Origin of the sequence: Erwinia pyri, from assembly GCF_030758455.1 — a bacterium.
In the GTDB taxonomy this organism is placed as follows: domain Bacteria; phylum Pseudomonadota; class Gammaproteobacteria; order Enterobacterales; family Enterobacteriaceae; genus Erwinia; species Erwinia pyri.
Window position 1 is genome coordinate 1,543,827 of record NZ_CP132353.1, and the last position, 57,671, is coordinate 1,601,497.

Below are 57,671 nucleotides of genomic sequence, written 5' to 3' on the forward strand. Positions count from 1 at the left end.
CAGCCAGCGGCAGCAGGGCAAACGCCAGTTGCTGGTCATCAAGCCCGGTCAGAGATTTGATCCCGGCAATCTGCAGCGGCGTCAGGAAAGCCTGAAAATCGGCTGAAGAGAGAATGGGCTGCAGGGCGCTCTGCAGAGCTGAAGGCAGCGTGGCAAACGCAGCGTGAAAACGTGGGTGCATAATAAGCCTCTTTCGCATAAACGGCCGCTGAGTGTAGCGGGCTGTCGAAGAGTTATATGTGATTGAAATCACACAAGCAATGCAATTAATGAAAGTGAATTACAAATTGCGCGATCCATCGCAAATTTTAGCCCCAGAGGTGCATCAGCAGCGGAAACATAAAGGGTGCCAGCAGGGAAGTAATGATCCCGCAGATCACCAGCGCCAGCGAGCTGTATGCCCCTTCCTGGTAATCCAGTTCGGCACAGCGGGCAGTTCCCAGCGCGTGAGAAGCGTTACCAATGGCTAAACCCCGCGACGGTTTGCCGGTAATTTTCAGCAGGTTGAGGACCATGTGGCCAAACACTGCGCCCAGTACGCCTGCGATCAGCACACAAATGGCGCTGATGGCCGGAATGCCTCCCAGCGTGCCGGAGACAGCCATGGCAATCGGCGTGGTCACCGATTTAGGCATAATGGTGGCGGCAATCTGCGGCGTCGCTCCCATCCAGAGCGCAATGGCCGTACCGGAGATCATCGCCGTCATGCTGCCCATAAAACAGACGCCGATAATCGCTTTCCAGCGCGCGCGGATTTGGTGCATCTGTTCGTAAAGCGGGATCGCCAGCGCCACCACAGAAGGCTGAAGGAGGTGATTAAGCAGCGAGCTTCCCTGGAAATAGCGTGCGTAAGGCATCTGGATAAGCAGCAGCAGCGGGATAATTACCGCCATTGAAACCAGCAAGGGGTTGACCAGCGAGATCTTAACCTTTGCGGCCAGCATGCGGGCCGCAAAAAATACCACCATCGTCAGCGGCAGTGACCACCAGATATCACTCATCCACGGCTCCTGGTTTTTTCAGCGGCCGGCTGTGCAATTTGTGGGAGGCCAGCCCAACGGTGATCAGCACAATAAAGGTGCTCAGCACGCAGGAGACCACAATCGGGCCAAACTGTGCGCTGAGAATATCGGTATAGCTCATAATCCCGACGCTGATCGGCACAAACAGCAGGCCCATATAGCGGATCAGCAGGGTGCTTCCGGGCTTCACCCACTCAACAGGCAGGATTTGCAGAGCGAGTAAGCCGAACAGGATAAGCATGCCAAGTATGCTGCCGGGGATAGTCACCGGAAGCAGGGCTGCAACGCCGGTCCCGGCATAGAGGCAGAGATAGAGAATGAGGAAGGCGCGAAGATATTGTCCGCCCACGGAGAGCACGCTGCGCATGATAAGCTCCTGGTTTTAAGAACGTTAATCATACGACGAAACGAGAAAACGTGCTACGGGTCACACTGCCCGCCGGGGCGGCAATAAAAAAGGGGCGAATTATCTTCGCCCCTGATTTTGCTACTGCCGCTAAAGGTAAAAGGTTATTTAACCTGCATACCCGGCTGAGCGCCGCTGTCGGCACCGAGGATAAACAGATCTTCCCCACCAGGACCGGCTGAAAGCACCATGCCTTCTGAGACGCCAAAGCGCATCTTACGCGGCGCAAGGTTTGCCACCACGACCGTCATGCGGCCTTCCAGCACGGAAGGATCCGGATAGGCTGCCCGGATACCGGAGAAGATCTGACGCGTTTCATCGCCGCCCATATCCAGTACCAGACGCAGCAACTTGTCAGACCCCTCCACCAGCTCGGCGGTTTTGATCAGCGCCACGCGCATATCCACTTTGGCAAAGTCATCAAAGTTGATGGTCTCAGCCACAGCTTCTACAGCGGCGCTGGCCGCAGGCTTGCTGGCCGCTTTAGCCGGGGTAACGGCCGCAGGCTGGGTCGCCGCTGCCGCATCTTCTTTTGATGCTTCGATCAGGGCGTTGACCTTATCCATCTCTACACGGCTGTAGAGCGCTTTAAAGGCGGAGATGTTGTGGTCCAGCAGCGGCTGCTGAATGCTGTCCCAGCTCAGCTCTGCGTTCAGGAATGCTTCCGTCCGTTCGGTCAGCGAAGGCAGTACAGGCTTCAGCCAGGTCATCAGCACGCGGAACATGTTAATGCCCATTGAGCAGATAGCCTGCAGATCAGCATCGCGCCCCTCCTGCTTCGCCACCACCCACGGTGCCTGCTCGTCAACGTAGCGGTTCGCCACGTCGGCCAGCGCCATGATTTCACGTACGGCGCGACCAAACTCACGGCTGCTCCACGCTTCGCCAATGCTCTCTGCCGCGTCGGTGAAGGTTTTGTAGAGCGCCGGATCGGCCAGTTCAGCAGAGAGCTTGCCATCAAAACGCTTGTTGATAAAACCGGCGTTGCGCGAGGCAAGGTTAACCACTTTGTTCACGATGTCGGCATTCACGCGCTGGACGAAATCTTCCAGGTTAAGGTCGATATCATCAATGCGTGAAGAGAGCTTGGCGGCGTAGTAGTAACGCAGGCTGTCCGCATCCAGGTGCTGCAGCCAGGTGCTGGCTTTAATGAAAGTGCCGCGAGATTTGGACATCTTCGCGCCGTTCACCGTGACATAACCGTGCACAAACAGGTTGGTTGGCTTACGGAAGTTACTGCCTTCCAGCATCGCTGGCCAGAACAGGCTGTGGAAATAGACGATATCTTTGCCGATAAAGTGATAAAGATCGGCATCCGAATCTTTCTGCCAGAAAGCATCGAAATCGATATCACCGCGCTTGTCGCACAGGTTCTTGAACGATCCCATGTAGCCGATAGGCGCATCGAGCCAGACGTAGAAGTATTTGCCCGGCGCACCAGGGATTTCAAAGCCGAAGTAAGGCGCATCGCGGGAAATATCCCACTGCTGCAGGCCAGATTCGAACCACTCCTGCATTTTATTCGCTACCTGCTCCTGAAGCGCGCCGGAGCGGGTCCAGGCCTTCAGCATTTCGCTGAACTCCGGCAGATCGAAGAAGAAGTGCTCAGAGTCACGCATCTCCGGCGTCGCGCCAGAAACCACGGATTGCGGGTTGATCAGCTCGGTCGGGCTGTAGGTCGCGCCGCACACTTCGCAGTTATCGCCATACTGATCGGGCGATTTGCATTTCGGACAGGTGCCTTTGACAAAACGGTCCGGCAGGAACATCCCTTTTTCCGGATCGTAGAGCTGAGAGATGGTGCGGTTTTTGATAAAACCGTTCTCTTTAAGGCGGGTATAGATAAGCTCAGACAGCTCACGGTTCTCATCGCTGTGCGTTGAGTGATAGTTGTCGTAGCTGATATTAAAGCCGGCAAAATCGGTCTGATGTTCCTGACTCATTTCGGCAATCATCTGCTCGGGAGCAATACCCAACTGCTGAGCCTTCAGCATGATTGGCGTACCGTGCGCATCGTCCGCACAGATGAAGTAAACCTGATTGCCGCGCATTCGCTGGTAACGGACCCAAATATCTGCCTGGATATGCTCGAGCATGTGGCCGAGATGAATGGAACCGTTGGCGTACGGCAGAGCGCACGTTACCAATATTTTTTTCGCGACTTGAGTCATAGGAAAACTTGCCATACCTGTTTTAAAAGGGGGCATAGATGGTAACCGAGTGGCGTGTCTGCGTAAACAATCCCGCGGTCGCGCCGCCGTTTTTTAACGTCTGTCGCCTTTACCTCCGGCCACATCTGGTATGCTTGTGGATAAGAACCACCACAAAAACAAGGAGCCGGGATGAGCTTACACTCCCAGGGTCACCATTCACCGGAAGCGCTGCGCGCGATGGTGATGGGCGTTTTGACCACTTTTGAACACCCGACGCTGCAGCATAATCTGACGACGCTGAAGGCGATGCATCACTGCGCGCTGATGGATAACACCCTGCACATTGACCTGGTGATGCCGTTTGCCTGGCACAGCGGGTTTGAAGCCCTGAAAGAGGCGGCCAGCGCGGAACTGCTGCGCCTGACACAAGCCACCGCTATCAGCTGGCGGCTGAGTCACGACATCGCCACGCTGAAAAGGGTGAAGAATCATCCCGGTGCCAGCGGCGTGAAGAACATCATTGCGGTCAGCTCCGGCAAAGGCGGGGTAGGCAAATCCAGCACGGCGGTGAATATGGCGCTGGCGCTGGCGGCAGAGGGCGCGAAGGTTGGGCTGCTGGATGCGGACATCTACGGCCCCTCCATTCCGGACATGCTGGGAACCCGTGATGAGCGGCCCTCCTCACCCGACGGTAAGCATATGGCCCCTATTATGTCGCACGGGCTGGCAACCAACTCCATCGGCTATCTGGTTACCGAGGATAACGCCATGGTCTGGCGCGGGCCGATGGCCAGTAAAGCGCTGATGCAGCTGCTGAACGAAACGCTGTGGCCCGATCTCGATTATCTGGTACTGGATATGCCGCCGGGTACGGGAGATATTCAGCTTACGCTGGCGCAAAACGTGCCGGTTACTGGCGCTATCGTGGTCACCACACCGCAGGATATCGCGCTGGCTGACGCCCGCAAAGGCATCGTGATGTTTGAGAAAGTTAACGTGCCGGTGCTGGGCGTGGTGGAAAACATGAGCATGCATATCTGCAGCAACTGTGGGCATCACGAAGCCATTTTCGGCAGCGGCGGGGCAGAAAAGCTGGCTGAGCAATATCATACGCGTCTGTTAAGCCAGCTGCCGCTGCACATCACGCTGCGGGAGGATTTGGACGATGGTCAGCCTACGGTGGTGCGCCGTCCCGAGAGCGAGTTTACCGCCATCTACCGCCAGCTGGCGGGCGCTGTTGCGGCGCAACTTTACTGGCAGGGCGAAGTGATCCCTGACGATATCGCCTTCCGCGCGGTGTAATTCCTTCAGCTCGCCAGGAAAATCAGGGGCGGAAGCAGGGTGCGGCCTCTGATATTCCTGTCAGACAACAGGTACTGCCTGCGCCAGGCAGAACCTGTTGATAAATTTACGCAGAAAATGATATCCAGTCCTGGCTTACAGCACATAGTGCATCAGCCAGTATTCACCGTGCTCGCTCTCGCCATCCGAAACCACCTCCCAGCCATGATGCTGATAAAAGGCGACCGCCAGCGTGTTGGCCTTCATGCACTTCAGTGCGCCGGTGGAGGTGAAGTCGTTTTGCACAGCTTGCAAAAGAAGACGCCCCACACCCTTACCTTGCCACGCCGGATCAACAAACAGACTGTGCAGGAAATTGTCGTTGGGCAGCACAGCAGCGAAACCGGTACGATGCCCGTCATCTTCAGCTACCAGAATGCGCTCGCCCAGGGTCGCACGGTCAAAATCTTCCAGCCGCCAGTCGCTCTCATCCAGCCAGTGCCAGTTTGCCTTGCGTGACGCAAGAAACAGCGTGCGCAGGAAAGGGCGGTCCGTTTCCGTAAAGGGGCGTATCTTCATCTGGTCACCATACTGGCTTCACGTGACGCTCACCATCCAGTCCGGTGCCACGATAGTCATAGTCAATTTTCCCCGCTTCAAAAAGCTGATCCAGCAGCCTGAAGTTATCGGGCGGCGTCACGTTGCAGCGGTGATTCAGAGTGGTGTCGAGGATAGAGAAACCACGATCTCCACGGGCAATCTGTTTCAGGTATTGCAGCATCTTCAGGGCTTCCACGCTGATGCCGTACTGTTCATTAAGCGGTCTGGTCATAATCCTTCGCGTTGCGATCTTTACTGTGACAGGAATGGGCTAAGAGTAACGTATTGTCGGGCTTTCGCCAAAGGTGAGGCTGAGAGTAACGGTGGAAGGGAGTAACATAAGCAATTTTCCTCTCTCTCCACTTTACGGCAGGAAAAAATAAGCACAGAAGCGTGTATCTATACATTTTTAACTTCATCACTTGGTGAGTGCAGAATTAAATATTATTGGCGTCGATAGTAAAGTAACAATTATCAGTAATGAATTTTCTTCCTGTTTTAATTAAGCACCAATATTCTCTTGCCACAAGCGGATAATTATCTTCTGATAAATCAATCCGGGAAGTTAGTTTATAGACAGTGCTTTTTTTCGCCGCTATAATTGTGTTCCCACAAGGATTGCAAGGGATTGTAAAGTGGATACGATAGAGGAACTAAACGGAACATACTTTTATGCGGGTAAATCTAACCTGAACGCTGCCCAGCTTCTGTTTATGATTTTTTGTGAAAATACAGCCAGCCAATTTGGGATCGGCATGGCCGATTTTGGGGCGGTTGTTGCCATTGTATCGGGCAGAAACAACTTAGGTACCAGAGGCAAATTTGCTAATGCTACCAAGGGGACTTCTTATGCCTCGAAGGGTGCACGAATGTTATTTAGAAAGACTAAATTCCCTTTTGGCATTGCCTTACCTACGTGGTTAGGGGGTATACGCCCTGGACAGCCAACCGTGTTATGGTTCGCAATATTGCGCCTTTCGTTGGTCGCTCGATTCCCCTGATCGGTGTGATTATTCTTGCTTCTGATGTTTCGCAAATCACCTACCGCACTATTCGCGACTACAACATCATCGCAAGAGAGAGTGATAAATTATGGTAGAGAGTATTGAGGAGCGAATTTACGAGCATGTACGGCCTTATGCTGGTACGTACCTGTTCAATATTAAGAAGGTGCAATTAACACCGGAAACTGATCTTGATACCGATTTAAGTATTGATGAACTTGAAGCTGAAGATCTGATGAATGATTTCTTTGAGAAATTCAATGTTCAACGAGGAAACTTCAAGATTGAAACCTACTATCCCGATATGCCTTTTACATGGAATTTTTTCAAAAAGATCGAACCAATCCCCGTTCCTGATTTCACTATCGGTATGCTGATCGAGTCAGCAAAAGCGGGGAAATGGTTGTACGACTAATAAAGAGCAAGGAGCTTAATAAATGGCGGTACCAGTACATCTTTTTTTGACCGATGACGGCGGCGCAATTATTCGTGGTTCTTCTGATGTTGCAGATCGTGAAGGAAGCATTGAGCTACGAAGTTTGCACCACAGTTTAACCATCCCGACAGACCCAATGACCGGCAAAGTCACCGGCACTCGTCAGCATTCACCCTTTCAATTTACTAAGGAACTGGATAGTGCCTCTCCTTATCTTTTTAAGGCTGCGGCAACGGGCCAAATGCTCAGAACTGCTGAATTCCGCTTCTACCATATTGATTATGCAGGGCAAGAGGTGGAGTATTACCGGATTACGCTGGAGAGTGTGAAAGTGGTTTCTGTCAGCCCTGTAATGCACGATACGCGAGGCTACCCGGGAACAGGTCATATGGAAGAGGTGGCGCTAAATTATGAAAAAATCACCCATTTGTACAAAGATGGCAATTTGCTGGCGCATGATGCCTGGAACGAGCGCCCAACGGCTTAACAGAGCTATAAGAAATAATGTCAAAGAACTTAAACATAGCTAAGGCTATATCCTTTGCTGGCAAGCTTGCATCGCTAAATCACTTCTCCTAAGCTGGCAGACAGCAGCACAATGTTAAATGACTCGGGGTGCCCTTACTTGCAAAGCAAGGGCTGAGAAAAACCCGTCGAACCTGAACTGGATAATGCCAGCGGAGGGAAGTCAGATGCCTGACCGCATCGCCTTCTTGATCGCCGGTTGGGAGCTTTATCATGATCCAACCTCACACCTTCACGGCGGCGGACGCCGTTGCCTCTCTTGATCTTTTCCGCGAAAAATCGCCCCTGATCCACTGCCTGACCAATGATGTGGTGCAAACCTTTACAGCCAATGTGCTGCTGGCGCTGGGCGCATCACCGGCAATGGTTATCGATCCGCAAGAAGCAGAACAGTTCAGCGCCATTGCGGATGCAGTGCTGATTAATGTGGGGACGCTGACCCGGTCGCGAAGCCATGCCATGCTGGCGGCAGTGAAAGCCGCAGGCCAGGCGCAGCGTCCCTGGACGCTGGATCCGGTAGCCGTCGGCGCGCTGACGTTCCGCAGCGACTTCTGCCAGCAGCTGCTGGAATACCGGCCTGCGGCTGTTCGGGGTAACGCCTCTGAAATTATGGCTCTGGCAAGGCAGGCGGTTACCGGGCGTGGGGTCGACAGCCTTCATCACTCCTCGGCCGCGCTGGAAGCTGCCTCTCTGCTGGCTCTGTCAACGGGGGCGATAGTTGCGGTAAGTGGCGAAACGGATTATGTCACCGACGGCGCACGCGTGATGGCGATCCCGGGCGGTTCAGGGTTAATGACGCGGGTGGTGGGAACCGGCTGCGCGCTTTCAGCCGTGGTGGCTGGCTTCACGGCACTGCCTGGCGACAGACTGGTGCACGTTGCCAGCGCCTGCCGGGTGATGAGCCTGGCGGGAGAACGGGCGGCGAACGCCGCCAGCGGGCCAGGCAGTTTTGTTTCACTGTTTCTCGACCAGCTCTACCGCCTGGAGGTGCAGGCATGAAACGCATCAATGCTTTAACAATAGCAGGCACCGATCCGAGCGGCGGCGCTGGCATCCAGGCCGATCTGAAAACCTTTTCGGCGCTTGGCGTTTATGGCACCAGCGTGATCACCGCGCTGGTGGCGCAGAATACTCAGGGCGTGCAGTCGGTCTGCCGCATCGGGCCAGATTTTGTCGCAGCCCAACTCGCCTCGGTGCTGAGCGATGTCCGCATCGACAGCGTGAAAATCGGTATGCTGGCGGAATGCGATATCGTTGAGGCGGTGGCTGAAGGGCTGAAGTCAGCCGCCGTACCGTGGATCGTGCTGGATACGGTGATGCTGGCAAAAAGTGGCGATCCTTTGCTCTCGTCTCAGGCGGTGAGTACGCTCCGGGAGATCCTGCTGCCACAGGTTTCACTGATCACGCCTAACCTGCCTGAAGCTGCCGCCCTGCTGGAGTGTGACCCGGCGCAAACGGAAGAAGAGATGAGGCAGCAGGGCAGGGCTTTACTGGCGCTGGGTTGCGAAGCCGTGCTGATGAAAGGGGGACATCTCAGCGATAAAGAGAGCCCGGACTGGCTCTTCACGCCTCAGCAGGAGCTGCGTTTTACCGCGCCCCGCGTAGCCACTAAAAATACTCACGGCACAGGCTGTACTCTCTCCGCCGCGCTGGCCGCGCTCAGACCACGCCATGATAACTGGGCGACTACGGTGCAGGAGGCGAAAGCCTGGTTGCAGGGCGCACTGGAGCAGGCAGACTCGCTGGAAGTGGGCAAAGGCATTGGCCCGGTGCATCATTTTCACCGCTGGTGGTAGCGGGTTCAGTTGCGGGTGGATGAAGTCCAAATCATCACTGGCTTGCCTGGTCACATAGCGGGCGAACTTTCCCGCTATGTGATTATTTTGTTACAAACTATCGGGCTGCGAACCGCGCCTGTTACAGGCTGAACAGGATAAAATAGGATTTTTGACATTCACGAGCCCTGAAGCAGAGATGAAGTGGTTATCGAAAAATGCGATCCTGTTCGCCATTAAAACCTGCATTGCCGCGTTTTTTGCCTTATATATCGCCCTGGAACTCAATCTCGATAAACCCGCCTGGGCCATGGTTTCGGTTTATGTGATTTCCCAGCTCTATTCTGCTTCCACTCTGTCAAAAGCGCTGTTCCGCTTTCTGGGTACGGTGCTGGGCGGCATCTTTATTTTTCTGATCTATCCTGTCACCGTCACGCACCCCGTACTCTTCAGCCTCAGCGTCTCTTTGTGGGTCGCCTGTTGCCTCTGTCTCTCCCTGCATGACCGCACGCCCAAAAGCTACGTCTTTATGCTGGCGGGTTACAGCGCGGCGATAATGGGCTTTGCTGACGTCACCACCCCGCTCTCTATTACCTATACCGTGATTTCCCGTATCGAGGAGATAACCGTAGCGATTATCTGCAGCAGCCTGGTACATATGCTGGTGTTTCCGGTACGCATGCGTAATCTGCTGGAGAACAGCGTCAGTAACTGGTTTGAAAGCGCGAAAAGCGTCTGTAATGAACTGCTGACCGCCGGGTCCAAATCAAGCTCGCCGGAGCGCGACCAGATTCTGGTGCAGATGGCTAATTACCCTCTCGCCGTTGAAGCTTTGATCACCCACTGCGTCTATGAAGGGGACTCAGCCAGGAAACTGATCCGGCTGGTGGGAGCGCAGTATCAGCATCTCTCTTACCTGATCCCTACGCTGACCGCGATTGAAAAGCGCCTGAGCCTGCTGGCAGAGCAGGGCATCCAGTTTCCTGAGTTTATTGCCGAAACCTTCAGCCGGTTCCTGGTCTGGCTGAACAGCCCGGAACAGAGCGGACAGGCTGTGGCCATTGAAAACGAGATTGCTGCGGCACAGGAAAAAATCAAATCTCTCTACAATAGCGGTGAGATGAACGCGGAAGAGGGGCTGCTGCTGACCGGTCTGCTGGAGCGTTTACTCAATTTTATCCGCATTGCTGACTCCTATTTCGGGGCCAAAGAGCGCGTCGGCCAGCTGGGCCGACAAAAGCAGCGCGGCAGCCAAAAACTGATCAGGAAGCATGCGGACAAAGGCCTGATCCTGCTCTCCGCATTTACCGCTTTCGCGGCGACCCTGCTTGGCTGTCTGTTCTGGATCGGCACGGGCTGGAAGGATGGCTCATCAACACCGATGATTGCCGCGGTGGTCTGCTCGTTTTTCGCCTCGCTCGACAGCCCGATTGCCTCAATGAAAGTCTTCCTCAAAGGTGTGCTGATCGCCATCGTCATCAGTATTCTGTACGTGGGACTGCTGATCCCGATGACCGTGAGCTTTGAGTCACTGATTATCTGCCTGGCGCCCGGCTTACTGGCGCTGGGACTGGTGATTGCTAACCCCGCAACCAATTTTATCGGGCTGATTATCGCCACCCAGATCCCGGGTTTTATCGGCATGACTCATCATCTTAAGCCTGACCTGCTGTCGATTATTAACGCCTCAATTTCAACCATCGCGGGGATTCTGCTGGCGGTGATAGTCACGGCGATTATTCGTAACAAAAGACCCGCCTGGACCGCGAGAAGGGTGTTAAGAAAAGGGGTAAAAGAGCTGCTGCAGTTTACCAGCGAGATCAAAATTAATGCTTCTTCTCTGCTGGCACGGCAGCACTTTGTCGCCAGCCAGATTGATAAGATCAACATTATTTTGCCGCGTAATAAAATTGACCCGACGCCGGAGGTTGCGCTGGGCGGCAACCTGATCACGGAAATCTGGCTGGGGGTGAACTGCTACGATTTTTATGTCCGGCATCAGGAAGTGATCAAAGAACACCAGTTGGAGACCGATGCGGTGATGTTTGAGATCAATCAGTATCTGAAACAGCGGCTGAAGAATAGCCGGCTGGAGCCGCCAGCTTCATTACTGGCGGAGCTGAACAGACTGCTGATTAAGACCGAGGAGCTGTGCCGTTCCGATATGGCCCTGTTCAGGCCGCTGTTCTATCTGTTTAACATTCGCATGGCACTCTATCCCCTGCAGAGATGGCCAGCGTTATAACGGTTTCTCAAACCACTCGCTGTTCTGTTCAGCGATTGGCGTGATGGAGAAGATCATCTCCTGCAGATGGCGGCGAAGGGCTTGCTCTGCGCCATCCACATCCCTGGCAACCAGCGCGTGATAGATCTCGTAGTGCTGTTCAATCAGACTTTCAGGCGGGGAGACTTTGCTCAGCGTCAGGAAGCGCACGCGGTCCATGGCCGCTTTGATATTTTCCACGGTTTCCCAGGCCAGCTCGCAGTGGATGCTTTGCGCTATCAGGCGATGAAACTCATCATCCAGCAGCAAAAAGGCCTGGCTGTCATGCCTGTCGGCGGCCATCTTCTGCAACTGAAGATTCTGTTCAAGCTGAGAGAGGGAGTCGGCAGACGCTTCCAGCGCGGCGCGGCGAATAACGGAGACTTCTACCGCCTCGCGGATAAAACGGCCATCGGCCACACGCTTGGCGGAAATTTTGCGCACAAAGGTGCCGCGCTGCGGTAAAACCTGCACCAATCCCGCTTCCGCAAGCTTGATGAACGCCTCCCGCACCGGCTGGCGGGAAACGCTGAAGCGGGTTGAGACTTCTTTTTCAGACAGCAGCGAGCCTGGCGGGATCGCACATGTCACAATGTCCTGGCGCAAAAACCGGTAAATTTGCTGATTTACCGGTTCGCTGGCCGTAATAATGTAAGCTATAGACATTCAAATATATCCCTATAGATCCCTGCAGAAGGAATGCTTGAACAACCCTCATTCCAACCGCTTAAGGGGTAAAGCAGGGGCGGATGCCCTTATCTGAAAGTCTAAGTCTAAACAGGGCGCTGACCGTTCGCCAGCGCTTATTCACTCAAGCCGGAGCCAGGACAAGTTTTACCGTCTCTTTCGCCCCTTTTTTCCGCAAAAGTTCCGAGAAATGGTTCACTTTAGCAACGAACGCCGGTTGAGCAGGCAAATCATCGCCAAAGACCGCCTTTAAAGAGAGCAGTGCGGCAACGCGAGCTTCGCCTTCTGGCGTTTCGGCCACGCGCTGAGCCAGCAGCGTGCTCATCGGATCGCGAATTTCAATGGGCTGGCCCTGCTCGTTAACACCGCTGACATAACGCATCCAGCCCGCCACGCCTAACGCCAGCAAATCATAGTTGCCGCCGTGCAACAGGTGCCAGCGAATGCTGTCCAGCCAGCGCTGAGGCAGTTTTTGCGTCCCGTCATTGGCGATCTGCGCCGTACGGTGTTTAATCGCCAGGTTTTCATAACGGGCGATTAGCGAATGAGCATAAGCCGCCAGGTCTACGCCGGTGGTGTGCAGAGTAGGAGCCTGTTCATCGAGCATCAGCTGCAGCGCCGCCTGACGAAACGAGGGATCGGCCATACAGTCGCTGATATGCTCATAGCCTGCCAGGTTGCCCAGATAGGCCAGAAACGAGTGGCTGCCGTTCAGCATCCGCAGCTTCATCTCTTCAAAAGGCAGCACGTCGCTGACCAGTTCAGCACCCGCTTTTTCCCATTGCGGACGACCACTGACAAAGTTGTCCTCAATGACCCATTGCAGGAACGGCTCACACACCACGCTGACCGGATCGTCACAGCCCAGTTTTTCCCGCATGGCGGCATGCGTTTCATCAGTCATTGCCGGAACGATGCGGTCCACCATGGTGGAAGGGAAGGTGACGTTGGCAGAGATCCACTGCGCCAGTTCGCTGCTCTGCTTCTCTGCCAGGCCGAGTACCACATTGCGGGTAACGTGGCCGTTTTCCGGCATGTTGTCGCAGGACATCACGCTGAAAGGCGCCAGCTGGCGTTCGCGACGGCGGAGAATAGCCGCAAGAATAATACCGGGCAGAGAGTGGGGCGCTTCAGGGTGGGCAATGTCATGCACAATTGAAGGGTGCGAGAGGTCCAGCTTGCCGCTGGAAGGTTCATAACAGTAACCCTTTTCCGTAACGGTCATGGAGACGATAGCCACATCAGGTTGCGCCAGCGCTTCAATAACCGCCTCAATGCCATCTGATTTGCCATGCAGGGCCTGCTTCACCACGCCAATGACCCGCAGTGACATTTCGTCGCCAGCCATTTCCGCCACGGTGTAACAGCCGTTCTGCTCTTTCAGCGCCTGAATCAGTTCGCCGCTGTTAAGGTTAACTTCGCAATAGCCCCAGTCGCTACCCTGTTCGCTGGCCAGCCTGTCGCTGCAGACGGCCTGATGGGCGCGGTGAAACGCGCCAAATCCGATATGTACCATGCGGACGCGCAGCGCCTCACGATCATAATCTGGCAGTACGACGTCCGGGGAGAGATGGTCAAGTGAAAGCATGGAATGTCCCTTTTTTTCTGGCGGGCGCCGAAACGCCCGCCGCTATGTCACACTGAAACCGCTTTATTTTGCGTCTTCGGGCTTTTGATAACAAAGAATACCAGCAGCGCGCCGACCGCAGCCACGCAGCCTGCCAGAACAAAGGCGCTGTCGAATTTACCGGTGTGATGCACGATATAACCGGTGACGATCGGGCCTACGATGCCTGAGAGGCTACCAATAAGATGGATGAATCCGCTGATCCCACCCACGCGGCTTTTATGCACCACATCCTGAATAATCGCCCAGTAGATTGCCCCGGTGATATAGAGGAAGAAGATCGATACGGACATCAGGATCACGGCCGGATAAACCCCTTTCACCGAACCGGCCAGCGCAACGCAGATGGCGGCGGCCAGGAGCGAAACGACCAGCACAATTTTACGCGAGAGCAGCAGCTTACCGGTGATATTAAAGATTTTATCGGAGATCCAGCCGCCCAGCGCCAGACCCACAAAGCCGACAATCCACGGGATCATGGTGGTCATACTCATCGATTTGATATCGAGGTTGTGCGCCTGCACCAGATAAGCCGGGAACCAGCTCAGGAAGAAGAACAGGATGTAGTTGTAGCAGAAGAAGGCGAAAGCGGTGACCAGGATAATTGGCTGACGCAGGTAATAACCGAGTCCATGAGCGGCCTGAGCAAGCTCTTCATCCGGGCTGGTCTGCTCCTCTTTCAGTTTCGCGACCAGCGCGCGCTCTTCTTCGCTGACGCGACGGCTTTTCAGCGGGTTATCGGAAGCGATAAAGAACCAGACCACCATCCAGACGATGCCTATGGAACAGATGATCACAAACGCCGGACGCCAGCCGAAAGCGAGGGCCAGGTAACCGATAATCGGGCCAGCTACCGCGCCGCCAAGAGGCGAACCGGCACTAAGGAAGCCCATTGCCGTGGCGGCCTGTTTCTTGGGGAACCAGCCGTTAATGGCTTTGTTGGCAGAGGCGCATATCGGCCCTTCAGCCATACCAAACAGCACGCGCAGGATCAGCATCGACCAGAAGCCGGTGGCGACGGCGGTCAGACCGCAAAACAGCGACCACATGCCTACGGCAATACCCATCACCAGCGTCGGGCCAAATTTGTCCGTCGCCAGGCCGCCAATAAAGTTGAAAATAGCGTAGCCGAAGAAGAAGCTGCCAAAGATCAGGCCAAACTGCTCGGCGTTGAGCATCAGATCTTTTTCAATCATCGGCACGGTGAGTGACAGGGCGACACGATCGAGGTAATTGATCATGTAGACCATGAACAGCAGAAGTACGATAGTCCAACGTAGGTTTTTGAACATTGTAATTCCTTGATTATATTTATAATAAGTAGGATAACTCTTGCCGGCTGTTCACCGGCAAGCCCGGTGGTTATTCCACGGCTAAGATGACCTTACAGCAGCTTCGTGGATCTTTTTCAAACAGCGTCATCGCCTGCTCGATCTCGCTGAGCGGCAGATAGTGGGTAACCAGTTTCTCTGGTTGGATCAGGCCTTGTTCCATCCAGCCGATCACTTCAGGGAAGCGATGGCTGTTAAGGCGAGAGGTAAACAGCGACAGCTCTTTACTGGTCAGGCTTTGTTGCGTCAGCGTACAGGCCTCGCCAGAAAAGCCCAGCAGGCCGATGCGGCCGGCAGGAGAAGCCAGAGCTGCAGCTTCAGACAAGATAGAGGGATGACAGGCGGCATCGATAATCAGCGTAGGCTGTTCACCTTCCAGCTGCGCAGCCAGCGGGATATCACTGTTATTCTGCACCACATCAGCCCCGTTTGCCTGCGCCATCTCCAGGCGCTCCGGCAGGCGGTCAGCAACAATAACTTTGCGAACGTTATAGACGCCTTTCAGCACCTGTATCGCGGTTAAGCCCATCGGGCCGGCACCGTAAATCAGCGCGACGTCGTTGGGCTGCGGCTTAAGGAACGCGGTGATATTGGCTGCAATAGTAAAAGGTTCCACCAGGCTTGCCAGCTTGTCCGGAATGCTTTCAGGCAGGCGATAAGCGTTTGCCGCCGGGGCAACCGCGTATTCGCTGAATCCGCCATCGCGATGGACGCCGATGACCTGCAATTCGCTGCAAACGTTCGGGCGACCGATGGAGCAGGGGTAGCAGTGACCGCAGCTGACGACAGGATCAACCGCCACGCGTTCACCCACACGGGAAGCGTCCACGCCTTCACCTACAGCGTCAATCCGGCCAAAGAATTCGTGACCGATCACCCGGGGATAACGGGCAAAAGGGTTATGGCCGTGCCAGATGTGGACGTCCGATCCGCAGATGCTGGCGTACTGAACTTTGACCCTGACTTCGCCCGCGGCTGGGGTGAGCGCCGGGCGCTCCTGAACCTGAAGTTCACCCGGCCGTTCAATGACTACACTTTTCATCTTCTTCTCCTCACCAGTTCCACAGCGTGCCATCTTCCAGACGGGCTACCGGCAGATAAGCGGGTTCATAGGGATATTTCGCGGCCAGTTTCTCATCGAATTCGATGCCCAGGCCCGGCTTGTCGCCAGGATGCATATAGCCATTGTCGAAGGTCCAGCTGTGCTGGAAGACTTCCATCATCTGCTCTGAATAACCCATGTATTCCTGCACGCCGAAGTTCGGCACCCAGAGGTCAAAGTGCAGGGCGGCCGCCATGCAGATCGGTGAGAGGTCAGAAGGGCCATGAGATCCGGTACGGACCTGATAAAGCGAAGCGAAATCAGCAATGCGGCGCATGCCGGTGATACCACCGGCATGGGTGATAGTGGTACGGATGTAGTCAATCAGCTGTTCTTCAATCAGCTGTTTACAGTCCCAGATACTGTTGAAGACTTCTCCTACCGCGATTGGCGTAACGGTGTGCTGACGGATCAGACGGAAGCTTTCCTGATTTTCGGCAGGTGTAGGATCTTCCATCCAGAACAGGCGAGAATCTTCTACGCTTTTGCCGAAGCGGGCCGCTTCGATAGGCGTCAGGCGGTGATGCATATCGTGCAACAGGTGCTCATCAAAACCAAATTTATCACGGATGGCTTCAAATAATTTCGGCGTAAAGTCGAGGTATTTTTCGGTTGACCACAGCTGCTCTTCCGGCCAGTCGCCTTTGGTTGCCGGCTCGTAGGCCAGGCCTTTGCCTTTCGCCATACCGTAGGTAGTTTTCATGCCCGGAACGCCACACTGCGCGCGGATAGCCTTAAAGCCCATCTCTTTATGTCTGGCGTAGTCGTCCATCACCTCATCGATGCTGTGTCCGGTAGTGTGGCAGTAAACCATTACGCCGGTACGGGAAGCGCCGCCGAGCAGCTGATAAAGCGGCATATTGGCGGCTTTACCTTTGATGTCCCACAGCGCCTGGTCAACGGCTGAAATAGCTGACATGGTGACAGGACCGCGACGCCAGTAAGCGCCTTTGTAGAAGAATTGCCAGATGTCTTCGATTTGATGGGCATTGCGGCCGATCAGCTGTGGGCAGACGTGATCTTTCAGGTAGGACGCCACCGGCAGTTCACGGCCATTCAGCGTAGCATCACCAATGCCGGTCAGGCCTTCATCAGTAGTAATTTTAACCGTAACAAAGTTTCTGCCGGGGCAGGTTACGAAGACTTCAGCTTTAACTATTTTCATCCTGGTGGGTCCTTATCAACAAGCAATGGTGAAAAAATACGCTTTGGCGTACTACCATACAAGTTGCTTGCGTTGAATGTTCGACCGGGATCACATTTAGCGGATTGGTTATGGCTGTGTTAATTAAATGTGGTTCTGTGGCGAGGGGAGGTCAAAGGAAAGGGCGTAAAACAAAACCGGCTGCGTGGAAAGGCGTCACCATAGAGCACGTTATCCGGGACGCCGTAGTGCAAGATATTAAACCATCTATCGGGGCAGCATTAGCGCAAGCCTCGCTGCCGCATCCCTGCGGCAGACACTCGGCTAAGGCACTCTGTGGCGCCACCCGTTAAATTCAGCATTGTTGGTGGGATTAGCGTTCACACAGGTCAAAACCGGGTGCGGTGAAAAGGCGTCACCATAGAGCACGTTATCCGGGACGCCGTAGTGCAAGATATTAAACCATCTATCGGGGCAGCATTAGCGCAAGCCTGGCTGCCGGATCCCTGCGGCAGACACTCGGCTAAGGCACTCTGTGGCGCCACCCGTTAAATTCAGCATTGTTGGTGGGATTAGCGTTCACACAGGTCAAAATCGGGTTCGGTGAAAAGGCGTCATCATAAAGTACGTTATCCGAGACGTCGTAGTGCAAGATATTAAACCATCTATCGGGGCAGCATTAGCGCAAGCCTCGCTGCCGCATCCCTGCGGCATACACTCGGCTAAGGCACTCCGGGGCGCCACCCGTTAAATTTAGCGTTGTTGATAGGTTTAGCGCCCGCACAAGTCAAAACCAGCTTTGATACTGGCTTTGGCTTTTTCAAACAGGCAACACCAACGCTGAGGGGAAGGGAGAGGGGGCTGATAAGCAAAAGCTAAGCGGCATGGACGCTGCTTCGCAGCCATCAGGGATGATTTCACGGCGTTTTTGTGTTCAGCCCCCTCTCCCTGACCGGGTTACCGAAACATAAAGACAACGTGCCCTTAACGCAAGCCACAGGCATCCCATCATCCCTGACCGTGCTACCTGCTCACCCAGACAACGTGCCCTTAAAATAATTTGCACGTTATCCGGGGCGCTCTTTCCACACTTTTACATCAGGCCAGTAGCTCACAGGATGGAGGTAAACGGCAGGAGATAGCATGGGGGAGTACTTCAATACGGAAAGAGGTGCCGCTCAGCGGCTCGCCATCCAGATTAAACGTCATCTCGTGCGGGGCGGTGATTTCCAGCCACGGCAGCGAGGCGCGGATAATATTAGGGTTCTCGTCATCTCCACCGATTACTGAGTTCAAAAGGGTCGGCAGGATCTCTTTTGAAGTCACAATACTTAGCTCCAGTTTGCCATCGTTGATCAGCGCAAAAGGACAGAGGCGCTGCCCGCCGCCAGCCTGACGACCGTTACCAATGCCAATCACCAGCGCATCCCCTTTCCAGTTGAAGTAGGGACCCGTCAGCTCGCAACTGTCTGCTTTGAGCGTATCCATGCGCATCAGCCCATGAATAAAGTACGAAACGCCACCCAGCGCAGATTTGAGCTTCTCCGGCGTTTCCGTAGTAATGCGGGTGCCGAAGCCGCCTGTTGCCATATTAATAAAATAATGGCTGCCGTTGACGCTGGCGATATCGACAGGCGTGGCTTTACCCAAGATGGCCAGGCGCAGGGCATTTTCCATCTCCGCCGGGATGCCAGCGCTGGTTGCAAAATCATTCGCCGTGCCCAGAGGAATAATGCCCAAAACCGGACGAGAAGAGGCTTCGATGCCAGCCAGTGCGGTGGCTATCTCATTGATGGTGCCGTCGCCGCCGCCAGCAACAACGGTATCTGCCTGCAGCTCAACCGCCTCCTGGAGATAGCGTTTGCCGTCACCTTTCTCCCAGGTCACTCGGACTTCAATGGGATAACCTTCCTCGCGCAGGGCAAAAATCGCCTCGCGCAGCTCTTCATTTCCTGCCCCTTTACCATTCAGTATCAGCAATGTAACTGGCTGTTTGTCCATCTCTGTTATCCCGTGAAGAGTGACCTGTTCAGGCCGAAATTGATTCTGTTATAGCACATCTTGCCACAGCGGCGGGAGGGAAGAAGTCGGAAAAGAAAAGCCCGTCCGGGGGAGCCGGACGGGCCAAGGAGGTGGTTCCTGATAAAACTTGCTGTTTAATCTTCTCGTTTTGAGCCAGCGCATCTTATCCAGATCGGGCGCAAGGTTATGTGATCAATTTCTAATAACCGTAACATCAGGTAAATTAACCCGCTTTTTCTGTAAATTCAGCGCGTTTTAGCGGGGCATCTGGAAAATTTCGCATTAAAAGCGCGTAGGAAAGGTCAATCTCTTCCGGAATGGGGATCCAGACAAAATGCCCGTTACCTGGCGCCACCTCTGTTGGCTCATGCTTCTTGTTTTCCATCGACAGCAGATCAAAATTGATGTTGCCAGCGGGCGTCATCAGTTCAAGATTATCGCCTTTACTGAACTTGTTTTTCACATCCACCAGCGCCAGTTCGCCCCGACGCTCGCCGGTAAATTCGCCTACAAACTGCTGGCGATCGGAGGCGGAATGGCCGTACTCATAGTTTTGATAACTGTCGTGAGTGTGGCGGCGCAGAAAACCTTCGGTATAGCCACGGTGGGCCAGGCCTTCCAGCGTATGCAGCAGGCTGGCATCGAACGGTTTGCCAGCTGCGGCATCATCAATGGCCCGTCGGTAAACCTGAGCTGTGCGCGCGCAATAGTAAAAGGACTTGGTGCGGCCTTCGATTTTTAGCGAATGCACCCCCATCTGCGTCAGCTGCCCGACATGCGCTACCGCCCGCAGGTCTTTGGAATTCATGATATAGGTGCCGTGCTCATCCTCGAAGGCGGTCATATACTCCCCCGGACGCATCGACTCTTCAATCATATAGACTTTGTCAGTTGGCTCACCAACCCCCAGCGTGGGTTCGACGTTTTTCACCGGAATCGGCTGATGCTGGTGAACGATATTGCCTACCTCGTCCTGCTTGCCTTCCTGAACTTTATACTCCCAGCGACAGGCGTTAGTGCAGGTTCCCTGATTGGGATCGCGTTTGTTGATATAGCCTGAAAGCAGGCAGCGGCCGGAGTAAGCCATGCACAGCGCGCCGTGGACAAAAATCTCCAGCTCCATCTCCGGCACCTGCTGACGAATCTCAGCAATCTCCTCAAGAGAGAGCTCGCGCGAGAGGATCACCCGGGTCAGCCCCATTTGCTGCCAGAATTTCACCGTTGCCCAGTTTACCGCATTTGCCTGCACGGAAAGGTGGACGTCCATCGCCGGGAAAGCTTCCCGCACCATCATAATCAGGCCGGGATCGGACATGATCAGCGCATCCGGCCCCATCTCCACCACCGGACGGAGATCGCGGATAAAAGTTTTCAGCTTGGCATTATGCGGAGCGATATTCACCACCACGTAAAATTTCTTACCGAGGCTGTGGGCTTCGTTAATACCCAGCGCCAGATTCTCGTGGTTAAATTCGTTGTTACGTACCCGCAGGCTGTAACGGGGCTGGCCGGCATACACCGCATCCGCGCCATAGGCGAAGGCGTAGCGCATATTTTTCAGCGTACCGGCCGGGGAGAGCAGTTCCGGTTTGAACATAAAATTCTCGTTAGTCTGATGTCAGGTCAGCTTTTTTCGGCGTAAATCGAGTGAAAAAAGAGTCTTAATGAGAGAAAAAGGCCGCACAAGGCGGCCTTACAAAGAGTGCGGAGATTGTAAAAGCTGTGGCGGAGAATGTAAATTGCGCTAGATCAAACGACAGACGTCAGCTTCCCAGCGATAACCCATGCCGTAGACCGCGCGGATAAAAGGCTGATCGGCATCGAGCAGCTCCAGCTTCCGCCGCAGGTTTTTAATATGGCTGTCGATGGTGCGGTCAGTCACCACGCGATAATCATCATAAAGATGATTCAGCAGCATCTCCCGCGAGAAGACTTTACCCGGCTCCTGGGCCAGCGTTTTCAGCAGACGGAATTCTGCTGGGGTCAGATCCAGCGGGCCGTCGTCCCAGCTGGCCTGAAAACGGCTCTCGTCAATCACCAGCAGGGAGGCTTTCTGCGCCTCTTCAGGCGTGCGCTGGCAGCGTTTTAAAATGGTTTTCACCCTGGCTACCACTTCCCGCGGGCTGAAGGGCTTGCAGATGTAGTCATCCGCGCCAATTTCCAGCCCCAGCAGGCGGTCAATCTCTTCCGTTTTAGCGGTGACCATCACGATCGGCAGCTCGGAGAAGCGCCTGATTTCACGGCACAGCGAAAGCCCATCCATGCCGGGCAGCATCAGATCCAGCAGGATCATATCTGGCGGGGTCTGTTTAACCCACTCCAGTACTTCATCGCCGCGCAGGAGATGATGGGTACGGTAGTTGGCCGCCTGGAGATAATCAACCAGCAGCTGGCCGAGTTTGGGTTCGTCTTCAACCACTAAAATCAGCGGGGCAAGCGTTTCCTGATCCATAACACTCATCTTTAACTGGAGGTGACATACCTCGTTAGTTGGTTTTGCAGGGTAAGTGTACCGTAATTTTCAGGCCGCCGGCATCGGAGTGATCCGCAACAATGGTGCCGTCGTGCGCTTCCACAATATTCTGACAAATGGCCAGCCCAAGTCCGGAGCCGCCGCTGGCACGATTGCGCGAGCTTTCGGCGCGGTAAAAGCGTTCGAAGATTTGCTGGCGCTGGTCATCCGTTATGCCCGGGCTGGTATCGTCGAAATAAATAATCTGCTGGTCCGGATGTGACACTACGGTAACCGTCAGCCCCCCTCCGGCATCGGTGTAGCGCAGGCTGTTTTCCATCAGATTGGTAAAAAGCTGCATCAACCTGTCGGGATCGCCAAACAGCGGCGCCTGCTCCGGTAGCGTTAAATTAAGCCACAGCCCGCGGCTCTGATAGCGGCCGTTAAAGTTGCTGGCGACCAGCTCCAGCAGCGGCACCAAATCGGTGTTGCTTTTGCGATAGGCGAGGGCGCCCTCGTCAGATAATGAAAGCTGATGAACGTCATCCACCAGCTTGGTCAGCGTGCTCACTTCCCCCTGCAGCGAGACAATGGATTCGGGCGTCAGTTTACGTACCCCATCCTGAATCGCTTCCAGCTCGCCCCGCAGGATCGCCAGCGGCGTACGCAGCTCATGCGAGATATCGGCCATAAAGGCGCGGCGCATGCTCTCATTTTTCTCCAGCGTACTGGCAAGGCGGTTAAAGTCCTGCGCCAGCCTGCCCAGTTCGTCACGGCTGTTGGCCTCTACCCGACTGGTGAAATCCCCGGCGGCGAGATGATGCGTTCCTTCAACCAGCCGTTTAACCGGCGCAAGCAGGCCACGAGACATCAGCCAGGTGACCAGCGCGGCCAGCAGCATGGTCAGCCCAACAATGATCCAGCTGGTGCGCTTTTGCTGCTGGTCGAAATTGATGTCCGCGCTGCGGGTAAGGCGTTCAGGCGGCGAGCCAATGACCCACCCCACAATGCGCCCGTTGCTGGTGGTGATGTTTCGCCGTGAGCCTTCAGGCGGCACCGGGCCACGCGGGCCGATCATCACATGATACTGCTGATCGATAATCCAGAACTGCGTGCGCCAGCCGTGGGGCGGAAGCTGCGAGCTGGAGTCCGGGTTCTGCTCCAGCGAATGCAGGATCTGAAAGACCAGCTTGTTGTTGTGGCGCAAAAAATCCCAGTTACCGTGCTGTTCATACTGATCTGACAGCGCATCGCTGAGCATCACCAGCCGCTGCTCGTTGCCTTTTTTGATGTAGTCGATAAAACCGTGTTCAAAGCTGAGCCGCACGCCCCAGTGCATGGTGATCAGCACCAGCATGCAGGTGGAGAAAATTGCCGCGAACAGCTTGGCGGTAATGCCGATACGCAATTTAGCTAACATTAACCTCTCCTTTTACGGCTCAGCACAACGTTTTTACTCACTTCCGGCACCCGCCAGAACACCAGCGCAGGCAGAGCAATCACCACCGCCATGCAGAAATAGGTAGAGATAAAGGCCTGGTGTACCGCCGGGCTGTCGGCCAGCGTCTGGTGTCCGAAGGTGCCCAGCAACAGGCCCGCCACGGTGACGCCGATACTCATGGAGAGCTGCATGATCATCGACAGCAGGCTGTTGCCGCTGCTGGCTAACGCATCGGGCAACTCTTTCAGCGTCAGCGTATTCATGGAGGAGAAGCGGATGGCGTTTACCATGCCCTGCAGGAACAGCACCACCGGCAGCAGGTAATACCAGCCCAGTATCGCCACGAGTGGGAACAAAAGCACCACCAGCGCCAGACTGAGAGTGGCACCCACCAGCACATTGCGATAGCCAAAACGGTTAACGATCTGCACCACAATGCGTTTCATGCCCATATTGCCCAGCACCATCGGGATCATCATCAGTCCCGCATGAAAAGGGCTGAAACCCATCCCGACCTGCAGAAATATCGGCGTCATAAACGGCAGCATGCCGCTGCCGATGCGTCCGGTGAAGCTGCCCAGCAGCCCTAGAGAATAAATTCGGTTATCAAACAGCTTCAGGCTGAACAGGGCGTTCTCGTTACCCCTGGCGTGCATCAGATAGAAGAGCAGCGAGAAAATGCCCACCAGAATAAACAGGCACAGCAGCAGCGGCGAGCCGCCTGACCCGCGCTGACCATCCAGCGCCAGCGTCAGGGTAGCCATACCGGCGGCCAGCAGCAGGAAGCCGATAAAATCGAAACGGCGGGGCGCCAGGCTCAGATTGGGCATCAGCATCAGGGTGGCGATGGCACCGATAATCCCTACCGGAATATTGATCAGAAAGATCCAGTGCCAGCTGGCGTACTCCACCAGCACGCCGCCCAATACCGGCCCCAGCAGCGGACCCACCTGACCGGGCAGCGTCACAAAAGCCATCGCGGCCATATACTGTTCACGGGGCACCAGCTTCATCACCGTTAGCCGTCCCACCGGCACCATCATTGCGCCGCCAATGCCCTGAACCACGCGAGCCAGGATCAGCTGATCCAGCGAAGTGGCTAGCGAACAAAACAGCGAGCCTGTGCTGAACAGGATGATGGCGCTGAAGAAGATATTTCGCACGCCAAACCGATCCGCCAGCCAGCCGCTCACCGGCAGCATCACCGCCACCGTCAGCACGTATGACACTATGACTGAATGCATATGCAGCGGATTCTCATGCAGGCTCACCGCCATCGACGGCAGGGCCGTATTCACGATGGTGGTATCCAGCGCCTGCATGAAAAAGCCAATGGCGACAATCCACAGCTGCCAGCGAACGGTGGAGGGAAGCGTATTCATATCTTTACCGGCTCCTGGCGCGGCCTGCGGCGCAGTTTATCCATGTAGAGATAAACCACCGGCGTGGTGTAGAGCGTCAGCAGCTGGCTCATCACCAGCCCTCCGACGATGGTGATCCCCAGCGGCTGCCGCAGTTCCGCACCGTCACCGGAAGTCAGCACCAGCGGCAGTGCGCCCAGCAGCGCCGCCAGCGTGGTCATCATAATGGGCCGGAAACGCAGCAGGCTGGCCTGGAAAATCGCTTCCCGCGCCGTGAGATTGCCGTTTCGCTGCGCTTCCAGCGCGAAGTCCACCATCATGATGGCGTTTTTCTTCACAATGCCGATCAGCAGCAGGATCCCTATCAGCGCGATCAGGCTGAACGGCGCGCTGAACAGCTCCAGCGCCAGCAGCGCGCCCACGCCCGCCGAGGGCAGGGTGGAGAGGATAGTCAGTGGATGAACATAGCTCTCGTAGAGGATCCCCAGCACGATATAGACCGTGGCAATGGCAGCAATAATTAACCAGACCTGGCTGTTCTGGCTCTGCTGGAAGGCCTGCGCCGTACCGGCAAAACTGCCGCGCACGGTAAGCGGCACCCCCAGCGCGGTCATACTGCGGTCGATGGCAGCAGAAGCCTGCGACAGCGACACGCCTTCCGGCAGGTTAAAGGAGATGGTGGACGCGGCGGACAATCCCTGATGATTCACCGAAAGCGGTGAGTTGGCGGGCTGCCAGTGGGCGAACCACGAGAGAGGGATCGCCTTGCCGTCACTGTTGACCACATACATCAAATCGAGCGAGCTGATATCCTGGGTATAGCGCGGGTCCACTTCCATTACCACTTTGTACTGATTAAGCGGCTGATAGATGGTGGAGATCTGCCGCTGGCCGAAAGCATTGTTCAGCAGGGCATTGGCCGCCGCCACGTCTATCCCCAGCCGCGCCATGCTTTCGCGATCGTAGATCAGCGCCATTTCGGAGCCTTTGTCCTGCTGATCGGAGTTGACGTCCGCCAGCTCCGGCAGGGCAGAAAACGCCTGACGAATTTTCGGTTCCCACTGGCGTAAATCGTCCAGGTTGTCGGAAAGCAGCGTGTACTGATAGCCCGCATTGGACTCCCGGCCGCCCACCCGCAAATCCTGCACCGCCATCAGATAAAGATTTGCCCCCGGCTCTTTCGCCAGTTTGCTACGCAGGCGGGCGATGACCTCCTGCGCCGTCTCGCTGCGCTCGCTCAGCGGCTTCAGAGAAATAAACATCGAGCCGCTGTTGGTCCGCGAACCGCCGGTGAACCCTACCACGCTCTCCACCGCCGGATCGTCGCGCACAATTTTCATGAAATCTTCCAGCTTGCCGCGCATCGCCTGGAAGGAGATGCTCTGATCTGCCTGAATAGAGCCCATCAGCCTGCCGGTATCCTGCTCCGGCATAAAGGTTTTCGGGATCGAAATATAGAGGTAGATCGTCAGGCCGATAGTGGCGAGGAACACCAGTAGCGTCCAGCGCGAGTGGTTAAGTACCCAGTTCAGTGAACGTCCATACCCCTGCTGGATCGCCATCAGCACTTTGCCAAATCCCCGGATGCGGGGTTGCTGACGCTGTGGCTGCGTGCGTAACAGCCTTGCACACATCATCGGCGTCAGCGTGACGGAGACGATCAGTGAAATCACGATCGAGACGGAGAGCGTCAGGGCAAACTCCTTAAAGAACCGCCCAACCAGCCCGCCGAGCATCAGCAGCGGCAGGAAGACGGCCACCAGCGACAGGCTCATGGAGAGCACCGTAAAGCCCACCTCCCGCACGCCCTGTAGCGAGGCCTGCAACGGCTTCATGCCCGCTTCGACGTGCCGCGAGATATTCTCCAGCACCACAATCGCATCGTCCACCACAAATCCGGTGGCGACGGTGAGCGCCATCAGCGACAGGTTATTCAGGCTGAAGCCGCACAGATACATGGCGGCAAAGGTGCCAATCAGCGAAACGGGAACCGCTACCGCCGGGATCAGCGTGGCGCGGCCGGAGCGCAGGAAAGCGAACACCACCAGAATAACCAGCCCGACAGAGATCGCCAGCGACTGCTCCACTTCCGCCAGCGAGGCGCGGATGGTGGGCGATCGGTCCTGCGCCACATTAAGATGAATCGAGGCCGGAATAATGTTGTTAAGCTCCGGCACCTCGGCACGGATGCGATCAACGGTATCGATAATGTTCGCTTCCGGCAGCTTACGGATCAGCACCAGAATGGCCGGTTTGGCGTTGGCCATCCCCGCATTGCGCACGTCCTGAACCGAGTCGGTAACCGTCGCCACATCCTGCAACCGCACGGCTGCCCCCGCGTTGTAATGCACAATCAGCGGCTGATAGTCCGCCGCGGTTTGCAGCTCGTCGTTGGTTTTCAGCTGCCAGCGCTGCGAGCGATCCTCAATGGCACCCTGCGGCCTGCGCTGGTTAGCGTTGGAAATGGTCTGGCGGACATCATCAAGCGACACGCCCTGGTTGAATAATGCCTGCGGGTTAAGGTTCACCCGCACCGCAGGCAGCGAACTGCCGCCAATGGTGACGTCGCCCACGCCGTCGATTTGCGACAGCTTTTGCGCCAGCTGCGTCGAGGCGTAATCGTACAGCTGACCCGGCGAATAGGTATCGGAGGTCAGCGTCATAATCATGATCGGCGCGTCAGACGGGTTGATCTTCCGATAGGTGGGCCGGCTGGGCATACCGCTGGGAAGCAGACTCTGCGCTGCATTGATAGCGCCCTGAACATCCCGTGCCGCGCCGTTAATATCCCGGTCATAATCAAAAACCAGGATGATGCGCGTGCTGCCGAGCGAGCTGGTAGAGGTCATTTCGCTGACCCCGGCAATACGGCCTAACGAGCGCTCCAGCGGGGTGGCCACGGAAGAGGCCATGGTTTCAGGGGAAGCGCCCGGCAGCGAGGCGCTGATCAGGATCACCGGGAAGTCCACCTGCGGCAGGGGCGCCACCGGCAACAGCCGGAAGCCGAGGATGCCCGCCAGCAGGATGGCAACCGTTAACAGGATCGTCGCCACCGGGCGATGAATAAACAGCGCAAAAAACTTCACTACGCCTCCTCCTGCTTAAATCGACGGCGGGTGGCATGGGCCAGACGGTCAAACAGCAGGTAGATAACCGGGGTAGTAAACAGCGTCAGTACCTGGCTGACCACCAGCCCGCCTACCATCGCCACACCCAGCGGATGTCGCAGCTCTGCGCCCACGCCGCTGCTCAGCATCAGCGGCAGCGCGCCCAGCAGGGCGGCCAGCGTGGTCATCAGTATCGGCCTGAAGCGCAGCAGGCAGGCCTGATAAATGGCGTCATAAGGCGACATTCCCTGTTCACGTTCCGCCGCCAGCGCAAAGTCGATCATCATGATGGCGTTTTTCTTCACGATGCCAATCAGCAGGATGATGCCGATGATAGCGATAACATCCAGCTCATTGCCGCTGAGCATCAGGGCCAGCAACGCGCCCACGCCAGCAGTGGGCAGGGTGGAAAGAATGGTAATCGGATGAATAAAGCTCTCGTACAGCACGCCAAGTACGATATACATCGCCACGATCGCCGCGACTATCAGCCAGACGGTACCCGACAGCGCCGCCTGAAACGCCAGCGTACTGCCCTGGAACTGGGTCATGATTTCCGACGGCATAGCCAGATCCTGTTCAGCGCCGCTGATAGCATTCACCGCTTCCTCCAGCGAGTAACCGTCGCTGACGTTGAACGAGAAGGTGGTGGAGGGGAACTGGTCGAGATGGTTGATGCTCATCGCGCCATAGCGCTGCTCAACGGTGGCGATAGCGCTCAGCGGCACCACGCCGCCGCTGCTGCTGTTCAGGCGAATGCTCCCCAGCCCGGCCAGCCCGGGGGTGGCAGAGGTATCGTTTTCCAGTACCACGCGGTACTGATTGGCCTGGGTGTAGATGGTGGAGATCAGCCGCTGACCAAAGGCGTTGTAGAGCGCGTTATCGACATCGGCCATCGAAATACCCAGCCTACTGGCATTGTCGCGATCAACCTTGATATAGGCTTCCAGCCCCTGGTCCTGCCAGTCGCTACTGACATCTTTCAGTTGCGGCAGGGTGGCAAGCTGGGTCATCAGCTTCGGCACCCACAGGCTCAACGACTCCAGCGAACCGGCCTGCAGCGTGAACTGATACTGCGTACGGCTTAGCTGAGTATCGATAGTTAAATCCTGCACCGGCTGAAGATAGAGATTCACGCCGGGCATTTTTGCCACAGCCGCCTGCAGCCTGTCGATCACCACCGGAATGCGATCGTCCCGTTCGCTCAGCGGTTTAAGAGAAATTTGTAGCCGACCGCTGTTCAGCGCCGGATTAGTGCCATCCACGCCGACAAACGAAGTCAGGCTCTGCACGGCAGGATCTTTCATGATCACCGAGGCAACCTGCTGCTGCCGCTGCGCCATATTGGCATAGGAGACGGACTGCGGCGCCTGAAGCGTGCCCTGAATGATGCCGTTATCCTGCAGCGGGAAAAAACCTTTAGGAATAGCGATCCACAGCAGCACGGTGACAGCCAGCGTGCCCAGCGCCACGCCCAGCGTCAGCCAGGGATGGTTCAGCACCCGACGCAGAAAATGACCGTAACCCGCAATAATGCGATCGAACATCGCTTCGCTGGCGCGGGAGAACCGGTTCTGCTTGCGCAGCGACTCGGCGCTCAGCATGCGGGCACACATCATCGGCGTCAGCGTCAGCGAGACCACGGCGGAGATCAGAATAGAGATCGCCAGCGTGACGGCGAATTCACGGAACAGACGGCCAACAATATCGCCCATAAACAGCAGCGGGATCAGCACGGCGATCAGCGAAAAGGTCAGAGAAATAATCGTGAAGCCAATCTCGCCTGCCCCTTTCAGCGCCGCCGCCAGCGGCTTCTCCCCTTTCTCGATATAGCGCGAAATATTCTCGATCACCACAATTGCATCATCCACCACGAAACCGGTGGCGATGGTCAGTGCCATCAGCGTGAGGTTATTAATCGAAAAACCGAGAAAATAGATCACGGCGAATGTGCCTACCAGCGACAGGGGAACCGCAACCGCAGGAATGATCGTGGCCGGAACGTTGCGCAGGAACAGGTAGATGATCATCACCACCAGTGCGATAGCCAGCATCAGCTCAAACTGAACGTCGTGAACGGAGGCGCGAATATTGGTGGTACGGTCGGTCAGCACCTTCACATCCACTGATTTTGGCAGCGTGGCGGTCAGCGCAGGCAGCATTTGCCGGATACTGTCAGCCGTGGTGATGATATTAGCACCCGGCTGGCGCTGGATATTCAGCACAATGGCGGGCTGGCGATTCGCCCAGGCGCCCAGCCAGCTGTTTTCCGCACCCTGTTCCACCGTTGCCACATCACGCAGCCGCACCGGCGAACCGTTCTGATAAGAGACGATCAGCTGGCGGTAATCCTCGGCGGATTTCATCTGATCGTTGGCGGAGAGGGTAATGGAACGTTCGGGGCCGTCAAGGCTGCCTTTAGCCGAATTCACGTTCGCATTGCTGATAGCGGTGCGCACGGTTTCGCTGTCCAGATTCAGCGCGGCCAGCGCCTCGGCATTCAGCTTCACCCGGACCGCAGGCCGCTGCCCACCCGCCAGCGTCACAAGGCCCACGCCGGAGACCTGCGAGATCTTCTGCGCCACGCGGGTTTCCACCATATCCTCTACCTGGGTCATTGGCATGCTGGTGGTGGTGACGGCCAGCGTCATGATGGGCGGATCCGCCGGGTTCACTTTGCTGTAGACCGGTGGATTAGGTAAATCTGAGGGCAGCAGGTTGGTTGCGGCATTGATCGCCGCCTGCACTTCCTGCTCGGCGACGTCGAGCGGCAGCGTGAGCTGGAATTGCAGGGTGACCACGGACGCGCCGCCGGAACTTTGCGACGACATCTGCTTCAGGCCGGACATCTGTCCGAACTGGCGCTCAAGCGGCGCGGTTATCGACGACGTGACCACATCCGGGCTGGCGCCGGGATAGAGCGTGACCACCTGAATGGTGGGGTAGTCCACTTCCGGCAGGGCAGAGACGGGCAGGGCGCGATAGCCCAAAATACCGGCAAGCAGGATCGCCACCATCAGCAGTGTGGTGGCGACAGGACGAAGGATAAACTGGCGGGAAGGCCCGCCGCTGGCGTTCGGGGGCATGACCTGCATCAGGAGCTGGCTCCTTTAGAAGGCAGGGCGCTTTTGCCCGAGGTGAGCGGCGTCGCCTGCGGCGCAACCACCTCCACTTTCGCCCCTTCGGTCAGACGATCGATTCCGTCGGTGACCACGCGTTCGCCTGCATCAAGCCCGGCGGTTACCACAATTTTCTGGCTGTCCTGTAGCCCTGTGGTAATCAGCTTCTTGCTCACTTTATTCTCGGCGTTCACCACCCAGACAAAATTGCCTTCGTTGCCCATCTGCAGCGCCGCAGCAGGAATAACGATGGCGTCCTGCAGGGTGTTGACCTTGAGGCGGGCATTAACAAACTGGTTAGGGAACAACATATCGTCGTCATTGCCGAAGCGCGCTTTCAGCTTCACAGTGCCGGTGGTGACATCAATCTGGTTATCCATGCTGAGCAGCGTGCCGCTGGTCAGCAGCGTTTTATTGCTGCGATCCCAGGCTTCAACCGGGATCGGCTGACCGCTCTTTTGCGCCGCTAAAATAGTGCTGATGCTATTTTCCGGCAGGCTGAAGACCAGGTCGATCGGGTGCGTCTGAGTGATCACCACGATGCCGGTAGTATCACCGCTGGTAATGTAATTACCCACATCGACCTGCTTAAGCCCGACGCGGCCAGAGATGGGGGCCGTCACGCGGCTGTAGGTAAGGTTAAGCTCTGCGCTCGCTACGCTGCCCTCATCAGCCTTGAGGGTACCCAGCGTCTCATCGACCAGCGAGCGCTGGGTATCCATCTCCTGCTGTGAGACAAGATTGGTTTTCGCCAGCTTTTCAAAACGGGCCAGATCACGGCGGGCGTTAGAGAGCGTCGCCCGGTCTTTCGCCAGCTGCCCCTGAGCCTGAGTTAATGCTACCTGATAGGGACGGGGGTCAATCTCTGCAAGAAGCTGCCCCGCTTTGACCTCCTGCCCTTCGGTAAAGTGCAGGGCGATCAGATCGCCATCAACCCGGCTGCGCAGCGTCACGGTATTCGCGGCGGTGACCGTCCCCAGGCCGGAAAGGTATTGCGGCACGCTCTGCCGTGCCGCTTCTGCGGCCTGAACCGGGGCCGGTGCGCCGGTGGCACCATGCCGTCCTCCGCCTTTGCCGCCGGTGGATTTAGCGGGCTGCGCTGCCGCACCAGGCGCTGTGGTGCCGTGGCTGCTGTACCACCAGTAACCGCCGCCTGCCACAAGCGCAACGATAATCAGAACGGGCAAGATTTTTTTGGAACGGCGCTGAGCATTCATCTTGTTAATAGCTCTCCGGTAGCAATAAATGGATCCACAAGGGCCTGAAAGGGGATGGCCCCTAAAGCGTTCATTTTAGCGAATGTATAACCTGCAAAAGTGAAGGAAATAAGGATAACCGTTCAGCGGGTGTAAGTATTCCTGTCCTGCACATCTTTTGCCACAAATCAACGAAGCAGGGGCAAGGCTGTTTGCTACGCTAAAAGTCAATGTAGTCAAACGTTTTAATAAGGAGAGAATAATGAGTCAATCAGATCATCGCTCGCTGGGCCGTACTGGTATTCAGGTTCCCAGGCTGACCTTTGGCGGCAACGTGTTTGGCTGGACCGTCGATCAGAAAACCTCTTTTTCCCTGCTGGATGCGCTGGTGGAAAAAGGGCTCTATTTTATTGATACCGCCGATGTCTATTCGCGCTGGGCGCCGGGAAATCAGGGCGGGGAATCGGAAACCATCATCGGCAACTGGCTGAAGCAGAGCGGTAAACGCGACAAAATCGTGCTCGCTACCAAAGTTGGAATAGAGATGGGGCCGGGTAAAACGGGGCTGGCTCCTGCTTATATTCGTCAGGCAGTGGAGGACTCTTTACGCCGACTGCAAACAGAGACTATCGATCTCTATCAGGCTCACCGTGATGACCAGGAGACGCCCCTGCAGGCAACGCTTGAGACGTTTGATGCGCTGATCAAAGAGGGCAAGGTTCGGGCGATTGGGGCTTCTAATTACTCCGCAGAGCGGCTTGGCGAAGCGCTGAAAATCAGCGAAGAGCAGGGGCTGGCCCGTTATGAGACGCTGCAGCCAGAGTACAATCTTTACGATCGTGAAGAGTATGAAAGCGGGCTGGAGCAGGTAGCCGAAGAGCAGGGACTTGGGGTGATTAACTACTATTCGCTCGCCAGCGGTTTCCTGAGCGGTAAATACCGTACCAGAGAAGACGCCAGCAAGAGTAAACGCGGCGAGGGCGTGGTAGAGAAATACCTGAATAAACGAGGATTGCAGATCCTTGCCGCATTGGACCAGGTGGCGGAAGCTAACAGCGCCACGCCCACTCAGGTTGCGCTGGCCTGGCAAATTGCCCGTCCCAGCATCACCGCGCCGATTGTCAGCGTGACGTCGCTGGCACAGCTGGATGAACTCACTAAAGCGGCTTCGCTAACCCTTAGCGATGAAGATATTCGCGTTCTCTCTGAAGCCAGCAGCTACTGATCCGGCAGTTTGCGCCTCTGACTGAGGTTAAGTTGCGCTTCGGGTCAGGGGTAAATTGCGTTTCTTGCCGTACCTGTATTGCGCCTCTGAACGAGGCGCAATACGCTAATCCCTTACTTCTCCCCCTTTAGCCGTGCGACAGCTACTACCCAGCCTGCCGTTAGCGGAACATCACCTGTGCCCAGCGTGCCAGCCCGGCGGTAACGGAACCAAAATCATCGCCACTGGCCAGCGGGATGTCAGGTAACTGCTGCTGCAACGCCTGGCGCAGCACCGGCGAACGTGCGCTGCCGCCGGTCAGATAGATGACGTCCGGGCGCGTGCCGCTGGCGTCCAGAGCCAGTCTGACCTGCTCCTGGATCCGCTCTAACGGCTGTGCGATGGCCGCTTCCAGGCCCGCCACGCTGATATCCGTATCCAGCGCCTGCTCAATAAAGTTCAGCGCAGTGGTCACCTCTGCCTGTTCGGAGAGGGCAATTTTGCTCTCTTCTGCGGCGCGCACCAGGCGGTAACCCAGGCGCTGCTGCCACACTTTCAGCAGCCGCTTCACCTTTTCAGGTTCCTGCGCATCACGGATCAGATCCATCAGCAGCTTTTTGCTGGCGGCAGCATAAAAGTCGCTTTGCGCCGGAACATCGTTGATGGCTACGGCGTTCCACCACGGCAGTGCCGGCAGGGCGATGCCTTTGCCCGTTGCGCCACCCAGCCCCAATAGCGGCATCAGCTCTTTAAAGGCCAGCATGATATCCAGGTCGTTTCCGCCGACGCGGCAGCCGCTGTGGCCCAGCAGGCTGGCGTTACGATCCGATTTATCGTGCCATTGCGGCCCCATCAACAACATGGAGCAGTCGGTGGTACCGCCGCCGATATCAACCACCAGCACGCGGGTTTCCGCCGAGAGCGTCGCTTCAAATTCCAGTCCGGCTGCAACAGGTTCGAACTGAAATTCCACCTCTTTAAATCCAGCCCGGCTCGCTGCACGAGCCAGAATTCCCTGCGCCTGACGGTTTGCCTCGTCCCCACCCAGTCCCTGGAAGTTAATGGGACGGCCAATCACCGCCTGGGTGATGCTCTCGTTCAGATGCTGCTCCGCCTTCTGGCGAATATGCAGCATCATGGCGCAGACCAAATCCTCGAAAAAAGCGACCTGCTGCGGTTTGAGTCCGCTGGCGCCGAGGAAAGATTTGGGAGATTTAACGAACCAGACATCTTCAGGATCGGCCATATATTGCGCGAGGGAAGCCAGGCCGAACTGAACGCTTGAGGAGGTTACCTCAATGTCTTCTTCACGGTTAAGCGCCAGCGCGCGGCGCAGGATCGCCTGGTTCTCCGCTTCAGGGGTGGGAACCTGATGATGGCGGAACAACCATTCGCTCACCGCATCACGAGTGGGCGCACAAAGCATTGAGGGCAACAGGGTGGAGCCTTGCTCCAGCGGCAGCAGGCCAGGCACGCCTTCCTTCATAATGGCGACCGAGCAATTTGCTGTTCCGTAATCAAAGCCAATAAACATTTATCCCCCTCAGCTGGAAAAAAGGGGGCGACTTTAGCCCAGGCCCGTGAGGAGAGCAAGAACCCTGATCTATTTAATCGCAAAGTAGCTGTTGATCAGCAGCGTGTTCAGCGGCTCACGCGGCGAGACAACTCCGCCCCAGACGGCATCCACCCCAATGGTGGCGAGGGTGTTCAGCGCGGCCTGCTGCTCCACCGGCCCGGTAAAGGTGGCGATGTTCATCCGCTGAGCATGACCCTGCAGAATCGAGACCATCATCTCATCCATCAGGTTACCCTGAACGTTAGCCGTGAGTTCCGGACCGAGGCTAAGGTAGTCGATCAGCTCCCCCGGTAACTGACTGAACGCATCCAGATTGTGGCCAAAATGCGTGAGCACAATCTTGCAGCCCTGTTCACGCAGGCGTGCCAGATTATGATGAACCTGCTCCGCAGCGCCAATCAAGGCCCCGGCGGATAAGGAGAAGTGCAGCAGATCGCCCGGCAGACCAAAGCGGCTAATCTGAGCCAGCGTCTCGGTGATAAAGGCATTATCACGCACTCCCTGCTCAGAGAGCGGCAGCACGATTGTCAGCGCTTTACTGAGTACGCCTTGTGCATAATGCTGGAAGAACTCGGCGATCAGTTTTTTGTCGAGCGCAATAATCAGATCTTCATCGGTCAGGCCAGCGCGGAAACTGGCTTCATCAATTTCCATCCCTTCCTGGGTGAATAGCTGCATTTCGGCCAGATAAAAAGAGACGGCGTGGGGATTGCGCGGCGGCGCCACTGCCGACACCATCAGCCGCATCGGCTGACCGGTAATAATCTGTTCATTTTCCCGACGAGTCAGCAACGGTTTCAGCGTTTTTAGCAGCTGCGGGTCATAAACGGAGAGCTGGCCACGGCCATTATGCTTGGCGTTGTAGCACGCCAGATCCGCCTGAGCCATCACCTCACTGGCGATGTGATTGTCGCTGTCGATCAGGGTTATCCCGGCACTGGCACCCACGCGATGCAGCCGTCCATCCCACAGGAAGCGGTAATCATTGACCGCATCAACGATGCGGTCAGTCACCTCGCGGGCTTTATCCAGCGGGCAATCTCTTAACAGCACGCCAAACTCATCGCCGCCCAGCCGGGCAAGGAAATCGGATCGACGCAGATGGTGCTGCATCACGCTGGAGATCTCCCTTAACAGGGCATCGCCCGCGGCATGGCCTGCCGTGTCGTTAACCGCTTTAAAGCGATCGAGATCGATAAACACCAGCGCATGGTGGTGGTGCCCGGCGGCGGAAACCAGCAGCGTTTTCAGCTTCTGTTCAAAGCTTACGCGGTTGGGCAGGCTGGTGAGCATATCGTGCGAGGCGCTGTAGCTGAGACGGCGCATCAGCTCACGGGATTCGCTGACGTCCTGAATCACCATCACGCTGCCAATGTTACTGCCTTCCAGCGTTTTCAGCGGCGTGATGCTGTAGTGAATGTCGTACTGCAACCCCACGCTGTTATGCAGCACCAGCTCATGCTCCAGCGCTGGCGTCGATTTAGCCTGCGGCAGTTCGCACAGCAGCGAACTTTGCAACGGTGGCCCTTTCCTGCCTTGCGTTATCTGCAAAATATCGCTAATCGGCTGGCCTGCGGCCTTTTCCTGCGTCCAGCCCGTCATGCTTTCTGCCACCGGGTTCATAAAGATTACCCGCATCTCTTCATCGGTACTGATCACCGCCTCACCGATAGCATCCAGCGTAATGTGCATCCGCTCTTTTTCCTCATAGAGCGCTTCGGTGAGCTGCCGCATCGGCGTCACATCCTGATTGATGCCCAGCATGCGCTCCACGCCACCTTTTTCATTAAGCACCATATTGGCCTGGCTGCGGATATAGCGAATGCCCTGTTCCGTCTCAATACGGAATTCCAGATCGAGCGGCGTGGAAGTTTTTATGGCGTTATCGAAAGCGTCAACAGACCTCTGCCGGTCGGCTGGCAGCAGGCTGTTAACCCAGGTCAGATAGGAGGCCTGGCCGTTTGCCGGTAAGCCGTAGATCTGGAACATGCGTTTGTCCCAGCTCATCTTGCCGGAGGTCAGGCTCCACTCCCAGACGCCGATCCCACCCGCCTCGTTCGCCAGGGTAATGCGCTGCATCAGGCGACGGTTCACCTCTTCGGTTTTCTTGAGATCGGTAATATCTTCAATCTGCGAGATAAAGTAGAGCGGCATCTGTTCACTGTCCCTGACCAGCGACACGGTAAGCCGCGCCCAGACAATCTGGCTGTCTTTGCGGAAATAGCGCTTTTCAATGCTGTAGGTTTCGATATCGCCCATCAGCAGAGCATTCACTTTTTCTAAATCAGCATGGAGATCGTCGGGGTAGGTCAGGCGCTGAAAATCGGTCTTTTTCAGCTCCTTATCCTGATAGCCCAGCAGTTTGCATAAGGATTTGTTGACCTGAAGCCATTTCCCTTCCGGCGAGACCAGCGCCATCCCGATGGCGGAATATTCCATAGCGTGACGAAAGCGGGTCTCACTCTCCGTAATATGCTTTTTCTCTTCGCGGAAAGAGTGCAGGACCAGCGCCATCATATGGCTTGGGATCAGCACCATCAAAAAAGGGAGCCACGTGGCGCTGGCAAGCGGCCAGAACTTACTGGTCTGCACTTCCAGCAGACCCAGCGCCAGCATCAGCGTCATCAGGGACAGGGTGGCAAGAAATACACAGAAAGCTTCAAAGCGGGGCAGGCGTACTGCGCTGTAAAACAGCACGACCACCACAAAGATGAAGGGCCAGGGCGCATAGCGTAAAGAGAAGTAGCTGAGCAGCAGAGTGATAAACAGCGTCAGCAGCGTTTCAAACAGCGTATGTCCGGCTCGCTGAAAATAGTCATTTTTCCACAGCAGACAAACCGGCCCCAGTGCCAGCATGCCGATCGTTTCAGAGATGACCCAGACAGAGAAAAAGCGAAAACTGGCGTGTCCGGTAATGGTCAGGATCCAGGTAGCCAGCAGGCCGCCCAGCAGCGGGGTAAACAAACCCACCGTCACCATCATTTTGCTCCAGCTCAACAGCGAGTCGAGGGGCGATTTACGATCGAGCATAGTGCGCAACAGCGCGCCGCCAAGCAGGGCCTGCAGCAGATTCACTACCGGGAAAATGATGTTCGAAATAGCGGGGCCGACGATCAGAGCGTTAGCTGCAACAATACCTGTAAAACAGCTCAACAGCACCCGTGGCAGAGCGGCCACAGGCAGACGAAAAATCAGGATGGTCATTAAGGGGGTAGAAAACCAGAGCGGCGATATCTGACCACTGACTTTTATCATTTCCAGGCAGAACAGCGTCAACGCAAAACTGAGCACGCCGGGCAGCAAAGCCAGGAGCCACGTTCGACAGGAGCGATCTACAGAAAACAGTGTGTCAGTCGTCATTCACAAATCCAGCACGGCGCCGGAAGTCACTTTCAACCGCAGGCGCAATCAACGTTACTGAGTGATGCTAACATAACCATTTCTGCTTGCTTTCGGAGAGTCAGTACAGAAAGAGAGCGCTGTTCGGGCGATTGACTTTTAGCCAGCCGCCCGAAAAAAGCGGGAAAAAGGAGGCTACTGGCGCAGTTTTAACAGATCTGCCCGCGTCCAGGCATGATCGATACCGGCAATCTGTACTGACAGTCGCTGTAAAAACTGTTGGGTTGTAGCCAGGCGGCCATGCCCCAGCAGCAGCAGAGGCAACAGCAGGGCGATACAGAGTTGCCCCGTCGAAAAACCTTTCAGTTCGGAACGGCGCTGGCTCACCAGGAAAGCCGTGCTCAGCGTAAAGCCCAGAATCAGACCGGTGATTACTTCACTTTTTGAGTGGTAATTCAGGATCAGACGGGAAGCGCCCACCATCAGCGGAATAAGGTAGCCAATGGCGACGGCAACGCCGCGCCAGGCAGAGGTCAGTCTGCCGCTGAGTAACCAGAGCATTACCGGCCATAAGGTGGCGGACATGGCGCTGTGACCACTAAATCCGGTGAAGTTGAAGCGAGCGCTGCCGATGCCAAATCCCAGAAAAGCAATTTTAGAGAGGCTGACGATGGCGCCTGCGGCACAAAACGCCAGCGCCCAGTACCAGACGGCACGATGGTCGCTGTTTTTCCAACTGATTAAAACAGCCATAATTACCGCAGTGGGGATAAGCAACATGCTGTCGCCGAAATAGGTCAGGATATGCAAAATATGCCAGGACACCGTGTTTCCTTTTTACTGTGTTGATAAGCCAGGCCAGCGGGTTATTAAGGCGCTAAAAGGTAATTGTTTGATTACCTGAGGCGCACCCTGCTGAATAAGCCTTGCTCAAAATGTGAAGCTGGTCTCATTAAGAGCAGTTTAACGGGCAATGCAAACCGCGCCTAACGGGAAAGTCCTAAAAGCATTCCCGCGCTTTTCTCTGGCATCAAACCCCCGAAATCCCTATAATTACGCGCGAAATCGTCCTCTCCTTTGTCTCTGACAACCAGTAATCAGGTCTTTAATTTATGACTGACAAGTCGCACCAGTGCGTCATCGTAGGTATCGCCGGCGCATCTGCCTCGGGAAAAAGTCTTATTGCCAGCACGCTCTATCGCGAAGTTCGTGAGCGGGTCGGCGATGAAAATATCGGCGTCATCCCCGAGGATGCGTATTACAAAGACCAAAGCCACCTGACCATGGATGAGCGGGTTAAAACCAACTACGACCATCCCAGCGCCATGGATCATAACCTGCTGCTGCAACATTTGCAGAAGGTTAAAGCGGGCGAGACTATCGATCTCCCTGTTTACAGCTATGTAGAACACACGCGCACCGAGCAGACCATCCAGCTTAAGCCGAAGAAAGTGATTATTCTTGAAGGCATTCTGCTGCTGACCGATGCGAGACTGCGTCAGGAGATGAATTTCTCTATCTTCGTCGACACGCCGCTGGATATCTGTTTAATGCGCCGCATGAAGCGTGACGTTAACGAACGCGGCCGCTCCATGGACTCGGTAATGGTACAGTACCAGAAAACGGTTCGTCCGATGTTTTTGCAATTCATCGAGCCTTCCAAACAGTATGCTGACATTATTGTGCCGCGTGGTGGAAAAAACCGCATCGCTATCGATATTCTGAAAGCTAAAATTAACCAATTCTTCGAATAGCCCGACGGCGGCCCGATCCCCATCGGGCTGCAGAGTCGCGCTGGAAGCGCAGGGACGTCGCGCTTCCTAATGCCTCAGGGCACCACCCGATTTATAGGGAGTTTTTCATGAGATTATGCGACCGCGATATTGAAGCCTGGCTCGATAATGGCCAGCTCGACATCACCCCGCGCCCGCCGGTAGAGCGGATTAATGGCGCCACGGTAGATGTCCGCCTGGGAAATCAGTTCAGAACCTTCCGTGGCCACACCGCCGCCTTTATCGATCTCAGCGGCCCGAAAGATGAGGTCAGCGCGGCGCTTGACCGGGTAATGAGCGATGAAATCGTGCTTCCCGAAGGCGAAGCGTTCTTTCTGCATCCCGGCGAGCTGGCGCTGGCGGTGACATTTGAATCCGTAACGCTGCCCGATAATCTGGTAGGCTGGCTGGATGGCCGCTCTTCACTGGCGCGTCTGGGGCTGATGGTGCACGTCACGGCGCACCGTATCGATCCCGGCTGGCAGGGCCGAATCGTGCTGGAGTTCTATAATTCAGGTAAGCTGCCGCTGGCGTTGCGTCCCGGCATGTTAATCGGCGCCCTGAGCTTTGAGCCGCTTTCCGGACCCGCCGCGCGGCCTTATAACCGCCGCAGTGATGCGAAATACAAAGGGCAGCAGGGCGCAGACGCCAGTCGGATAGACAAAGATTAGAATCATCATGCCCGTCAGGATCGGCACCACGAGCGCTGACGGGAAAAAGGGGAAGGCATGAGACGATTTATTACCACGCTGGCTATTTTGCTGGTGGTAATTGTGGCCGGCATGACAGCACTGGTCTTATTGGTTAATCCCAACGATTTTCGCGGTTACATGGCGCAGCAGGTTGAGCAGCGTAGCGGTTACCGCCTTGCGCTGAATGGCGACTTACGCTGGCACGTCTGGCCGCAGCTCAGCATTCTCTCTGGCCCGATGACGCTGACTGCGCCCGGTGCCAGCAAGCCGATCGTCAGCGCCAGCAATATGCGCCTGGACGTCAGCCTTCTCCCTCTGATCTCTCACCAGCTTTCGGTGAAGCAGGTGATGCTGAAAGGGGCGGTGATCAATCTCACCCCGGAAAGTGAAACACAACGTCCTGCGGATGCCCCCGTCGGGCCAGGTAATTCTGCGCCCGTAGAGGAGGTTCCGCGGGGCTGGAAATTTGATATTGCAGAGCTACGCGTGGTGGACAGTCTGGTTATCTGGCAGCAAAGCAACGGTGAACAGCTTAATCTGCGTGATTTCAATCTGCAGCTTTCCCAGGATGAGAAACGGCAGGCGCACGTTGAGTTCAGTAGCCGGGTCAACCGCGATCAGCGGGAACTGGTGATAAACCTTAACAGCGATATGGATGTCAGCCGCTACCCGCAGCACCTGTCAGCAGCGATCAATCAGCTTGATTATCAGATGACGGGCGCGGATTTGCCGAAGGAAGGGCTGAAAGGGCAGATGAAAATGCAGGCTGACTGGGCGGCTGTGACGCAGAGCTTTAGTCTTAAAAACCTCTCGCTTACCGCTAACGACAGCCAGTTGGATGGCAACGCCGCTGGCGTGCTCAGCGCGCGTCCGCAGCTCACCGTAAATCTGCATTCGCCGTTGCTGAATATGGACTCCCTGTTAGGGCTTGAACCTGACGCCGCTAATGGCGGACAGACGGTTCAGGCCCAGCGTTCTGGCCCCGGCCCGGTGATCTCCCAGCCTGCCGAACATGATAATGCGAATTCACCACTGAATGCGATGGATGGCAATATTGCCCTGACGGTAGACAAAATGCGCTGGCGGGGGATGGACTTTGCTCAGGTGGCGTTAAAGGCTTCCAGTGAAGGCGGCCTGCTGACGCTGCAAACGCTCAGTGGCAAAGCGGGCAGCGGTGAGTTTTCTCTGCCGGGCAGCGTAGACGTGCGTACCGCACAAACGGTGGTGGCGCTGAAACCCGAGCTGCGAAATATTGCGGTAGCGCCGCTGCTGAAAGCGTTCGATTTGCCCGCTTCGCTGAGTGGCGATCTCTCGCTGGCCGGGAATTTTACCGGCACCGGTCTGACAGTGCCTTCCTTTAAGCGTGCCTGGAAAGGCACCGCAGAGGTCAACCTGGATAATGCCCAGATGGCGGGCCTGGATTTCCAGCAGATGATCCAGCGCGCCGTGGAGCGAAACAGCGATCGCGTACAGGGAACCGACAATGCCGATAGCGCCAGCAACCTTCAGCAGATCAAAGGCAGCGCCACCCTCAATAATGGGCTGCTGCTCTTCCCCGGGCTGAAAGGTCGCTCTTCCATGCTGGATTACAGCGGAAAAGGGGAGGTGAATCTGGCGGATCGGCAGGCTGATTTGACCTTTGGCGTCACGGTGACCCGCGGCTGGAAAGGCGATGATGAGCTGGTGAAACGGCTTCAGGTTACCCCGGTTCCGCTGCGCATATATGGTCCCTGGTCAGGGCTGAATTACTCGTTACAGGTTGATCAGGTTCTGCGTCAGCAGCTGCAGGATGAAGCGAAAAAACGGCTGCAGCAGTGGTCAGATCGCAACAAGAGCAGCAATAAAAACAGCTCGGTACAGAAGCTGATTAAGGATCTTTAGGAAAAGGGCTGAAAATATTCAGCCCTTTTTTCGCAGGAGTCCATAAAAACAGGCGTCAGCATTAGCTTAAACCTCGTAGTCAGGCTCTTCTGAAATCGCCAGCGGAATAATTTGTACTTTCTGTACCCGATGGCTTTCAACCTGCAACGTTCTGAACAGGAAGTTGCCGATCTGGATCTCTTCACCCTCCTGCGGCACTCGCTGCATATGCTCCATCAGCAGACCAGCCAGCGTATGGTATTCCCGCTTTTCATTCAGTGGCAGCTCAAGATACATCACCAGATCGTCTAAAGGCATATGGCCGTTTGCTGTCCAGCTGCCGTCGGTGTTTTGCTGAATATCATAACGGGGATCGATCGCTTCCCCCTCGTTCGGAAGATTGCCGGCGATAGTTTCCATCACGTCACTCAGCGTCACCACCCCTTCAACGGAACCAAACTCATCCACCACAAAGGCAAAATGGGTACGCGCTGAGCGGAATTGCTCCAGTGCCGGCAGCAGCGTCAGCTGTTCCGGGAAAACCAGCGGTTGACGGATCAGCGCGCGAAGATCCAGGTGGTCACCATGCAGCGCCTGTTGCAGCAGATCGATAACGTGCACAACCCCGAGCGGGTCGTCGCTGTTATCCGTCACCACGATGCGCGTATGCTGATTAAGATCGAGCAGCGCCATGATTTTCTCAGGGGATTCGCTGAGGTCAACATGCTCTACGTCATGACGTGAGGTCATGATGCTACTGACCGTGCGCTGGCCCATGCTGAGCACCCGCGCAATCATCATGCGCTCCTGCTTATTAAAGATCGCCTGGCTTTCACCCTGGTCAGCTACCAGCAGGGAGGTCTGGCTGTCCAGCTCCGCCTGCTCATGATGACCGCGTAACAGGCGCAGCACCGCTTCAGCCGTCCTTTTTCTTAACGGCGCTTTCGCCGAGAGGAAACGGCGCCGGTTGAACTGCGCCAACTGATTTAACCCTTCAATAATGACCGAGAAACCAATGGCGGCATAAAGGTAGCCTTTGGGTATGTGATAACCGAAGCCATCCGCCACCAGACTGAAACCGATCATCAGTAAAAAACTCAGGCACAGGATAACAATGGTCGGATGTTCGTTAACAAAGCGCGTCAGCGGCTTGCTGGCCAGCAGCATCAGAAAGATAGCAATAATCACTGCGGCCATCATCACCGGCAGGTCATCGACCATGCCCACGGCGGTAATTACCGAGTCAAGTGAGAATACCGCGTCCAGTACCACAATTTGCGCGACTACCGGCCAGAATTTAGCACCACGTTTTTGTGGGTTTTCATCCTCATCTTTCCCTTCCAGCCGCTCATTGAGTTCCATGGTGGCTTTGAACAGCAGAAATATTCCCCCCACCAGCATAATCAGATCGCGCGCGCTAAAGGCATGGGCCAGCAGCGTGAAGAGCGGAGAGGTCAGCGAGGAGAGCCAGGAGATGGAAGCCAGCAGCAGCAGCCGCATTACCAGCGCGAGCAGCAGCCCGGTAACACGAGCTTTGTCGCGCAGGGCAGGGGGGAGCTTTTCCGCCAGAATGGCTATAAAGACAAGGTTATCAATGCCCAGGACCAGTTCAAGAACAATAAGCGTGACCAGTCCAGCCCACACAGACGGATCGGCGATCCATTCGAACATTGCACACTCACCTGCAGGATTTTAAAGAATAGCCATGATGATAGTGAATCAGGCGCAATTCAACAAATAATCGAAGAAGCGCTTCGTCAGCGCTCAGATAATCGCCGGGGTGGGATTATCAGCAAATGAAATTATTAGGATAAATCCTGAGTATATCGACACCGATCTTTTCAAGACTATTCGCATAGGTCGCTAACATGAACCAGGAGATACTTAAACGGTGAGGGAAATCCGTTCAGGATTAATCTTATTCCGATCGAATTAATCTGAATTTTATCCCGGGGAGGAAAGAGGCATGGACGGTATAGAGTGGGACGAAAGGTAGTCTTAATCCTAAAAGAGTGCGCGGGCGGGGACAGCCTCTTGTAAACAGGCCAGTAATAACTAGTATAGCAACGTGTTAGTAAATGTCTGCGTAAATGTAGTAATAAGCGCAGTAACGGCGTCTTCATGTCCTTTTTTGTGAACAGCACCACGCTAAGACGGCAAACGCGTTAGCCTGCGTCTGGAGAGGACAGGATAAAAACAACAAGGTAAGGCAGCGTTACAGCGCATTGGCAGCTACAAGCCAGGGGCGGTAGCGTGTCCGGCTGAGGCAGGACAGGCTGTGTATCACTACCGTTGTTGTTGATTTTACATGTCAATTCTCTTGTCGCTCTACCCGTTACGCTGGCCTTTAACACGACTCCCAAATACGTTTCCTGTGTAATAAATGATGTGATTAAAAAACACACAATTATTTTCAGTGATGGAAATTAATAAATCACAGGCTTCTGAAGAAAAAATAAGAGTTAATTATGCGCGATATAGAGTTTACCTTTAAAGGGTTGTTAATTAGATTTTCACTGGCGCTTTCTGACCTGATCTTTTTTAACGCCTCTTTATTTATTGCAATTCTGTTGATAAATGCATTGCCCGGAAATCTTCTGGACGATATTTCGACGCAAGATCTGCAATTGAAAATAGCGACACACATTATTCTCTCGGTGATTTGTATTGGCTGGTTCTGGGTTCGTCAGCGCCACTATACTTATCGCAAGCCATTCTGGTTTGAATTAAAAGAAATCTACAGAACCATTCTGATATTTTCCGTTATTGACCTATCCATTACGGCACTTTCAAAATGGGAACTCTCTCGCTGGGTATGGGTGATGACCTGGATTCTGGCGATGATCTTTATTCCTGTTGGACGTGCCGTGGTGAAGCGTGTGCTTAATCATTACGGTATGTGGAAAAAACAATCCATTATTATCGGCAGCGGTAAGAATGCAGAGGAAGCCTACCTGGCGCTGCAGAGTGAAGAGGTGATGGGCTTTGATGTTGTGGCTTTCTACGATGTCGATGGTACTACGCCAGCCCCGGCCCTGTTCGGTATTCCTGTGATCCGTGAGGAAACGCCGCTCTGGCAGTTAGTGAACAGCGAAACGCAGTTTATCGTCGCGGTCGAGTATGAGCAGAGCGTTCATCGCGATGTGTGGTTGAAAAATCTGGCAAAACATAACTGCCGTTCCGTTTCCGTGATACCTTCTCTACGCGGCGTTCCGCTTTACGGTACCGATATGGCTTATATCTTCAGCCATGAGGTGATGATACTCAGAGTGAGCAACAACCTGGCGAAGCGCACTTCACGCATTCTGAAGCGTGCTTTCGATCTGGTTGGCGCACTTACCATCATTACGATGCTGATGCCTGCGCTGGCTACTCTGATCTTTATGGTTGCCCGCGATGGTGGCAGCCCTATTTACGGACATGAGCGTGTAGGAATGGGCGGTCGTAAATTCAAATGCCTGAAGTTCCGCTCAATGTGCGTAAATTCGAAAGAGGTGCTGGAAGAGGTGTTACGCACCGATCCGGTAGCCCGTGCCGAATGGGACAAAGATTTCAAACTGAAAAACGATCCGCGCATTACGCGTATCGGACACTTTATCCGTAAAACCAGCCTTGATGAACTGCCGCAGTTATGGAACGTCGTCCGCGGTGAGATGAGTCTGGTTGGCCCGCGTCCGGTCATTGAAGATGAGCTGGAACGCTATGCGGGTGATGTGGATTACTATTACATGGCCAAACCGGGTATGACTGGCCTGTGGCAGGTAAGTGGCCGTAATGATGTGGATTACGAGACTCGTGTTTACTTTGACTCCTGGTATGTAAAAAACTGGTCACTGTGGAACGATATCGCCATTCTTTTCAAAACGGTTGGCGTAGTTTTGAAACGCGATGGCGCTTATTAACAGGGGCGTTGCCCTGTCAAAACGGAGCGAATTTCTTATTTCGCTCCGCTATTAAGAGCGTCTTTTGACTGTTAACTGTCACTGACTTGCGAGCTAAACAAACTTTTTTTTTGACGAATGTTAAGCGTCGGCTTTAATCAATCCGGCAAGGCATAAAAAGATAGGGAGTTAATGATAATGACTGACAGTTGCAGTGTTTGAACAGTTGATACCCTTTTAAATTTTGCATGACGCTACACAGCGGCGGACTCGCCACTATCAATCAAATTACTGATAGCGAAGAACCAGATGATCACAATCAAAACGAAATTGATACCCCTGTTGGTATCGGCCACAATCCTTTCCGGATGTACTGTTGTTCCGGGTAGTAGTCTTTCCACCAGCGGAAAAGATGTCATTAAACAGCAGGACAGCGACTTCGACATTGATAAATATGTCAACGTCTTCCCGATGACCCCGGGCCTGGTTGAGCAGATGCGACCGAAACCGGTTGTGGCTCAGCAGAACCAGCAGCTGCAGAACGAAGTACAGAGCTATGAATACCGTATCGGTGTTGGCGATGTCCTGACCGTCACCGTATGGGATCACCCGGAACTGACCACGCCAGCCGGTCAGTATCGTAGCGCCAGCGACACCGGCAACTGGGTACATTCTGACGGGACGATTTTCTATCCTTACATCGGACGCGTTCGCGTAGCGGGCCGCACGGTGCAGGAAGTGCGTAACGAGATTGCAAACCGTCTGGCTCAGTACATCGAAAGCCCGCAGGTCGATGTCAGCGTAGCCTCCTTTAAATCGCAAAAAGCGTACGTAACGGGCGAAGTGACCACCTCTGGTCAGCAGCCTATTACTAACGTGCCATTAACTATCCTTGATGCTGTGAATGCCGCAGGCGGTCTGACCGCAGACGCCGACTGGCGTAATGTGGTGCTGACGCACAACGGCAGCGAAGTGCCTGTTTCACTGCAGGCGTTGATGCAAAATGGCGACCTGTCCCAAAACCATCTGCTCTATCCGGGCGATATTCTCTACGTTCCTCGTAATGACGATCTGAAAGTCTTTGTGATGGGCGAAGTGAAGCAGCCAGCCACCATGAAAATGGACCGCAGCGGCATGACGCTGGCGGAAGCGCTGGGTAACGCACAGGGTATGGATCAGACCGTGGCCGATGCCACCGGCGTATTCGTTATCCGCAAAATTCAGGGTTCGAACCGTAAGAAGATTGCGAATATCTATCAGTTGAACACCAAAGATGCTTCGGCGATGGTGATGGGCTCTGAGTTCCAGCTGCAGCCTTATGACATCGTGTACGTGACCTCTACGCCACTGGCCCGTTGGAACCGCGTGATTTCTCAGCTGGTACCAACCATCAGCGGCGTGTATGACGCAACGCGTAACGTACAGACGCTTCACAACTGGTAATCACCGGGGAACATTATGATTAATTCAATCTTAGTGGTCTGTGTCGGAAACATCTGCCGCTCTCCCACCGGGGAGCGGTTGCTCAAAGCGTCGTTGCCCGATAAGAAAATCGCTTCTGCCGGGCTCAGCGCCATGGTGGGCGAGGCAGCCGATGGGACAGCAAGCAGCGTGGCTAATGAACATGGGATTTCGCTGGAAGGGCATGTCGCCCAACAGCTGACCTCAGGCATGTGCCGGGATTACGATCTGATCCTGGTGATGGAAAAGAAACATGTCGACTTAGTCAACCGCATCAACCCTTCCGTGCATGGCAAGACCATGTTATTTGGCCACTGGCTCAATCAACAGGAAATAGCGGATCCCTATAAGAAAAGCCGCGAAGCCTTTGAAGCCGTGTACGGAATACTCGAAAACGCTGCCCAGAAATGGGTCAACGCATTAAGCCGATAGTTGAGAATATCCATGAATATAAAAAGTAAGGCACCGTCAGCGCCGCTAAAAGACGATTCCAACGGATGGGATCTGGCGCATATTGTGGGACAGCTTGTAGACCATCGTTGGGTAATTGTTGCAGTCACAGCGCTTTTTATGTTGCTTGGCACGCTTTACAGCCTGTTCGCGACACCTATTTATAATGCTGATGCAATGGTGCAGGTTGAAGATAAAAACGCCAACACCGTACTGAATGACCTGAGCCAGATGATGCCGAATTCACAGCCTGCTTCCGCTACGGAAGTGGAGATTGTGACCTCGCGCATGGTGGTAGGAAAAACCGTTAAAGACCTCGGACTTGACGTGCTGGTAGAGCAAAATTATCTGCCGGTTATCGGTCAGGGTCTCTCCCGCATGATGGGCAACAAGCCTGGTCAGGTGGATATTCCACAGCTGACTGTACCGTCAGATTGGGAAAAGCGCGTTGTGGAAGTGACCGTTGACGGTCCGGACAGCTACACCGTCAGCAAAGATGGTGATGAACTGTTCAAAGGCAAAGTAGGCCAGCTGGAAAACCACAACGGCGTCTCTATTCTGGTCCGCAGCATTCAGCAGACCGATCCGGGCACCAGCTTCACCGTTACCAAACTTTCCGATCTGCAGGCTATCAAGCTGGTTACCAACCAGCTGACCGTAGCGGATAAAGGAAAAGACACTGGCGTGCTGGGTCTGACCTATACCGGTGAAGATCCGGTACAGATTAGCCGTGTGCTGAACCAGATCATTGAAAATTACGTGGGTCAGAACGTTGAGCGCAAATCTGCTGAAGCGCAGAAAAGCCTCGAATTCCTGAAAGTGCAGCTGCCGGACGTGCGGGCGAAACTGGACGCGGCTGAGGATAAGCTAAACACTTACCGTCGTCAGAATGATTCGGTTGATATGTCTCTGGAAGCGAAGTCCGCGCTGGACTCCTCCGTCAGCATCCAGACCCAGCTGAACGAGCTGACCTTCCGTGAAGCGGAAGTCTCTCAGCTGTTCAAGAAAGATCACCCGACCTACCGTGCGCTGTTGGAAAAACGCCAGACGCTGGAAAACGAGCAGAAAAAGCTCAACCAGAAAATTGGCCAGATGCCGCAGACCCAGCAGGAAATCGTGCGTCTGACGCGTGATGTGCAGGCAGGTCAGGAGATCTACATGCAGCTGCTGAACCGTCAGCAGGAGCTGAACATCAGTAAAGCCAGCACCGTGGGCGACGTACGTATCGTTGACCATGCGGAAACGGCGGGCAGCCCGGTAGCACCGAAAAAACTGCTGCTGATTGCAGCCAGCATGATCCTGGGCTTAGTGATCTCCGTGGGTTATATCCTGCTGAAAGCGCTGTTCCATCATGGCATCGACCGTCCGGATCAGCTGGAAGAGCTGGGCATGAGCGTTTACGCCAGCGTGCCGTTGTCTGAATGGCAGCGTAAAAAGGATGCTGAAGCGTTAGCCAAACGTAACGTGCAGGGTAAAACCGATCCGCACAACACGCTGCTGGCGCTGGGCAATCCAACTGACCTCTCTATTGAAGCGATTCGCAGCCTGCGTACCAGCCTGCACTTCGCGATGATGGAAGCCAAAAACAACATTCTGATGATTACCGGCGCCAGCCCGGGGATTGGTAAAACCTTTATCTGTTCCAACCTGGCGACTCTGGTGGCGAAAGCGGGTCAGAAAGTCCTCTTTATCGATGGTGACATGCGCCGTGGTTATACCCACGAGCTGTTAGGTGCGAGTGGAAAAGTCGGTTTGTCGAACGTTCTTTCCGGCAGCACGCCGTTTACCACCGACCTGATCCAGCACGGCGATTACGGTTTCGACTTTATTCCTCGCGGTCAGGTACCACCGAACCCATCGGAACTGCTGATGCACAACCGCATGGCGGAACTGCTGGAGTGGGCAAGCAAAAACTATGACCTGGTGTTGATTGATACCCCACCAATTCTGGCGGTGACCGATGCCTCTATTATCGGCAAGCTGGCAGGCACCTCGCTGATGGTGGCGCGTTTTGAAACCAATACGCTGAAAGAAGTGGATATCAGCTACAAGCGTTTCGCTCAGAACGGTATCGACATCAAGGGTGTGATTCTGAACGCCGTGGTACGCAAAGCGTCGAACGCCTATGGTTACGGCTATGACTATTACGATTACAGCTACAAGCAGGATGCCAAGAGCTAAATAATGAAAAAGGAACCTGCTGGCGCACGCGAGCGGTTCCTTTTATTTTTCCTTAATAGTGTAAGTCGCTCCAGGATGTTTCTGGACGTTTAAAAGGTGCCTGGTAATGAAGGATATTTTCTTTTCAATCGTCATTCCTGCATATAATGCATCCGAATCCATCGTAACCACATTAGATTGTGTGGCTGCGCAGACGTATCAACATTTTGAAGTCATCATTATTGATGACAAATCAGCGGATGCTGCGCAGCTGGCCGCCGTGGTGCAGTCTGAAAAGTACAGCCAGCTGAAGATTAATCTGGTGCTTTCTCAGGAAAAGCTCAACGGTTCCGGCGCCCGCAATAAAGGGATTGAGCTGGCAACGGGCGACTATATCAGCTTCCTGGATGCCGATGACGAATGGCATAAAGACAAGCTGCTGGAATCAGTCAGGCTGATTGAAAAACTGGAAGCCGAAGGCAAACAGAAATTCATTATCTTCAGCCAGGTTAATATCATTCAGGATGGCGCGTTCCTGAAAGTGATGCCGATGCAGCCTGTAGCCCGTAATGAAACCGTGGCGGAATACCTGTTCGGTTGCTACGGCTTTATCCAGACCAGTACGCTGGTGATGAAACGTGAGTATGCGCAGGACATCAAGTTCGATCCAAAATATATTCGCCATCAGGATTATGACTTCTGCATTCGTGCCGACAAAAAAGGCTACGAATTTGTCATGATTGAACAGCCGCTGGCCAATTATCATCTGATCACCAAGTTCGGTTCCAAGCACAAGGGCGAGTCTGTGAAGTACTCATTCTTCTGGCTTGACGCCATGAAGCCCTGGCTTACCCAGCGTGATATCAACACCTATAAAGCTTATAAATTACCGTTAAGATACAAAATGGATGGAAAATCTTTCCAGGCGAGCGTCAGCTTTGCGCGCTATTTCTTCTTAACGAATAAAGATAACCGCACCTACTTTATCAATCGTCTTAAGGATAAGGTCAGGGAGCGCTTGGCTGGGAAATAGCGTTTTAACCCGGTGGGGAAAAGAATGGCCATATATTGGATAGTAAGCTACACACTGCTGATTTTTTGTATTTTTGAACTGGCCACGATTAACCAGTTAGCACAGCCTAAAATGCAACGCGTCATGACCTACTTCTTCTTTCTTGGCGTGGTAGGACTGATTATTTTTGCCGGTATTCGTGGCCCGAACTCCGGGATGGATGATTCGCAATATCTCGGTTTTTTCCATGATTTTGCCAAACAGACCAGCATGCAGGGCTACCTGAAGGTAGCGGACATCTACCGTTATGAAAATTTCTTCATGCTGGCGGCATGGGTGCTCTCCTGGTTCACTCAGGAAAGCTACTACTTCCTGCTGTTCGTGGCGTTTATTGCGGTCTCTACCAACGCCTGGGTGATGAAGAAATATTCACCGCTGATCCTCTGTTCGCTGTGTCTCTATTCAGCACACCTGTTTATTAACAAGGACATGAATCAGATACGCTTCGGGCTGTCGAGTGCGTTTGCCGTGGCCTGTATCTGTTCAGCGGCGGGAAGAAAATATCTGCTGGCCGTGATCTTCCTGGTATTGAGTTCGCAGTCGCACTCAACAGGCTATGCGGTACTGATGGTGACGCCGTTCCTGTTCCTGAAAGAGCGTAAATATTTCGGTCTGGCAATGGTGTTCGCCGCCATCCCGCTGGGGCTTATCGGCGGTAAAAAATTGTTCCTCGACTCGCTGGGCATCGTCCCGGTAATCGGCGACAGGGCAATGGGCTACAGCGGTACGGTGTTTGATCAGGCTTCGCCGGTCTTTGGTCTGGCTAACCTGAAAAACATTGCGTTCATTGGCTTCTTTACCCTGGTCTATTTCCGTAAGCAGATTGAAGATAAGGATCGCATTGCCTATATCCTGTTTATCGCTTATTCAGCCGGTGCGGCGGTGCGTATTGTCTTCTCAGACTTCTCGATTCTGGGAGGCAGGGTAGGGAACCTGTTCCTGCACACCGAGCCGCTGCTGTTAGCGTTCCTGATGACCCGAATACGCAACCCGATACTCAACTTTGGCCTGTTATTCGCCATGGTCTCTTACTACCTGGCCTATAACACCATTCTTTCGGTGCAGTCACTGAACGGCTATAGCGTTGCTCCACTCTTCAGGCTCTTCTGATTAACTGGCCAGGCATGCCTGGCCTTTTTTCTTTCTATTTTTACTCCTCGGCGTTTCAGATTCAGGAATTCAGATGACTAATCAAATCGGCACAGTGGGCATTATCATTCCTATGTACAATGCGCGGAATACCGTTCTGCGGGCAGTACAATCGGTACTTGATCAAACCTGGACAGACTGGCGAATCTATCTGATTAATGATAAGTCCACCGACGACTCGCTGGCCTTTGTGCAGGAGCACTGCCGCGATCCACGCATTACTATCCTCAACAACGAGGTTAACCTCGGCGCCGCAGAGACTCGCAACGTGGGATTAAAAGCGGCGCAGGAAGAGATCATCGCCTTTCTTGACAGCGATGATGAGTGGGAAAAAGATAAACTGATGTTGCAGACTCAGGCGCTGGCCGCCGGTGACGATCTGGTTATCTCCCACTATGGCTATAAATCCCGCACCAAAGCCTACGATGTGACCTACGGCAAGCCTTATCTGATGAAAGAGAACTTTGTGAAAAAGCAGTTCCGTATCTGCTTTTCATCAGTCTGCTACCGTCGCCCGGCGCGGAATATTCTCTTTCAAAAGAAGGGGCATGAGGACTTTTTATTCCTCTATGAGCTGTTTGACCAGTACAAACAGGCGCGGGTAATCAATCAAAATTTAGTCATCTACTATGAGCTGGGTGACTCGCTGTCGCGGAACAAAAATAAAGCAGCGAAGTGGCACCTCGATTTATTAAGATTTATCTATAAAAACAATCCACTAAAAGTGTATTACTATTACGTCTGGTACATGGTTAACGGCGTTTTATTCACGCTTAAGCATCGGTGAGTGCTGTGGCTTGAAACGTTTCAGTCTTACAAAGACGAACACCATAACCCGTCCTGAACGGCCCGATGCGGCAGGGCGGGTTTTTAACATTGATGTAATTGAGGTGGTTAGTCCGCGATGAAAAAAATAGTGCTGGTGATTAAAGACGCCTACTCCTATGCCGGAACCGAAAACATTTGTAACTTCATGTCTGAATGCCTGGGCGACGAACATGAAGTGGTGATCTACTCGCTGGAAGGCTCAGGTGAGACATTCTATCCCTTTACCAAAGTGAAAGAGATCGTCAGTTTTGCCGGTGAAAAAAATCCTATCCGCAGTGCGGTGAAGCGCATTAACCAGCAGCATTTTGATACGGTCTTCCTGATCAGCATGGGACGGCTGAGCGTGATGTTTGCCTTCTATAACCTGCTGGCGATGAAAAAGAAAACGGCAAAAACCTACGCCTGCGAACACATCGCCATCAACTCATTCAGTAAGCCTATTAAATTCCTCAAATATCTCATGCTGCGTTATTACGATCGTGTCATCGTACTGACCGATAAAGATGACAGTGTCTTTACGCAGTGGGGGATCCCTAGCAAGACCATCCCTAATCCCGTGGTATTCAAAAATTATCAGCGCACCGTGCGTCATCGCCAGGCGCTGGCCGTGGGTCGTCTTGACCACCAGAAGGGATTCGATCTGCTGCTCGATGTCTGGCAGGGCTTTATTGCTAAAAATCCTGACTGGAAGCTGGTGATTGCCGGGGATGGCGAGTTAAAAGAGGCACTGATTGCGCAGGCAAAAACGCTGAATATCAGTGACAGCGTGGCGTTTGTTGGCAGGGTATCCAATATTAACGACTACTACCGTGACAGCGATATGGCGCTGATGACCTCGCGCTACGAAGGACTTCCGCTGGTGCTGCTGGAAGCAAAATCCTGGTCTCTGCCCGTTGTAGCCTATGATTGCCCTACCGGCCCGCAGGAGATCATTAATCAGAATGAAGATGGTTTCCTGGTGCCGATGAACGATCGCGCCACCTTTATTGAAAAAATGAACCAGCTCGCACACAACGATGAGCTGTTCTACGCCATGAGTGAGAAGACCAAAACCACGTCGCTGAAATTTGACGGCAAGGTGATAAAAGAAAGCTGGCTCTCACTGGTTTAACCCTTAAGTACTTTTCCCGATCAACCGACGCGTTACCACGCGCCGGGCAGTCGGGGATTGCCTCTGGAAATCAAATTCACGCTATGCCTCAACCAGGCCTAATGACTATGGGATTACATGAATGAAAAGAAGAGAACTGATTACCGCCTTCTCATCGATTCTTGCAGCCCTTTCTGTGAGCTCGTTTTCCAGCCAGGCTGCCGAAAAAAAGGCCTCCGTCTCCCTTAAAGATGTGCCGGCTGGCGATGTACCAAAACAGGATGTGCCGATCCTGACGCCGGAAAATCTCTACACCATGCCGGACCGTTTCTGGAAAAACTTCAACGGCAAGCTCTACATTGGTAAAGCGGGTACAGATCCAACCCAGGCTGGCAATTTAATTGATGTTTTCCTGAAAAACGCCAGCGGAAAACTGTCGAAAATTGAACAGCCCATTGCGCTTAACCAGGGCAATTTTCAACAGTTTATAGATGACAATGCGGCTCTGCTTGCCGATCCTGTCCACTCGATGGCGGTGGTCGATGAGAGCGGTAAACAGCTGTTTAACATTCCTGACGTCACGCGCCCTGGCGCAAACAGCTTCAGCAAGCGTCTTTCACAGCCTGCGGGTTATCAGCTGATTGGTGAGATCCCATCCGTTGAGGAGCTGCGTAAAACTCGCCCGCTCTTCTCCGGCGCGAAAGTGAAGCTCAGCAGCTGGCACGAAGGGCTGGAAGAGGGCGGCGGGGAGTTTGTCGGCACCCTGGAAGCGGGCAAGGATGACGGCGGCGTGATCTTCGCCGGTGACGGCTTTCACTGGCGCCGCGTTGTGGAAGATTTCAACCGACTGACGCTGTTCGATTTCGGTGCCATTGATGATGGCAAAACCGATGCCGCCCCGGCCGTAGAAGCGATGTACAACTGGTCGCAGAATGCCGATCTGCAGATCTGCGTTCAGTTCCCGGCGGGCACCTTTTTTGTCAGCGGCTGCGATTTCTCCAAAGAGCAGACGCGCTTTTTCCGCGTATCGGGCGCAATGGTTAACTTTGGCTATTTCCCGGCAACCACTATCGTTTCCGATGGCAAGTCAGACTTTATCTTTAAGGTGAACACCCGCTGGGTGGAAGTCAGTAACCTGATTGTGAACGGGCGTACCGATACCCAACCTAACAAGCAGGGCTTCTTCCTCAATAAATGTGAGGGCGGTCAGTTCTTCCGCGGCGCTTCGCTGCGCTTTGTGCGCATGGGCGGCACCTCGCTGAGCCTGATGGATACGCTGGATTGTAAAATTGACCAGTGGTATGCCTCCCGCTGTACTGGCGACGTGATCAAATCCGTATGGTCAAACCTGCCGAAAGGCAAATGGGACCACAGCACGGCGATCGAACTCTCCAACTTCAACGCGCAGTACTGTACCGAAGGGATGGTGCTTAACCTTGAACGTTGCGGGCAATCCATTATCCACAACGGCTGGATTGAACATTCCGAGCATCCGGGGAACATCTCCAACGGTCAGTGGATCGTCGATGCACTGAGCCTGGAAGGGTGTAAGAACCCGCTGATTGCGCACAACAGCCGGCTTAACATGCGGCAGACTAACTTACAGTCCGGTAGCTGGATCGATAACGCTCAGGATGGTAAAGCGTGGCTGAGCGCCTTCGAGCGCGGCTCAACACGTGTAGAGTCTTACGGTGTGGCGGTTGATGGCAGCATGAAATACAACTACCTCACCTCCCGTTACCGCATCATCAATAATACCAATCAGGAAAAATGGTACGAGCTGGGTAATATCTTTACCCCAGACGTGGGCGATAACTGGGAAATCGAAATCTTCGGGCAATCCTCATTCAGCAACGGCACCGATAAAGCGGTACTGAATGAAGTGATTGATGGCCGCACTACCGGCGGTAAAGCGATCATCAGCCTGCAGCGTAAAACGCATAAGTTTGAAGCGAGCTGGCACGCTGAAGGCGCCAGCCCGATTGTCGATGTGATGTACACCACGCCGTACGACACCGATACACGCGTGTTCGTAAAATTAGCCGGATGGCTGGCTTCAGCAGGCGTGCTGATGAAGTCCACGGCGAAAGACCGCTTTATGACCGGAAAATGTGCGCGTTTCGACAGCAAGATGGATTTTGCTAAAGCCCCAACGGGTGAGAATGCGCACCGTGCGCTGCAACGCTTTACGCTGCATAACGGCAAAGCCGGTATCGGTGCAAATGAGCAGGGCGATCTGTTACTGGAGTCGCGCCTGCTGAAGACAGAAGAAGTGAACACGGCTCAACCCATTGGGTATGTGTCGATGGTAGTGAATGGCAAACAGGTCGCCATGCCCTATTTTGCCCTTAAAGAATAACAGGCAGAGCGGAGGTCGCTCTCCGCTCGCCACCCGCTCTTTTGACTGGGAGGGGCGGGATTAAGGTGGTATAGCAGGATTGATGAGCGTTCGGGGTTTCGAACAATAATACTTATTAATTAACCACTTATGGTTAGTGATAGCCTGTAAAATTACAAGAATACTGGAGTTTTTATGAAGATCTTATTAGTTGGCAATCATACGTGTGGTAATCGTGGTGATGGCGCTATTTTACGTGGGCTCATTGATTCGCTTAACCTCGCAAGGAACGATCTGGAAATTGATGTCATCAGCCGCTATCCAACCAGCTCAGGCTATCTGCTGCAGCAGGAGATTATGCCGGATGAGCTCTTTCTGGAGACCAAAAAGGGCAAGAATTCGCTGACCGACAAGGTTAAGCGCCGACTGATGCCAAAAATTATGATGGCGCATATCAGCGGTAAAGGGATCTATAAATCTTTCGCAGTGCCTGAGTACCTGCAAAAGTTTACCAACAAGCTAAAACAGTATGACGCCATTATTCAGGTTGGAGGTTCATTCTTCGTTGATCTCTATGGCCCGTTGCAGTTTGAGCACGCGCTCTGTGCACTGCTGGCGAAAAAGCCTATCTATATGGTGGGCCACAGCGTTGGGCCATTCCAGAAAGAGAGATTCAACGAAATTGCTAACTTTGTCTTCGCCCGCGTCAACAGCCTGGTGCTGCGTGAAAGCGTCAGTCTGGAAA

The 57,671-nt window shown here is 54.5% G+C and carries 43 protein-coding genes, 1 pseudogene and 1 riboswitch (2 of these 45 cut by a window edge); of the genes and pseudogenes, 21 read left to right on the plus strand and 23 right to left on the minus strand.

Annotation, left to right across the window (positions count from 1 at the left end; genetic code table 11):
- From cdd to metG, 4 genes are all read right to left on the minus strand, one after another.
- A protein-coding gene (gene cdd, locus Q3V30_RS07160) for a cytidine deaminase (RefSeq protein ID WP_306211766.1) crosses the window boundary here: on the minus strand, positions 1-181 show its 5' portion. 704 nt of this gene lie to the left of the window's left edge; the window shows 181 of its 885 coding nt (coding positions 1-181); the start codon lies at positions 179-181; its stop codon lies off the left edge, out of view.
- A gap of 127 nt (positions 182-308) precedes the next feature.
- The gene (locus Q3V30_RS07165; protein ID WP_306211768.1) at positions 309-1,001 is read right to left on the minus strand and encodes a CidB/LrgB family autolysis modulator; all 693 of its coding nucleotides are present in this window, start codon (positions 999-1,001) and stop codon (positions 309-311) included.
- Positions 994-1,389: a CidA/LrgA family protein gene (locus tag Q3V30_RS07170; RefSeq protein ID WP_306211770.1), complete on the minus strand. Its 396-nt coding sequence runs from the start codon at positions 1,387-1,389 to the stop codon at positions 994-996. The genes Q3V30_RS07165 and Q3V30_RS07170 overlap by 8 nt, the downstream gene beginning before the upstream one ends.
- Before the next feature lie 143 nt (positions 1,390-1,532).
- Entirely contained in the window at positions 1,533-3,599 is a 2,067-nt protein-coding gene (metG, locus tag Q3V30_RS07175; protein ID WP_306211772.1) for a methionine--tRNA ligase, read from the minus strand.
- A gap of 171 nt (positions 3,600-3,770) precedes the next feature.
- Here metG and apbC point away from each other — a divergent pair, with 171 nt between their 5' ends.
- Entirely contained in the window at positions 3,771-4,883 is a 1,113-nt protein-coding gene (gene apbC / locus Q3V30_RS07180; protein WP_306211774.1) for an iron-sulfur cluster carrier protein ApbC, read from the plus strand.
- A 135-nt stretch (positions 4,884-5,018) separates the two neighbouring features.
- Here the strand turns inward: apbC and Q3V30_RS07185 are convergent, their stop codons facing one another.
- Together Q3V30_RS07185 and Q3V30_RS07190 are read right to left on the minus strand one after the other, a co-directional pair.
- Positions 5,019-5,441 (minus strand): GNAT family N-acetyltransferase, encoded by a 423-nt coding sequence (locus tag Q3V30_RS07185; protein ID WP_306211776.1) that lies wholly within the window; start codon positions 5,439-5,441, stop codon positions 5,019-5,021.
- Between the two features lie 4 nt (positions 5,442-5,445).
- On the minus strand, positions 5,446-5,694 hold the full coding sequence (locus tag Q3V30_RS07190) for a hypothetical protein (RefSeq protein WP_306211778.1): 249 nt from the start codon (positions 5,692-5,694) through the stop codon (positions 5,446-5,448).
- Between the two features lie 403 nt (positions 5,695-6,097).
- Here Q3V30_RS07190 and Q3V30_RS07195 point away from each other — a divergent pair.
- The 6 genes and pseudogenes from Q3V30_RS07195 to Q3V30_RS07220 all read left to right on the plus strand — a co-directional run bounded on the left by Q3V30_RS07195 (position 6,098) and on the right by Q3V30_RS07220 (position 11,447).
- A pseudogene (locus tag Q3V30_RS07195) lies at positions 6,098-6,561 on the plus strand (STM2901 family protein).
- Complete coding sequence (locus Q3V30_RS07200) at positions 6,555-6,881, plus strand: DUF1493 family protein (RefSeq protein ID WP_306211780.1); 327 nt, start codon at positions 6,555-6,557, stop codon at positions 6,879-6,881. The pseudogene Q3V30_RS07195 and the gene Q3V30_RS07200 overlap by 7 nt, the downstream one beginning before the upstream one ends.
- A 22-nt stretch (positions 6,882-6,903) precedes the next feature.
- A complete protein-coding gene (locus tag Q3V30_RS07205) occupies positions 6,904-7,389 on the plus strand; it encodes an Hcp family type VI secretion system effector (RefSeq protein WP_306211782.1) in 486 nt (161 codons plus the stop codon).
- Positions 7,390-7,503: 114 nt separating this feature from the next.
- A riboswitch (TPP riboswitch) is annotated at positions 7,504-7,605 on the plus strand.
- 35 nt (positions 7,606-7,640) lie between these two features.
- Positions 7,641-8,426: a hydroxyethylthiazole kinase gene (thiM, locus tag Q3V30_RS07210; protein ID WP_306211784.1), complete on the plus strand. Its 786-nt coding sequence runs from the start codon at positions 7,641-7,643 to the stop codon at positions 8,424-8,426.
- The gene (gene thiD, locus Q3V30_RS07215) at positions 8,423-9,223 is read left to right on the plus strand and encodes a bifunctional hydroxymethylpyrimidine kinase/phosphomethylpyrimidine kinase (protein ID WP_306211786.1); all 801 of its coding nucleotides are present in this window, start codon (positions 8,423-8,425) and stop codon (positions 9,221-9,223) included. Before thiM ends, thiD begins: the two co-directional genes overlap by 4 nt.
- Before the next feature lie 178 nt (positions 9,224-9,401).
- Positions 9,402-11,447 carry an FUSC family protein gene (locus Q3V30_RS07220; RefSeq protein WP_306211788.1) on the plus strand — a complete coding sequence of 682 codons (2,046 nt, stop codon included), beginning with the start codon at positions 9,402-9,404 and terminating at the stop codon, positions 11,445-11,447.
- Here Q3V30_RS07220 and Q3V30_RS07225 read toward each other — a convergent pair.
- The 13 genes from Q3V30_RS07225 to Q3V30_RS07285 all read right to left on the minus strand — a co-directional run bounded on the left by Q3V30_RS07225 (position 11,442) and on the right by Q3V30_RS07285 (position 32,075).
- Positions 11,442-12,131: a GntR family transcriptional regulator gene (locus Q3V30_RS07225; protein WP_306211791.1), complete on the minus strand. Its 690-nt coding sequence runs from the start codon at positions 12,129-12,131 to the stop codon at positions 11,442-11,444. The two genes, Q3V30_RS07220 and Q3V30_RS07225, sit on opposite strands and share 6 nt — an antisense overlap.
- Before the next feature lie 145 nt (positions 12,132-12,276).
- Positions 12,277-13,740 (minus strand): mannitol dehydrogenase family protein, encoded by a 1,464-nt coding sequence (locus tag Q3V30_RS07230; RefSeq protein WP_306211793.1) that lies wholly within the window; start codon positions 13,738-13,740, stop codon positions 12,277-12,279.
- Positions 13,741-13,787: 47 nt separating this feature from the next.
- Complete coding sequence (locus tag Q3V30_RS07235) at positions 13,788-15,071, minus strand: MFS transporter (RefSeq protein WP_306211795.1); 1,284 nt, start codon at positions 15,069-15,071, stop codon at positions 13,788-13,790.
- A 70-nt stretch (positions 15,072-15,141) separates the two neighbouring features.
- Positions 15,142-16,152: a Zn-dependent oxidoreductase gene (locus Q3V30_RS07240; protein WP_306211797.1), complete on the minus strand. Its 1,011-nt coding sequence runs from the start codon at positions 16,150-16,152 to the stop codon at positions 15,142-15,144.
- Between the two features lie 10 nt (positions 16,153-16,162).
- On the minus strand, positions 16,163-17,377 hold the full coding sequence (gene manD, locus Q3V30_RS07245; protein ID WP_306211799.1) for a D-mannonate dehydratase ManD: 1,215 nt from the start codon (positions 17,375-17,377) through the stop codon (positions 16,163-16,165).
- 1,077 nt (positions 17,378-18,454) lie between these two features.
- Positions 18,455-19,357 (minus strand): lipid kinase YegS, encoded by a 903-nt coding sequence (gene yegS / locus Q3V30_RS07250; RefSeq protein ID WP_306211801.1) that lies wholly within the window; start codon positions 19,355-19,357, stop codon positions 18,455-18,457.
- A gap of 244 nt (positions 19,358-19,601) precedes the next feature.
- Positions 19,602-20,975: a prephenate-dependent tRNA uridine(34) hydroxylase TrhP gene (gene trhP / locus Q3V30_RS07255; protein ID WP_306211802.1), complete on the minus strand. Its 1,374-nt coding sequence runs from the start codon at positions 20,973-20,975 to the stop codon at positions 19,602-19,604.
- A gap of 147 nt (positions 20,976-21,122) precedes the next feature.
- Entirely contained in the window at positions 21,123-21,830 is a 708-nt protein-coding gene (baeR, locus tag Q3V30_RS07260; RefSeq protein ID WP_306211804.1) for an envelope stress response regulator BaeR, read from the minus strand.
- Between the two features lie 34 nt (positions 21,831-21,864).
- Positions 21,865-23,250: an envelope stress sensor histidine kinase BaeS gene (baeS, locus tag Q3V30_RS07265; RefSeq protein ID WP_306211806.1), complete on the minus strand. Its 1,386-nt coding sequence runs from the start codon at positions 23,248-23,250 to the stop codon at positions 21,865-21,867.
- Complete coding sequence (gene mdtD, locus Q3V30_RS07270) at positions 23,250-24,653, minus strand: MFS transporter (RefSeq protein ID WP_306211808.1); 1,404 nt, start codon at positions 24,651-24,653, stop codon at positions 23,250-23,252. Before mdtD ends, baeS begins: the two co-directional genes overlap by 1 nt.
- Complete coding sequence (gene mdtC, locus Q3V30_RS07275) at positions 24,650-27,718, minus strand: multidrug efflux RND transporter permease subunit MdtC (RefSeq protein WP_306211809.1); 3,069 nt, start codon at positions 27,716-27,718, stop codon at positions 24,650-24,652. The genes mdtD and mdtC overlap by 4 nt, the downstream gene beginning before the upstream one ends.
- Positions 27,718-30,834, minus strand: coding sequence for an MdtB/MuxB family multidrug efflux RND transporter permease subunit (locus Q3V30_RS07280; RefSeq protein ID WP_306211811.1), 3,117 nt, complete (start codon positions 30,832-30,834; stop codon positions 27,718-27,720). The genes mdtC and Q3V30_RS07280 overlap by 1 nt, the downstream gene beginning before the upstream one ends.
- Positions 30,834-32,075: an MdtA/MuxA family multidrug efflux RND transporter periplasmic adaptor subunit gene (locus tag Q3V30_RS07285; protein ID WP_306211813.1), complete on the minus strand. Its 1,242-nt coding sequence runs from the start codon at positions 32,073-32,075 to the stop codon at positions 30,834-30,836. Before Q3V30_RS07285 ends, Q3V30_RS07280 begins: the two co-directional genes overlap by 1 nt.
- Before the next feature lie 241 nt (positions 32,076-32,316).
- On the opposite strand from Q3V30_RS07285, the gene Q3V30_RS07290 reads away from it, so the two are divergent.
- Positions 32,317-33,279: an aldo/keto reductase gene (locus Q3V30_RS07290; protein WP_306211815.1), complete on the plus strand. Its 963-nt coding sequence runs from the start codon at positions 32,317-32,319 to the stop codon at positions 33,277-33,279.
- A gap of 160 nt (positions 33,280-33,439) precedes the next feature.
- Here Q3V30_RS07290 and yegD read toward each other — a convergent pair whose 3' ends face one another.
- The 3 genes from yegD to Q3V30_RS07305 all read right to left on the minus strand — a co-directional run bounded on the left by yegD (position 33,440) and on the right by Q3V30_RS07305 (position 38,998).
- The gene (gene yegD / locus Q3V30_RS07295) at positions 33,440-34,792 is read right to left on the minus strand and encodes a molecular chaperone (RefSeq protein ID WP_306211817.1); all 1,353 of its coding nucleotides are present in this window, start codon (positions 34,790-34,792) and stop codon (positions 33,440-33,442) included.
- Between the two features lie 69 nt (positions 34,793-34,861).
- Entirely contained in the window at positions 34,862-38,194 is a 3,333-nt protein-coding gene (locus Q3V30_RS07300) for a diguanylate cyclase (RefSeq protein ID WP_306211819.1), read from the minus strand.
- A gap of 174 nt (positions 38,195-38,368) precedes the next feature.
- Positions 38,369-38,998, minus strand: coding sequence for a phosphatase PAP2 family protein (locus Q3V30_RS07305; RefSeq protein ID WP_306211821.1), 630 nt, complete (start codon positions 38,996-38,998; stop codon positions 38,369-38,371).
- Positions 38,999-39,285: 287 nt separating this feature from the next.
- Between Q3V30_RS07305 and udk the strand changes: the two genes are divergently transcribed.
- From udk to asmA, 3 genes are all read left to right on the plus strand, one after another.
- Complete coding sequence (udk, locus tag Q3V30_RS07310; RefSeq protein ID WP_306211824.1) at positions 39,286-39,927, plus strand: uridine kinase; 642 nt, start codon at positions 39,286-39,288, stop codon at positions 39,925-39,927.
- 107 nt (positions 39,928-40,034) lie between these two features.
- A complete protein-coding gene (dcd, locus tag Q3V30_RS07315; RefSeq protein ID WP_306211826.1) occupies positions 40,035-40,616 on the plus strand; it encodes a dCTP deaminase in 582 nt (193 codons plus the stop codon).
- A gap of 57 nt (positions 40,617-40,673) precedes the next feature.
- A complete protein-coding gene (gene asmA / locus Q3V30_RS07320; protein WP_306211828.1) occupies positions 40,674-42,518 on the plus strand; it encodes an outer membrane assembly protein AsmA in 1,845 nt (614 codons plus the stop codon).
- Positions 42,519-42,584: 66 nt separating this feature from the next.
- Here the strand turns inward: asmA and Q3V30_RS07325 are convergent, their stop codons facing one another.
- Positions 42,585-44,168 (minus strand): TerC family protein, encoded by a 1,584-nt coding sequence (locus Q3V30_RS07325; RefSeq protein ID WP_306211830.1) that lies wholly within the window; start codon positions 44,166-44,168, stop codon positions 42,585-42,587.
- A gap of 797 nt (positions 44,169-44,965) precedes the next feature.
- Here Q3V30_RS07325 and wbaP point away from each other — a divergent pair.
- The 10 genes from wbaP to wcaK form a co-directional block, all read left to right on the plus strand.
- Positions 44,966-46,399 carry an undecaprenyl-phosphate galactose phosphotransferase WbaP gene (gene wbaP / locus Q3V30_RS07330; RefSeq protein ID WP_306211831.1) on the plus strand — a complete coding sequence of 478 codons (1,434 nt, stop codon included), beginning with the start codon at positions 44,966-44,968 and terminating at the stop codon, positions 46,397-46,399.
- Between the two features lie 288 nt (positions 46,400-46,687).
- Positions 46,688-47,821 carry a polysaccharide export protein gene (locus Q3V30_RS07335; RefSeq protein WP_306211833.1) on the plus strand — a complete coding sequence of 378 codons (1,134 nt, stop codon included), beginning with the start codon at positions 46,688-46,690 and terminating at the stop codon, positions 47,819-47,821.
- Between the two features lie 15 nt (positions 47,822-47,836).
- Positions 47,837-48,271: an arsenate reductase/protein-tyrosine-phosphatase family protein gene (locus Q3V30_RS07340; RefSeq protein WP_306211835.1), complete on the plus strand. Its 435-nt coding sequence runs from the start codon at positions 47,837-47,839 to the stop codon at positions 48,269-48,271.
- 12 nt (positions 48,272-48,283) lie between these two features.
- Positions 48,284-50,470 carry a tyrosine-protein kinase Wzc gene (gene wzc, locus Q3V30_RS07345; RefSeq protein ID WP_306211837.1) on the plus strand — a complete coding sequence of 729 codons (2,187 nt, stop codon included), beginning with the start codon at positions 48,284-48,286 and terminating at the stop codon, positions 50,468-50,470.
- Between the two features lie 106 nt (positions 50,471-50,576).
- Positions 50,577-51,482: a glycosyltransferase family 2 protein gene (locus Q3V30_RS07350; RefSeq protein ID WP_306211839.1), complete on the plus strand. Its 906-nt coding sequence runs from the start codon at positions 50,577-50,579 to the stop codon at positions 51,480-51,482.
- A 24-nt stretch (positions 51,483-51,506) separates the two neighbouring features.
- A complete protein-coding gene (locus Q3V30_RS07355) occupies positions 51,507-52,631 on the plus strand; it encodes an EpsG family protein (RefSeq protein WP_306211840.1) in 1,125 nt (374 codons plus the stop codon).
- Between the two features lie 73 nt (positions 52,632-52,704).
- Complete coding sequence (locus Q3V30_RS07360; RefSeq protein WP_306211842.1) at positions 52,705-53,457, plus strand: glycosyltransferase family 2 protein; 753 nt, start codon at positions 52,705-52,707, stop codon at positions 53,455-53,457.
- 117 nt (positions 53,458-53,574) lie between these two features.
- Positions 53,575-54,609: a glycosyltransferase family 4 protein gene (locus Q3V30_RS07365; protein ID WP_306211844.1), complete on the plus strand. Its 1,035-nt coding sequence runs from the start codon at positions 53,575-53,577 to the stop codon at positions 54,607-54,609.
- 121 nt (positions 54,610-54,730) lie between these two features.
- The gene (locus Q3V30_RS07370) at positions 54,731-56,947 is read left to right on the plus strand and encodes a phage tailspike protein (RefSeq protein ID WP_306211846.1); all 2,217 of its coding nucleotides are present in this window, start codon (positions 54,731-54,733) and stop codon (positions 56,945-56,947) included.
- Between the two features lie 174 nt (positions 56,948-57,121).
- On the plus strand, positions 57,122-57,671 hold the 5' portion of the coding sequence (wcaK, locus tag Q3V30_RS07375) for a colanic acid biosynthesis pyruvyl transferase WcaK (RefSeq protein ID WP_306211848.1). Its footprint extends 701 nt past the window's final position; only the first 550 of its 1,251 coding nucleotides appear in the window; its start codon is at positions 57,122-57,124; its stop codon lies off the right edge, out of view.

Excerpts from the sequence above, each read along its gene's own strand:
- Q3V30_RS07360 (WP_306211842.1), top strand. The coding sequence starts at position 52,705 with ATGACTAATCAAATCGGCACAGTGGGCATTATCATTCCTATGTACAAT.
- Q3V30_RS07290 (WP_306211815.1), top strand. The coding sequence starts at position 32,317 with ATGAGTCAATCAGATCATCGCTCGCTGGGCCGTACTGGTATTCAGGTT.
- Q3V30_RS07300 (WP_306211819.1), bottom strand. The coding sequence starts at position 38,194 with ATGACGACTGACACACTGTTTTCTGTAGATCGCTCCTGTCGAACGTGG.
- baeS (WP_306211806.1), bottom strand. The coding sequence starts at position 23,250 with ATGTTAGCTAAATTGCGTATCGGCATTACCGCCAAGCTGTTCGCGGCA.
- Q3V30_RS07365 (WP_306211844.1), top strand. The coding sequence starts at position 53,575 with ATGAAAAAAATAGTGCTGGTGATTAAAGACGCCTACTCCTATGCCGGA.
- asmA (WP_306211828.1), top strand. The coding sequence starts at position 40,674 with ATGAGACGATTTATTACCACGCTGGCTATTTTGCTGGTGGTAATTGTG.
- Q3V30_RS07350 (WP_306211839.1), top strand. The coding sequence starts at position 50,577 with ATGAAGGATATTTTCTTTTCAATCGTCATTCCTGCATATAATGCATCC.
- Q3V30_RS07335 (WP_306211833.1), top strand. The coding sequence starts at position 46,688 with ATGATCACAATCAAAACGAAATTGATACCCCTGTTGGTATCGGCCACA.
- Q3V30_RS07225 (WP_306211791.1), bottom strand. The coding sequence starts at position 12,131 with ATGTCTATAGCTTACATTATTACGGCCAGCGAACCGGTAAATCAGCAA.
- metG (WP_306211772.1), bottom strand. The coding sequence starts at position 3,599 with ATGACTCAAGTCGCGAAAAAAATATTGGTAACGTGCGCTCTGCCGTAC.
- dcd (WP_306211826.1), top strand. The coding sequence starts at position 40,035 with ATGAGATTATGCGACCGCGATATTGAAGCCTGGCTCGATAATGGCCAG.
- yegD (WP_306211817.1), bottom strand. The coding sequence starts at position 34,792 with ATGTTTATTGGCTTTGATTACGGAACAGCAAATTGCTCGGTCGCCATT.
- wbaP (WP_306211831.1), top strand. The coding sequence starts at position 44,966 with ATGCGCGATATAGAGTTTACCTTTAAAGGGTTGTTAATTAGATTTTCA.
- Q3V30_RS07235 (WP_306211795.1), bottom strand. The coding sequence starts at position 15,071 with ATGTTCAAAAACCTACGTTGGACTATCGTACTTCTGCTGTTCATGGTC.
- yegS (WP_306211801.1), bottom strand. The coding sequence starts at position 19,357 with ATGGACAAACAGCCAGTTACATTGCTGATACTGAATGGTAAAGGGGCA.
- Q3V30_RS07355 (WP_306211840.1), top strand. The coding sequence starts at position 51,507 with ATGGCCATATATTGGATAGTAAGCTACACACTGCTGATTTTTTGTATT.
- thiM (WP_306211784.1), top strand. The coding sequence starts at position 7,641 with ATGATCCAACCTCACACCTTCACGGCGGCGGACGCCGTTGCCTCTCTT.
- Q3V30_RS07340 (WP_306211835.1), top strand. The coding sequence starts at position 47,837 with ATGATTAATTCAATCTTAGTGGTCTGTGTCGGAAACATCTGCCGCTCT.
- baeR (WP_306211804.1), bottom strand. The coding sequence starts at position 21,830 with ATGGATCAGGAAACGCTTGCCCCGCTGATTTTAGTGGTTGAAGACGAA.
- Q3V30_RS07185 (WP_306211776.1), bottom strand. The coding sequence starts at position 5,441 with ATGAAGATACGCCCCTTTACGGAAACGGACCGCCCTTTCCTGCGCACG.
- apbC (WP_306211774.1), top strand. The coding sequence starts at position 3,771 with ATGAGCTTACACTCCCAGGGTCACCATTCACCGGAAGCGCTGCGCGCG.
- mdtD (WP_306211808.1), bottom strand. The coding sequence starts at position 24,653 with ATGAATACGCTTCCCTCCACCGTTCGCTGGCAGCTGTGGATTGTCGCC.
- manD (WP_306211799.1), bottom strand. The coding sequence starts at position 17,377 with ATGAAAATAGTTAAAGCTGAAGTCTTCGTAACCTGCCCCGGCAGAAAC.
- Q3V30_RS07165 (WP_306211768.1), bottom strand. The coding sequence starts at position 1,001 with ATGAGTGATATCTGGTGGTCACTGCCGCTGACGATGGTGGTATTTTTT.
- Q3V30_RS07280 (WP_306211811.1), bottom strand. The coding sequence starts at position 30,834 with ATGCAGGTCATGCCCCCGAACGCCAGCGGCGGGCCTTCCCGCCAGTTT.
- wzc (WP_306211837.1), top strand. The coding sequence starts at position 48,284 with ATGAATATAAAAAGTAAGGCACCGTCAGCGCCGCTAAAAGACGATTCC.
- Q3V30_RS07205 (WP_306211782.1), top strand. The coding sequence starts at position 6,904 with ATGGCGGTACCAGTACATCTTTTTTTGACCGATGACGGCGGCGCAATT.
- trhP (WP_306211802.1), bottom strand. The coding sequence starts at position 20,975 with ATGTTCAAACCGGAACTGCTCTCCCCGGCCGGTACGCTGAAAAATATG.
- udk (WP_306211824.1), top strand. The coding sequence starts at position 39,286 with ATGACTGACAAGTCGCACCAGTGCGTCATCGTAGGTATCGCCGGCGCA.
- thiD (WP_306211786.1), top strand. The coding sequence starts at position 8,423 with ATGAAACGCATCAATGCTTTAACAATAGCAGGCACCGATCCGAGCGGC.
- Q3V30_RS07200 (WP_306211780.1), top strand. The coding sequence starts at position 6,555 with ATGGTAGAGAGTATTGAGGAGCGAATTTACGAGCATGTACGGCCTTAT.
- Q3V30_RS07230 (WP_306211793.1), bottom strand. The coding sequence starts at position 13,740 with ATGCTTTCACTTGACCATCTCTCCCCGGACGTCGTACTGCCAGATTAT.
- Q3V30_RS07220 (WP_306211788.1), top strand. The coding sequence starts at position 9,402 with ATGAAGTGGTTATCGAAAAATGCGATCCTGTTCGCCATTAAAACCTGC.
- Q3V30_RS07370 (WP_306211846.1), top strand. The coding sequence starts at position 54,731 with ATGAAAAGAAGAGAACTGATTACCGCCTTCTCATCGATTCTTGCAGCC.
- Q3V30_RS07240 (WP_306211797.1), bottom strand. The coding sequence starts at position 16,152 with ATGAAAAGTGTAGTCATTGAACGGCCGGGTGAACTTCAGGTTCAGGAG.
- Q3V30_RS07285 (WP_306211813.1), bottom strand. The coding sequence starts at position 32,075 with ATGAATGCTCAGCGCCGTTCCAAAAAAATCTTGCCCGTTCTGATTATC.
- Q3V30_RS07325 (WP_306211830.1), bottom strand. The coding sequence starts at position 44,168 with ATGTTCGAATGGATCGCCGATCCGTCTGTGTGGGCTGGACTGGTCACG.
- Q3V30_RS07190 (WP_306211778.1), bottom strand. The coding sequence starts at position 5,694 with ATGACCAGACCGCTTAATGAACAGTACGGCATCAGCGTGGAAGCCCTG.
- Q3V30_RS07170 (WP_306211770.1), bottom strand. The coding sequence starts at position 1,389 with ATGCGCAGCGTGCTCTCCGTGGGCGGACAATATCTTCGCGCCTTCCTC.